This window comes from Microvirga arabica, from assembly GCF_016811235.1.
In the GTDB taxonomy this organism is placed as follows: domain Bacteria; phylum Pseudomonadota; class Alphaproteobacteria; order Rhizobiales; family Beijerinckiaceae; genus Microvirga; species Microvirga arabica.
Genome location: NZ_JAFBID010000050.1, coordinates 1 through 45,148 on the forward strand (window position 1 = coordinate 1; position 45,148 = coordinate 45,148).

A 45,148-nucleotide genomic window follows, 5' to 3' on the forward strand; every position below is an offset into this window, starting at 1 on the left:
TTCAGGTCCGAACTTTAGAGCCCATCGGCGTACCGTCTCATAGGAAACGACGATACCGCGCTCGAGCAGCATCTCCTGAACCAAGCGTAGACTCAACGGAAACCGAAAGTAGAGCCATACGGCATGAGCGATGATCTCGGGCGGGAAACGGTGGCGCTTGTAGCTGATGGAATGGGTCATGCTGCGGCTCTTAGCTCATAAGCCGCTGACCAAAAGTTACCGTGATGTTGTGGATGGCGCCCTCCACCAGCGTCAGACATGCCAGAATGGGCATGTCCAGAACCGGAGCGGAGTCACGACCATGCCAGAGATTGCCACGATCGGCTTTGATATCGCAAAGAACGTCTTCCAGCTGCACGCCGTGGACAGGGATGGAAAGATCGTCCTGCGCAAGGCGCTACGCCGCAGTCAGGTGCCGGGATTCTTCAGCGCACTGTCTCCTTGCCTGATCGGGATGGAGGCCTGCGCGACGGCTCACCACTGGGCCCGCACGCTCATGGCCTTCGGGCATGAGGTCCGCTTGATCCCGCCCGCCTATGTCAAACCCTATCTGCGCCGACAGAAGAATGATGCCGCGGATGCGGCGGCGATCTGCGAGGCCGTCACACGGCCGTCGATGCGCTTTGTGCCGGTCAAGAGCCCGCAGCAGCAGAGCACCCTCATGCTGCATGGAGCCCGCGATCTTCTGATCGGGCAGCGGACCGCCCTGATCAATGCCTTGCGCGGTCACTTTGCCGAACTGGGCATCGTGGTGGCGCAAGGGGCGCGCAACACGCGCCAGCTGATTGCCCTTATCCATGATGAGGCCAGTCCCGATCTCCCCATCATAGCTCGGGTCGCACTCCAGCCTCTGGCGGCGATGCTGGTTGAGATCGAGGCGCAGATTGCCAAACTCGACAAAGCCATTCTGGCGGCCCACCGCAGCGATCCCATCAGCGTCAGACTGGCTGCCATCCCGGGGATTGGGCCGATTGTCGCTTCGTGTCTCTCGGCCAGTGTGCCCGACGCCAGCCTGTTCCACGGCAGTCGGGAGTTTGCCGCCTATCTTGGCCTCGTGCCGCGGCAGCACTCAACCGGCGGCAAGCCGCGGCTGGGCTCCATTTCCAAGATGGGCAACCGGCACCTGCGCAAGCTGCTTGTCGTCGGTGCGCACGCGGCGCTCTACAGCATGAAGTCCGGCAAGATCGGGACAGCCCTGGCGGACTGGGCCAGGTCTCTGCTGGCCAAGAAGCCGTTCAAGGTGGTGGCCGTCGCCTTGGCCAACAAGATGGCCCGAATTGCCTGGGCGGTGATGGCCAGGAGCACGGCTTACGAGCCCGGGTGCTATGGCACTGCCGCGCCGGCGGCATCATAGACGGCGAGCTCAGATGATTTGCCCTGAGGGCATCCCAGTTGGCACGGTGACGATGAGATGATGTGAAGCCAAGCGGATATGGACCGCCGGAATTGGAGAACCCGTGGTGTTGTCTTGCGTCAGTCGAGCGCGATACCGTGAGAGGGACCAGCTCCAGCGCAAAACATCAGGGCCAGCGGTCATGTAGCACCGCGCTTACAGGCCGGAGACATGACTGCACCCGCCCCGCGAGGCCGAACCGTCAACAACAATCACATTGCCAAACGGGCGCCATCCAGACATGACAACACCCCTTTCAGGGCATTACGAATTCTAACTGATTTCGCACATTGGCAGCCAGTGATTTCAATCGCGGGCCCACTTCCTCCTCAATTTGGTTGGGGCTCAACCGAAAGATGGGCACACGGCAATTCATGGCAAAGCACTCGCCCTTTTTGTCGCGAAGCAGCGGCACCCCTGCAGAGTGAGTGCCCGGGATCCATTCCCCGCGAGTTACCGAGAAGCCTCGGCTCTTGCAGTTCGCCACCCCCTGGATAAATGATTGGGAATACTTGCTCCATAAGTCTGGACCAAGTTGCTTCATCTGTCGGATCTTGAGCTCACACTCTTGATCTGTGAGCAGAGAGCACAGGGCATGCCCTATTGCCGCAGGCGCCAAGGGCCCAATAGTGCCGAGATCCGGAGATGTCCAGATGTTCTCGTTGACTCGAGAGGTTTCGAGGTAGACGAAGTTTACTCCGTCGATCACGCCTATGGAAACTGTGCCTCCCAGATCCTGCGCGAGCTTCTGCATAGATGGGCGTGCGATATGGAGTATCTTCAGGTTTGCAAGCAGCGGGTTGACGAGCATCAGAGCTCCCCAACTGAGCCGGAATTTGGATTTCTCCTGCTTAAGATATCCAAGCTTGGTCAGAGTGTATGTCAGTCGGGCGACGGTCGGGCGATTGAGCCCGGTGTGAGTTGCTATCTCGCTATTACTCAACACAGTTCGGTCCGGCCTAAAAGTTTCGAGTACGGTGAGCCCTTTTGCTAGCGTCGTAGCAAAGCCAGCATGGCGATCAGTCTCTTTCAATCATCACCCCCGATCATAGCCAATGCCAGAAGTAGGAACGCGTTGTCAGCCGCTATTCCTTCTTTGGCTCCACTAAAGGAAAGCCAGCCTCATTCACTTCAGCACGCAACAAGTACCAACCCTTCAGCGCATTTGTCAACATAGTGGACACATGCCGCTATCACCATCGATCATATTGACATAGATTATCGAGAGTGATCTGTTTGACGTGCAAAAACGCGCTAACGCCAAGTAATAACAGCGCAACAAACGGAGGTTGCTTCGATGACCCGTGTAATCGATATGGAAATTGGGATCCCGCCTAGTGAGGTGAATCCTGATCTTGAGAGGATTGCTCGGGGCCGCCCTGGAACTCCTTTTCCTCAGCCGTTGGAGCGGCCGGAGGGATATGGCTTCGCCAACTACGGCAAAGTGTTCAAGGCGCGGAAGCCCGACGAGGGGGATGTACAGCATGTCGATGATGGCGGTCTCAATCGCCTCGTCGAGGACATGGATCGCGCAAACATCGCATGTGGACTACTGGTGGGCGCGGAGAACAGCGCAACGGGAAGAATCCATGCCCGCTATCCCGGCCGGTTCTTCACCTTCGTGACCTTTGACCCAACGGATGGCATGCGGGCGGTCCGGGAGTTCGAACGGCTGGTAAAGGAGGAGGGGGCAAACGGTCTGCGCCTTTCCGCGCTCTACAACTGCGTGCCGGCGAACGACAGGCGCTATTATCCGCTTTATGCAAAGGCTGTCGAACTCGACGTGCCGGTACGCATCTACACGGCGATGAATTACGCCAATGATCGCCCCTACGATCTAGGGCATCCGCGTTACCTCGATGACGTAGCTGTCGACTTCCCCGAACTCCGCATTGTCGCTGGTCTCGCCGGGTGGCCGTGGGTTAACGAGCTGGTCGGCCTTCTGCGTCGCCACCCGAACCTGTATGTCGACACGGCCGCGCATCATCCGCGCTATTTCTCACAGCCTGGATCGGGCTGGGAACAGTTCCTGCAGTTTGGAAACACCCTTTTGCAGGACAAGGTGATGGTTGGGTTGTCGCGATATCTTTTCGGAACATCCTTTGAATCTCTCATCGAGGACTACAAGAATCTACCTCTCAAAGAAAAGGTTATCGAAAAGTGGCTGTACGGCAACGCCGCCGCCTTTCACCGTCTTTGACAAGGGAGGCGGCCTCCGATGCTCCGCTTCATCCTGCAACGAGCTCTGTATGCCCTGCCGCTGATCCTAGTCATCATCGTGGTCATGTTTACTCTGCTTCACCTAATACCGGGTGATCCAGTGCAAGCCTTGGTCGGCGATTATCCCGTGCCGCCCGCATATCGACAGGCAATAGAAGAGAAATATCGGCTTAACGATCCTTTTTTTGTTCAAGTGTGGAACTACGTTACGGCAGTGCTGCAGGGCGACTTCGGATACTCGTATCAGAATCAGCGGCCTGTGCTCGGCCTGATCCTGGAACGGGCGCCGCGCACGATCCTACTGGCATCCGTCGGCTTCGCGATCGCCATCCCCCTCGGCATGACAATCGGCGTCATCACTGGAACCACGCGCAGTGCTACCACCGATAAGGTTTGGACCACGTCCGCGCTTGTCGCCTACGCTATTCCCGCGTTCTGGCTAGGCCAGTTGCTCGTGATGTTTTTTGCCCTGCGCCTCGGATGGTTTCCCACTCAGGGTATCGGGCCGCTGGTCTCTCGCGCGCACGGTTTCGATTGGCTGCTGGAGCGGGCGCGATACCTGGCGCTGCCCGCTCTGGCTTTCGCCATCCATGAAGGGATGCGTTTCGCGCGCATCATGCGTGCGAGCGTAATCGACACCCTCTCTCAAGGGTACATCATCACGGCGCGGTCGAAGGGGCTGACACGCAGCCAGATCATCAGCCGGCATGTTCTGCGCAATTCCAGCCTGCCGCTCGTGACGATAGCAGGATACGCATTCGGCTCGGCACTCAGTGGAGCGGTGCTACTTGAGACTGTCTTTACCTGGCCAGGGCTCGGGCTTCTGATGGTCGATTCGATAAGGCTGCGCGACAACCTGACCGTTGTCGGCGTGGTGATTTTCTCAGCGTTCGCTGTCATTCTGATGAATCTTCTAGTCGACATCTTCTACGCGCTGCTCGATCCGCGGATTCGGACCGGGGGTTGAAGGCACATGGCAAATTCAACCTCGATCTCCGTCTCTGCCCGCCTGAAGTCCGCTTCCGACTGGGGGATTGCAAAAGTCGGGAGCATGATGGGCACGCGCCATGGTGCGATCGGCTCCACTATCCTTCTGCTGCTGACAGTCGTTGCAATCGTCGCGCCGGTAGTGGCACCCTATCACCCACTGCAGCAGACGGCCGTTAGCCTTGCACCGCCCTCCAGCCAGTTCTACTTCGGAACGGACAATATCGGGCGGGACCTGTTTTCACTCATTCTCTACGGTGCCCGATCTTCCCTCATGGTTGGAATTGGAGCGGCGCTGGCAGCTCTGCTGATCGGCGGCACCATCGGCATTATAGCAGGCTATTTCCGCGGCCCCGTTGAGATGGTGCTCATGCGGATCATAGAGCTCTTTCAGACGCTTCCCGTGGTCATGCTAGTGCTCTGCGCGGTAGCCCTTTTCGGCTCAAGCTTCTGGCTACTTATCGCCGCTGTCGCGCTGGCAATCTGGCCTATGGAAGCGCGCTTAGTCTATGGTCAATATATAAAGCTGCGGGAACGGGATTTCATTTCCGCAGCGAGAGTCGCCGATTTTTCCACGTCACATATCATTTTCCGTGAGATCCTTCCGAATGCTATCCAACCCGTGGTCGTTCAGGTTGCGCTTGATGCCAGCGTCGCAATTCTCATCGAGGCCGGGCTCGGCTTCCTCGGGCTGTCGGACGCCTCCATGGTGAGTTGGGGGCAGCTGCTGTTCGTGGCGCAGGACTACATGGATAGTGCATGGTGGATGAGCGTTTTCCCCGGGGCGGCAATATGTATTGCAATCATCGGGCTCAACCTTTTCGCTGACGGCGTTAATGAAATTGTCGACCCTCGCAGTACGCGCGGGATGGGAGGCCTTCAGTGACGATCCCGCAATCCCAGCAAATCGGTAATGTCAAGCATCTTGTTGCAGTCAAGAACCTGAAGGTGCACTTCCAAGTCACTGATCGGATCGTTCGCGCTGTCGATGGCGTCGACTTCCACGTGAATCCTGCCGAGTGTGTTGGGATCGTCGGTGAATCCGGCTCCGGAAAGAGCACGCTTGTTCGGGCGGTCTCTCGCCTCATGCCCAATCTGCGGGTAAAGGAGCTGAGTGGCGATGTCCAGTTCGAGGGGCGCGATGTTCTCAAGATGAGTGAGGGCGATCTCCGCGAGTTGCGGCGATCTCGAGGATTCTCGATGATCTTCCAAGACCCGCTCGGATATTTGAACCCAACCCACCGCGTCGGCCGGCAGATCGCCGAGGCACTGTCACCTCACGGTAATGTACAATCCGATAGCCAACGGGTTCAGAGTCTGTTGGAGGAGGCTGGATTCCAGGAACCCAACAATGTCGCGCGTAGCTTTCCCCATGAGCTTTCCGGCGGCATGCGCCAGCGCGTCATGATTGCGATCGCGCTCGCGCGTGATCCGAAGTTGCTTTTTGCGGACGAGCCAACAACGGCCCTTGATTCGACCGTACAACTTCAGGTGCTGCAAACGCTATACCGCCTTCATAAGGAACGAAACATGGCGGTCGTGATCATTACGCATGATCTCGGTGTTGTTGCGGAGCTCTGCGACCGAGTCTACGTCATGCAGACAGGAAAAGTTGTCGAGACTGCCGATAGTGTCGATTTGTTTGAAAGGCCAAAGCATACCTACTCGGCACGCTTGGTGGAGCTGAGCGCGCATCGTTCCAGTTTCAGGGGGGCGCAATATGAATGAGCCAATCCTCTCTCTGAAGGGCGTGAGCCAGATCTACACCAAACGTAGCGCTAAGGGGTGGCGTCGTGTGCCGGTCCGCGCTGTTGATGGGGTCGATCTCGACATTCGCGAGGGCGAGACCCTTGCGATCGTCGGCGAGTCAGGTTCCGGTAAGAGTACGCTTGCTAAGCTGCTGCTTATGCTTAATCGCCCGACACAGGGCCAAATCGCATATCGCGGCTTGGAGTTGGACAAACTCAACCACGAGTGGCGCAGTCAATATCGTCGACAGGTCCAAGCGGTTTTCCAGGATCCGTCATCGTCTCTCAATCCTCGCATGACCGTTGAAGAGACGTTGAGACATGTCGCAAACCGCCATAGCCTTGTCACGAAGTTGAATCAGCGGGATTTCCTCGCAGCGCAGCTTGCAGCGGTTGGGCTCAACCCTCCGGAACAGTATTTTAGCCGTTACCCTCATCAGCTCTCCGGGGGTCAACAGCAGCGCATCGCCATTGCGCGGGCGATCATGCTAAGACCAAGAGTCATCATCGCAGACGAGCCGCTTTCGAGTCTCGACGTCTCGGTCCAGGCGCAGATTCTCCAACTGATGAGCGATCTGCGCGCTACGACCAACGTCGGCTTTGTGATTATCAGCCATGACCTTGGCGCAATGCAATCGATCGCGGACCGCAGTGCGGTAATGTATCGAGGGCGGGTTGTGGAAATCGGCGACGCGATATACCAGTCCCCGGCCCATCCCTATACGCGCCTGCTCCTTGATGCGCGACTGCTGCCTAATCCGCGCGGAACCCGAGTTCGATCGCCGCCGCCCAAGCAGGCCGCACCGTTTGCATCGGTGGAGACCACGCAGGGGTGTAGATTTCTTCACCGCTGCCCGCATGCAATCGAAATTTGCGCCGCAATCGATCCTCAGCTGCGGCCACTAGGCCTCGGGGCGACGCAGGTCGCCTGTCATCGCGCCGAGGAGCTGTCCGCAGCAACGACCCCAGTATAGTACGCCATCGAAGCCAACAACGGGAGGAAGACAATGAAATCAGTACTTCGGCAAACATCGGCGATCTTGAACCTGCGCACGACCTCGGCCCTCTTCGCTTGCGCGGTGTGCGTCAATGCCTCGGGCTCCATAGCCGACGAGGGAAAGCCCGTCTCGGGAGGAACGGTGATCGCTGCTCTGAATTCAACGACGATCCCGACGCTGAACACACAGCTTACATCATCCGTTCCGGCTCTCTTCGCAGCGGATGTCTGGGCCGATGGGCTGATGACCTATGACAAGGAGGGAAAACGTCTCCCACGTCTTGCAACACGATGGGAAACCTCCCCAGACGGAAAAACCTACACATTCACGTTGAGGGACGGCGTGAAGTGGTCGGATGGGAAGCCGTTCACGGCCGATGACGTCGCCTTCACCTTGAAGAACTTCGGCAAGTTTAACACCTATCTGACCAAGCTGATGCCACTCGTTGATGATGTGTCGGCGCCCAACGCCACCACCTTCGTCCTGAAACTGAAGCAACCGCTTACGGCGACACTAGACCTTTTCGACAAGGAGGTGTTCCCGTTGATGCCTAAGCACATCTACGAAGGTCAGGACGTGGCGACACATCCCGCAAATCTCGCACCGGTGGGACTCGGCCCATTCAAGTTCAAGAGTTGGGCAAGCGGGCAATCCATCACGTTTGTCCGCAACGAGCATTATTGGGAAAAGCCGAAACCCTATCTTGACTCAGTTGTATTTGCCCTCATTCCCAATCCGCAGCAACGAATGAACGCTCTCGTTGGCGGTGAGATCAATTGGTTTCGACCTGAGGTCTCACAAGTTAAGGCTACGCAGGAAGCTGCCAAGAAGGGCAACTTCAAGGTCGTGCAGATCGTCAACAACGCACCCGAGACCGCAGTTGTGGATCTCAATCTGACGCGAGAGCCATTGAAGAGCATCAAGGTTCGGCAGGCGCTCTTCCATGCGATCGATCGGGAGCGGATCGTTCAGGATGTGTATCAGGGGTTGGCGGCGACCGCCAAAAATGCGATCCCAACGCAGTTCAAGGATCTCCACGACACGTCGGTCAACTACGACTCGCTTTATGCTTACGATCCGGTAAAGGCAGGAAAAATCCTGGACGAGGCCGGGTATCCGCTGAAGGATGGGAAGCGTTTCACGATCGAGCTAACTGTGATCTCCGTACCGCCCTACGACGCAGTAGCGCGCATCGTACAGTCACAGTGGTCCCAAATCGGCATCGATGTGAAGCTGAGCGCTCTCGACCAGCAGATCTGGACAAACAAGGTCTATACCCAGCGCGATTTCGACGCGTCGGTGATCTCGTTGACCGGGAGAACGAATCCCGTCCTCGGTGTCGACCGCAGTTTCGTATGCAACACAGGCAACGTGCCGTATGCGAACCCCACTGGGTACTGCAATCCAGAGTTCGACAGAGTCGCACTCGAAGCTTCGGCTGCACCTCTCGCCGAGCAGAAAGCACACTACAAGACGTACGCAGAGATCATTGCGCGGGACCTAAACCAGCTTGCTCTAACGAGTTCAAAAGTATTCGAGGCCGTAAGTACCGACATGAAAGGGCTCGACGCGCAGTTCAACTTCTCGTTCAACACGCATCCCAACTGGGCTGAGGCTTGGTTGCCCGCCGACAAGCAGTAACGAGATCCTCGCGGTCACGTCATTGGATCTACCGTGCAGCCGATTGCTGCACGGTCTTCATGAAAATAAGGAAAGAAAGCCTTGCATACCGACGTTACTTCCATGATGCGGCCACGGTCGGTCGCCATCGTCGGCGCTTCAGCGAAGCGCGCGACCCAAGGCAACGTGGTCATCAGCAATCTGAAGGAATGGGGATATAAAGGCGCGATTCTGCCGGTCCATCCAGAGGCGAGCGAGATCGATGGGTTAGCGGCAGTCAACTCGGTCGCATCCCTGCCGTCGGATACAGACCTCGCGATCGTTGCTATTCCTGCCGCTCGTGTGTACGGGATGCTAGAGGAACTTGAGCGTAGCTCGGTTCGCTCCGCGATCGTATTCACGAACGGCTTCTCGGTGGAGCAAGAAAAGTCCATCCGAGAGCTAGGTAGTTCAAGTCGGCTGATCGTGCACGGTCCCAATTGCATGGGCCTCGTCAATTTCACCGACTCGATACCACTTTATCCCTCCCGCCCGTCAAAGAGATTGCGCGCAGGTAAGGTGGCTATCGTCGCTCAGTCCGGCTCCGCCGCGATTTCTGTCATGAACTCCACCGTCATCGGATTGTCGAAGGTCATCACGGTGGGAAGCGAGTTTCACGTTGCGGCCGCCGATTATATTCGCTGGCTCGCCGATGACGACGCAACGACCGCCATCGGTGTCATTGCTGAGTCGATCAAGGATCCGGTTGCTCTTGCCTATGCGGCAGAAACGGTCCACGCGGCTGGAAAATCCCTGGTGGTGCTGAAGGTCGGGCGCTCCGCGACGGGACTTGCCGCCACTCAGGCACATACAGGCGCGCTTGTGAGCGATTGGGACGCCTACGAAGATTTCTTTTCCGCAACCAATATCGCGACCGTCTCCGACTACGACGAGCTTATTGCGTCTCTTGAATGTGCCGCGCTATCTCGAAGAATGGTTGGGGGCGCGTCGATCGGCATCGTAGGCATTTCCGGCGGTCAGACCGCGTTAGCCTGCGACCTAGCAGAGATGAGGGGTATCGGTGTAGCCGCGTTCAGTGAAGACACGCAAGCGCGCCTTCTTAGGGCTCTTCCCGGGGCATCAGGACGAAACCCCATCGATTTCGGCGCAACGGTCAACGTGGAAGACCGTAATCCGGCCGAGGCTATCGCGGCGGTTCTCGACGATGAGGATGTAGGAGCCGTTGTTGCGCTTCAGGACACGCAAGAAAGCCTTAATCCGGCAACTCTGCAGAACTATATGACCATTCTGAATGTCTACGCGCAAAGTGGCCGTGACGCGAAAAAGCCGTTTGTCGTAATTTCCCCTACGGCGGAGAATGTTGACCCTGGCGTTCAGGCGCTGCTGGCCGCGAATGGCGTTCCTCTACTGAGAGGGCTCGCACCTGCCCTTCAAGCGGTTGGACATCTCAACCTCGGAAAGCCTGGGCCCGCGGCTGCTTGGGCACAAGCTCGGAAGCCCAATCGCAGTCATTTTCACCCACGTGCCGACGAATTCCGCCGCCAGCTGTCGATGTGCTCAGGCTCATTGGATGCTGCAACCGCATTCGACATTCTGCGTGAATACGGATTGCCGGTTGTGAGGTCGATCATAGTCGCTGATGCGGCCGAGGCGATCAGGCGCGCCGACGAAGTCGGCTTTCCATTGGTGGTGAAGGTCGCCTCTCGCCAGATACAGCATCGTTCTGACGTGGGAGGGGTTATCCTCGATGTGGGAGACGAGGATGCGCTACGTAAGGCGATCGCTATGATCGGATCACGGATTAGAGCGGCTCTGCCGAACGCCGTGATCAACGGCTATGAATTGCAGGAACAGGTGCTGGGGGGTATCGAAGCTCTGGCCGGTTTCACATCGGCGGCGCCGTTTGGCCAGCTTGTCGTTCTAGGCAGTGGTGGCACATTGGTAGAAATCATGGCTGATCGGGCAGTAAAGCTTGCCCCGCTTAGCAGGGATGAAGCCGCTGGGATGCTCGCCCGGACAAAGCTGGCAAAGGTTCTCGACGGTTATCGGAACCTAATGCCAAAAACGGATAAGTCTCACCTGGTTGAACTAGCGGTTAACCTGTCACGACTTGCCAGCGATTTAGACGGGGTATTGTTGGCCTGCGATCTTAATCCAGTGGTAGTGCGCAAGGGAAGTGGTGAGGTCCGGGTGGTTGACGCGTTGTGCATTACGGGTCAAAGCGGCGTGTGAATGTCAGAACATTAGGTCAAATAAGCTAGTCTTAGGTCGAATATCTTCGACATCGGCATGAGGCCTCTCTCCGACAAGATACTTGGAGTGTAGCTGTTATACCGAGATGTCGCGAGTAAGAGGCAGCTCAGGTTGATTGTGTGGCGGCTTAGATGACGGGTAGGACGATGTTAACGATTGCATTGCGCAGCCAATGGTGAATGGGCCTAGCACCAGGATGGTCCTTCGCTCTTGAAGGACGAGCAGCCTGGTAGGAGCCTAACTGATTACTGCAAGCAGTTCGAAGTTCCGGCCGGAAGGCTGCGTCTCCTCTAGGAAGCCATCAGCTCTCCGCGCGGTAGCCAGGAGTCCGGGATGGATGGATCAGAAGGAGACCTGACTAGCTTGTGGCCCGATAAATACGGCTACTTCCGCTCGGTGCTTGAACAACTTCGGTCCGAGCATGGCTACCGTGTCTTTGCCGACATCGAGCGCCTAGCCGGGCGTTATCCCTAGGCCAGATGGCCCGCGCCCGATCTCCGCCACGGCGGCAGCTTATGCGGCCGCGATGTCCCTACCGGTGACTGCAACGCTCATTTTACCAGATGACGCAGCCTGGGGCCGAGTACAATCGGCACCTGTTGAACGTGTCGCGTTGCCTGCTCCTATGACGGTCGGCTCAGAGGCGATCCATTAACTCGTGAGTTTACGCATCAAGGGCTTCAGATCTCCTCGAAGATTGAACATCTTTGCCACTATTCCTTCGTGCAGGTTACCGATTTGGTTCCCGTTTGGTTTCCCAGCCGCCATTGGAAGCCTCCGATGCCGTGAGCCACGAGGTCGCCAGCATCGTAGTAGATTCGCGCCTCGGCGCTATAGTTCTTTCAACTGGCCGAGAGCATACGCCCCTCCCCGCGCAAATCGTGCATGGCTGACCGCTTTTGTGAACTGCGTTGTTAGGGAAAGTGTGACGCCGTAGCGCTTGGGTTCTCCCGACTCGCTGTGCAGGCCCACCGCACAGGCCGCGAAGTCGATCATGCTGCACAGGACTCCTCCATGCACATTGCCAGCACGGCTGCGATGCTGGGAGCCAATCTTGAGGACCCCCGTCACGTGGGTTTCCTCCGAATGAACGAGTTCAATTCCGATGAGTTCGAAGAAGCCGACGTTTCGATAGGTGGAGGCGAGTTCCTAATTCATGTGGTCAGCACGATCTTACCAATGGCGCTCCGGCCGGTGAGAACGTTGAACGCCTTCACCACCTCCGACAGATCCATCGTCTGGCTCACGAGCGGACGAAGCTTGCCTTCCTCGTACCACTGGAAAAGCTCCGCGAAGTTCCGGCGGTTCGCCTCGGGGTCGCGATCACGGAAGGTGCCGAAGAAGACGCCGACCATCGCACTGCCCTTCAGGAGCATAAGATTGGCTGGCACCTTCGGGATCGTGCCGGACGCAAATCCGACAACGAGCACGCGCCCTCCCCAAGCGGTCGCCCGCGCGGCGTCCTCCAGCAGGTCACCGCCGACGGGATCGTAAACCACATCGACGCCGTTGCCGTTGGTCAGTTCCTTGACGCGCTCTTTCAGGGACTCAGTCGAATAATTCACCAGATGGTCGGCACCGGCATCCTTGGCAACTTGCAGCTTCGTGTCGCTGCTGGCTGCGGCAATCACGGTGGCGCCCATCGCCTTACCGATCTCGACGGCAGCAAGACCGACGCCTCCGCTCGCGCCGAGTACGAGGAGGGTTTCGCCCGGCTGCAGACCCGCCCGCTGCCTGAGCGCATGCATGCTGGTGCCATAGGTCGTCGAAAAGCCAGCAGCGATGACAGGCGGCATGCTTGGCGGCCGTGGCAGCAAGCGCGATGCCCTGGTATTCGCAACCTCGGCAAACGCACCCAGCCCGACCATACCGATTACAGGCACGCCCGGCGTCAGATCTGTCACGCCTTCGCCGACCGCTTCGACGATTCCGGCCAGTTCAGCGCCGGGAACGAACGGGAGATCCGGCCTAACCTGATACTTGCCCTGGACCATCAGCGTGTCGGGAAAGTTGACGCCGGCAGCTTCAACGCGAACCCGCACCTGCCCTGGTCCCGGCGCTGGGAGATCGACGTCCTTGATCACGAGCGACTCGATTGGGCCGAATTCCTTGCAAACTACCTGACGCATGGCGCGCTCCCCTAATCCTACTGAAGTTCGATGAGCGCGGTGCAGCCCATGCCGCCGGCGACGCAGAATAGTAGCAAGCCATGAAATCGTCAGATTTGAAACTCTCAAGTTTAATCGCACCGCCTTGATCGGGAGCGGGCCGCCAACCTAGGTCCGCGTGGATATGTAGTGATGCAGCTTGGAGCGTTTCGAAGGCAGCACACCCTCAGCGAAGCAACTGACCTGGGAGATTGCATCCCCCTTTAAGCTGTTTGGCGCCGGACTAGCTTGGACATGCCCGCGATCCAACGGTCGTAATTTTCGGATTTTCTTTGGGAATAGTCGCGGACGATCGCGTGTGGCAGGATCAGGAACGAGCGTGCGTCAAGGCCCCTGATCACCGCCTGGGCCACCTCCTCGGGGGACAGCACTCCGTCGGCGCTTTCGGGCCCACTTGGAATGCTGTTAAGCAGGGGTGTATCGACGCCCTGAGGGCAAAGAACCGCGACCTGTATTCCTTGATGTCGATGTGTAAAAGCAATGTTCTCGGCAAAGCCAATGGCAGCATGCTTCGTTGTGGCGTAGACAGCGCTCCCAACCTGATTGAGAAGTCCCGCTGCCGAGGCCGTCTGCAAGAAGACCCCGCCGCCCCGTGCAATCATGCGCGGCAGCAAGAAGCGCGCCGCGCGGACATGGGCCAGAACATTGATCTCCCACGATCTCTGCCAGACGTCATCGGGGGCGAACGCAGCATTGTCCGAGGGAGGCTGAAATCCCAATGCCACCCCTGCATTCGAGCAGAAGGTCTGGATCGGGCCCTCCTCAGACTCGATCAGATTAAGCATGTGATCAAAGGCAGGAGCATCGCCCACGTCTACGCCAACCGCGCGCCCGCCGACTCGGGCGGCAACCTCTTGAGCCAGAGCCTCGTTACGGTCCAGTACAATGACCTTTGATGCTCCATCCGCGGCAAAGGCCTCACAGAGCGCGCGGCCGATACCCTGCGCGCCGCCAGTGACGACAACGATACCAAAACGAGCGCTCATTCAGCCCCCTCCGCGAATTTCTCAGGCCCCAATGGGTTATTGGCCTGCTCCAAGTGGGTGATCCGAGCGTGATGTTAATTCAGGGTTGGCCGGATCGCCAGCGGATGAACCGGAACGTGGACCTGTGGTGCGGGCGGTCAGTAGCCCGAGGCTGAGTGCAGACGCATTGTGGTGTAGTGCCGTTGCCGGCTCTTGATGATGACTTTTGCTTCTTCCAAGCTGTAAAAGATCTCTCAGGTCCCATTCGGAAATGTCGCAAACCTGTAGGTAACTCAGTTCGGTCTACATCCCCGGCCAGCGCAGCGTGCTCGCGAACACCACTGATACAAACGATCTCGAAACCGACGTAAGGCTCGGCTGTGGTACTAAAGTGGACCCGCGCCGTTGCTGCTGCGCCCCAGCACCTCGGCTACGCAAGCTACCAGCTTGTCTGCAGGCACCGGCTTCCCGAAGACACAAGTGACTCCCTCGAACAATGCCTGCAAGGACGTGCTCTCATCCAGATACCCGCTGATGAGGATAGTTACATCATCCATAACCATCATCTCCGGAATTGTGAGCTTCTATCTGGGCCGGTGCTTATGCTGAGCTTCGCAGAAGATGCCGATCTGCTGCATTTTAAGTTTGCGTTCGGCGAGGATCTTGATTTTGCGGACAACTCCGCATTCGCGCGACCCACCTACAAAGGTCAGATTGAAAATTTTCTCATTGAGAATGTAATGGGAAGTCGAGTGACGCGCCGCGAGGTTCTTGCCGTAGCGTTCTGGACCATGGCCGATAAGATCACCTTCGACGAAGAGCTATGCATTCAATTGTCTCAGCCCTGAGCAGCCCCGTGGCAGTCGCTCGACCTCGGCGATACCGGAGCTAACCGCGACGGTTGGCATAGCGACGCTTCTTCGTCGGTTCTTCTGCCCTTCCAGCACTTTGGCTGGGGCAATCACTTCCTGATAGCGGCGGGTGCGCTTCTTGAACGATGGTCTCATGCGAGATTCACCGACCATCAGCTTGTTCCTTTCTGTGTGTTGAGCATCGAACCACATTGGACCGGACTGAGCATCTCATCCCGAGTGGGTATGGGAGGTTGATCGAGCCCCAGACCGGAAGGTGATAAAATCTGCCTGCTCGTCCAAACGCGGCGAGCAGGGAGGGATAGATGCCAACCTTCATTGGTTACGGACGGTTCACCCGTGAGGCCATGCGGGGCATGTTGCAGACCCCCGAAGATCGTACTGAGCCTGTCTCTAAGCTGTTCAAGGCATTGGGTGGGCGGCTGATCTCCTGGCACATGACTCCAGGCGCTGACTTCGATTGGATGCTCCTGGCCGAGGCTCCTGACGAGGAGGTGGTTGTCACAGCCGGTCTGGTGGCCACAGGCGGTGGCGGCGTTCAGGACATCAAGGTAGCCCGTGCGCTGAGCGGCCCCGAGGCCATGCGGCTGTTCCAGAAGGGCGGCGAGGCCGCTCGCGGCTTCAAATCAGCCGGTCAACCAGCCCCATCAGAAGGACTGCGCGGCAATTAAGCAAAGCAGAGCCGAAGGATCAGGGCGGTTCGATCAGGCAGGACCAAAGCGGACTGCCCTGACCCACGGTGGTCTGGTGGGATCGTCGCCGGGGCTGGCTCAGGAGCCGTTCATGACATCACTCACAGCCGTTGATCGGGTTGAGGTCCATATCCTCGTAGACAACGTGACCGACAGCCTGTCCACCGTTCCACGCCACGTCGAGAATGAATGGAGTTACCTGTGGCGGCACGGGATGAAGAGGCTGTCAGGCCGCTGCATCTGCTGTGCTGCCCATGGCCTGTCATGCCTGATTATGGCCTATCGAGGTGAGAGCAAGCACACCATCCTCTTCGACACAGGGCCAGAGGAGGAGGTCTTCGAGCGCAACGTCTCCCGGCTTGGGGTCGATCTCGGGGCTGTTGAAGGGATCGTTCTCTCCCATGGGCATTGGGATCATGCAGGCGGAATGCTGCGGGCGCTCGACCTGATCCGCGAGCGCAATGGCGGGCGGAAGGTTCCGTTCTATGCCCATCCTGACATGTATGCGACCCGTGCCATGAAGCAGCCGGACGGCAGCATGCGGCTGATGGACGACATCCCCAGCACTGAGGCCGTGACAGCACACGGTGCGCGGGTGATCAACACGACTGAGCCGCAGAGCCTCTCAGAGGGGATGTTCTACGTCAGTAGCGAGATTCCTCGTGTAACGGCTTTCGAACACGGCCTTCCTGGGCAGCACCGGCAGAAGGAGGATGGTGGCTGGGAGCCCGATCCACTGATCATGGATGAACGGTGGGTCGCAGCTAACGTGAAGGACAAGGGACTCATCGTGTTCACAGCCTGCTCACATGCTGGGGTGGTCAACGTCCTCAAGCATGCTCAGGACTGCTTTCCCGACGTGCCGCTCCATACAGTCTTGGGTGGTTTCCACCTCTCGGGTGGAAACGAGAAGATCATTCCTGAGACAGTCGAGGGCATGAGAGCGTTTGGCTTGAAGACGATAGCTGCCGCCCATTGCACAGGATGGCGGGCGGTTCTAGCCCTGACGCAGGCTTTCGGCGAGCCAGTGATTGCGCCCTCGGCTGTTGGCAAACGGTACACGTTCCCCTGAAGAGCTTCGAGTTGAACTCCCCACTAAGGCCCTACACCGGTCAGCCTTACTTTCTTTTCAGCCATGCTGAAACGATTGGCTATCTGTGACCTTAGATCTGGGATGGGCTGTTCGAGAGGAGCCTTAACGGTTATTCGGGCAGCCCATCGAGAGATGGAGGACGCCATGTGCCACTATCGAGGATCATATCTGTCTGAGGACAGAGCAAAGGCTGAGGCTGATCGCCAGAGAGAGCTTGAGGCCAAGCGCACCGAGGCTGTCAATAAGCTGAGGCACGAAGCTGAGGCAGCGGCTCAGAAGACAGCCCTCGACACTACTCCGAGGAAAGAGAGCATCCCGGCGAAGTGACCTTCAGCCCTGCTCTTTCAGGACACAATTATGTGCGGTGCCCCGTTCGGGCGGGGCATCTCGCTGCTGAAGCCCTTGACGCCTGTAGAATAGGTTCTCGAAAACGCCTCCTCTTTGGCAGGGTTGCCTGTCAAGGTTTGGGCCACACCAAAAGACTACGAGGCGAATGCGGCCTCATGGCGCTTACCGGTTGAGATCCTTGGAGTCTTTAGCAGGGTAGACATTGGGGCCTGCGGGCGGGTTCGATGGGCTGGTTGGTCCAGTTGTGGTCGTTCCCGCTGCCGTCCGGTTCACTCCAGCCACACCGGAGGCTGTTGTCGTGCCTCGTTTCTTCTTCATGAAATACCAAACCGCCGCGCCGATGATCGCCAACAGAACCAGAAGCCACAGCCAGCCTAGCCCACCGCCATCATCCGTCGCTGGAGGCGGTGTTGTGGGCGCTGGCGTCCCGGTGGTCTGCGCGTAAGCAACTGAGGACACAAGAAGGAACACGAAAGCGGGAATGCTCTTCATTGAATTTTCCTCCGCACCAGCAAGTTCAACGAACTCTGAGCACTGAATCGCACAACCACTACCGGTGCTTGGAGGCTGACGATCATTCACGAGTGTGCTCCTCGCTCTGGTGAATGAGGAGCTTGATTATGAAAGGGGCAGGCTCTCTTCAGGGCTGCTGGAACCAGACAGAAGCCCAGTCGAGTTTAGCTGCTCTGCTGAAGACGCTGGGCCAAGAGTTGCTTGGCCCGGTCAGCCCGCTGCTTTTCTTGCTGCTGAGCTTCGCGGAAGAACGAGGCGAGATCCTGATCGCCGCCAGCATCGTTGGCATATTGCTCGTACAGGTCTGCTCCCTGAAGAGCATGGTACAGGACGCTAACGAGATTGTAGGTGGCGTCTTTGGTACCGGTGTTGTTGGCCATAGCAAGCCTCCTCTATCGAAAAGGATACCCGTGGAATACCTTTTTGACAGGAAGGTTCCTGCTCCCCACCCTTGATTTGTTTGAGCATGCCCCACCAGGAGATCCGGTGGGGCTGTAAGCATCCCGCCGCAGCAACTTACTTCTTGAGCGCGTCCTTGGCGCTGCCCATGGCGTTCTGGACCTTGCCCTTAGCTTGGTCCATCTTGCCCTCAGATTGCATCTTGGTATCGCCGGTCATATCCCCGACAGCTTGTTTCATCTTGCCGCCTGTGCGGGTGGCTGCACCTTTCACACGATCTTTGTCCATGGCCATGGCTCCCTCCTGGGAGAACTGAAGCCTGCTGGCGTCATAGAACCAACTGCCTCGGATCAGGCTCGTTCCTAGCCCAATATCGCACTTCACAACCCCGGCATTATCAGCCCTCTGATCCGCTCCCGAAGTTGCTCCAGACGCTGAACATGGGGCTGACGCTCCCGCCGATACCGTGCCTCGATCTCACCAGAAAAGGTTCTCGGATGCCGGGTGGCTCATGCTCCAAGCGCTCACGGGCAGCCTCGCAGCGAAGTTCCACATCAGCTAAAGCAGCAAGTGTGCGCTGAAGGTCGGGCAACAGATCCTCGGGATAGCACTCGCCCCGGTCTGGTTCTGGAGCTCGATGGCGCATCGTCGCTGATCGTGGCATAGCGATCTCCTCCCTTATTGTGACGATGGCGCGCTCATGGCTGCGGGGTAGTCTGCGTGGCCTCTGGTTCGCTCTGCTCTGGCTGAAGTATCTCACCCTGCTCCCGCAACCGCTGGACGGGGGCGGCAAGCTCCTCGGGGAGCGGTTCCTTGGTCGGCACGGCGTATCGCGATTGGAGGCAGCGCCCGATCTCGGCGGCAAGCTGAGCATCAGAGAGGGAGCCATCAAACGGGCTGTTCGAGCCTGACCGGAACTTTGCAGTCATACCAACACTTCCCGGCTGCCCCAGGCAAGGTGATTCAGACAGTTGCTTCAGGTCATCCACCACAGCAACTGAGGCCCGGAAGGGTTGCAGCTATGCTGTTGATCTATGTTAATTCTGCCGGAACGGGGTTTCCGGCTCAGAGTTGGTTTGGTGAAGCGGAGCCGGATGCTGTCCTGATTCCGGTCTCCTGATAGAGAACCGCCATGGCCGATGCACCCTCAGCCCAGAGCCAGCCTGTTTCGGATGAAGCGACATCACAGCCGGGGACCTATCCTCCGGATTGCGATTTGCCCGAGAACTCGAAAGAGAACCTCGACGCACGGCTGGATCATGGCATTGAGGAAACCTTCCCGACCAGCGATCCGATCTCGGTGACCGTCACCAAGAAGGCTGTTGCGGAAGTCCCACGGGAGGCGGCGTCCCCCACTCCCAGCAGCCAGAGCCGCGGAGCAAGAGGATGGCGAGCAGGACACTGCCGAGAAGCTGTTGGATCAGGTGAGAGAGGCCCTGCACGACGTGACGCAAACAGCCTCTGGAGCGGCACGGGAGGCTTATCACGAGAGCCAGCGGCATCTGCGGCACGCCCGTGAGCGCTACCCACAAGCCGAGCAGTATTACCATGAGGGTCAACGAGCAATCAGGCAGCGCACAGCAGAGAGTCCGCTGATATCACTGCTACTGGTCGCAGCCGCTGGATATGCCCTGGCCTGGATAATCCATGGGCAGCAGCGCGGGCGGGATGACCATGTCCCGGAGTACGGCAGAACCAACCGAGGCTATGCTCCCCACTGGGACGAGCCACGCAGGCGATAACCACGAGATGGTCTCACCCTCCCAGAGCCATTGCCGACCTCGGCACCTTTGTGCTGCGAACTGCGCAGGCCCTGGAGCATCGCCGCCGTGGTGATCTGCTGATGCAGATCAGCAAGAAGCTGGACGAGAGGCTCCCGCGCTTCGGCATGGCGAGCCTCAAGCTGCTCAATGAAGCGCATTCTGATCGCGTCAGGGCCAGACCAGCCCTTGAGGCATTCAAATTCGCTCTCGTAGCGGGCTTCAACTTCGGACAGCGCGGCCAGTACCTCTTGTATCTCTGGGGGCAGAACGCCACGATCCGCTTGAGACTGAGCCGCTGGTTCGTGGACCGGGGCACGTGACATGGTAGGCCTCCCTCGGTTCCGTGGTCTCGTTTCTTGTTCTTGAGGCTATCTTACACCTAGCGTGGCATTAGGAACACGGGTCTGTCTCGCAGTGCACCAAAACATGAGTAGCCACACGCCACCATACACTCTCATGCGGGAAAGATACCAAGTCTCCGAAGGCGAGCCGACCGTCTCAGAGGCGTACCCATAGGAGCAACTTCGCGAGATACCCTCTGACGGCTTGTGCTAAACGGGCTAAGAAGGCGCTCCCTCCTTGACCACCCGATAGGGCTCTGCCAGCATTTTGATCAATGACGCCTGAACAAAGACCTACGCCATACATGATCAAGTCCGAACTCATCCAGAGACTCGCCGAGCAAAACCCGCACCTGTATCAGCGAGATGTCGAGAAAATTGTGAACGCCATCCTCGGCTCCATTGGCGATGCGCTGGCGCAAGGGGACCGAGTTGAGCTTCGTGGCTTCGGCACGTTCGCGGTGAAGAGCCGTGGTGCTCGCACAGGCCGAAATCCCAAGACAGGTGATCTCGTTACGGTGGCAGAGAAAGCCGTGCCCGTCTTCAAGGCCAGCAAGGAGATGCGCCGTCGTCTCAATGCCTCGCCGACGCAATCGAAAAGGAAGGTCGAAGCTGCCACGGCCAACATCAACGGCCTCGTAGACGCTTAAGCATCTCGAACACTTCTTCAGTTTCCGTGAACCTTCGGGTGGCATCTGCCCGATGCCATTCGGGCTGCCCATCCGGATGAAGCGCCTTTCGGTAGGCTGTCTGAGCAGCCCGCAAAACAAAGTCGGGGCAACCCTCATGTAGCCCCACCTTTGCATAGAGCCGCTGGGGCGTTGGGTCAGGACGATGTAGGTTCGAGATGTTCGAGCGAAGGGTCTTCCGTTCGGCGGTCAGGAAGCTGATTAGCGCGATTGCGTTGTCTCGCTCCTCTCTCATGCAGTTGAGCGCTGAGACTACAATCTGGATCGCTTCAGCATCCGTGTGGTGATCCTCGACCCGGAAGCGCCTGTAGTCTGCCGTCTTGTACGACCAATCGAGGATAGCCTGATCGCCCTTCGCAAACAGAGCTTCGATGTTGTCCGCGCCGATCCGCTGAGAGCCACTATCGCCTCCTGACAGAGCAGCTGACCCGCCATCGTGGGGATGAACTATCGGGCTCTGTCGCAATTTCCGGCTGCGGACGGAGAGATCTGAGCGCGGCTCGTATTCGCTTATGCGACGAGCCGCTCGAACTGCTCGACGAGTGATAGTTGCTGACTGCAGGCGTATCTCGCCTGTCCCTTTCGCATCATGTGCACCATCTCAATCCCACCCAGGATGGCACGAGCGCTACCCATGGACTTGAACCCCATCGTCGGGCGAATCCGCCGCTTGATGGCCCGATGATCCTGTTCGATACGATTATTGAGGTAGGCGCTTTGCCAGATGCGGATTGGCTTAAGCTTCCGTCGTGATCGGTCCTGCAGCCGGTTTGTCGTATCGCAGGACAGGATCGCCTCACGATTGGTCTGACTGCCGTCGATCACGATCCGCTCGGGCCGACCATGCCGCTTGAGGGCCTTGCTAAGGAAGCGCTTGGCGGCTGTCAGATTGCGCTTCTCACTGAACCAGAACTCGACTGTGTCGCCATTGCTGTCAATTGCGCGGTACAAGTACATCCAGCACCCTCTGACCTTGATATAGGTTTCATCCAGATGCCACCTGCCAGTGACAGGCCGCTTGCGCCGGTTAAATCTTTCCAGAAGCTCAGGTGAGTAACGGACGACCCAGCGACCGACCGTAGCGTGGTCCACCTCGACACCCCGCTCCGCCATCATCTCTTCCAAATTCCGGAGGCTGAGATTGTAGGCGAGGTACCAGCGGACACAGAGCAGGATTATGGATCGATCGAAATGCCTGCCCTTAAACACCCCTGCCTCCGCCACTGTGACCGCAGACTTAGTAGCTGAAACTCTGAAACGAAAAGTTTGCGACGGATCCTGAGGCCTCCAGTCGGGCATCGAAGCGCAGGATCGCAATCGTGATTGGCTCGAGCCGGCCGGCGATCTGCTCCCACGGCAGCTCGGGCAGGGCATAGGTGCGCGGAACCAAAGGTTCATCGTCGTAGTGGGGTAGGGACAAGAACTGCTCCCAAACACACGCTAAGCTAGAACGAACCGGGAATCCCACTCTGTCCAGCCCCTCCCCTTCTGAGAAACCAAGATCGAGCAGTTCCTCCAGACTGTCCCGGTAACGCTATCCAGAACGTTATGTGTGGACAGTCCGGGCGGTCGCTGTACCGAGCAAGATCATCCCGCACCTTTGCTCAAGCGGTGAGACAACAAGTGCGGGAGATGAGTGATGACACGGCGGACGCTTCTGAGCCCGGAGGAGCGTCAGGCGCTGCTCGGCATCCCAGACGACGAGGCCAGCCTGATCCGGCACTACACTCTCTCGCCGCAGGATCGCCTCCAAGCTGAGGTCCGGCGCCGCCCCCAGAATCAGCTCGGCTATGCGGTCCAGCTCTGCCTCATGCGCTATCCCGGCCGGATCCTTGGGGTCGACGAGAGCCCACCCGCCGCCATGGTGGCCTATGTGGCCGAGCAGCTGGAGGTCGACCCCGACGCCTTTGCCCTCTACTCGCGTCGCTACAACACCCGCTTCGATCACAGTCGCCGTCTGGCGCACTACCTCGGCGTCCGGACGGCGACACGCGAAGACCGGCGTGCGGCTCTGGTGGCGGCGATCAATGTAGCCATGGGGACAGACCAGGGACTGCCGATTGCAACTGCTGTCGTCAACGCGTTCCGCGAACGTGGTGCCCTTCTGTTGCCGGACGGTGCCCTCGAGAAGATCGGCATCGCCGGACGTGCCATCGCCCGCCAACGGGCCGAGGCTGCCTTGCTGGAGGGACTGTCACCGGAGCGGCTCGACAGCCTTGACGCCCTTCTCACGATTGATCCAGCGATCCAGCAGACTCGGCTCAGTTGGCTGCGCACGGCGCCGGATGCACCTGGGGCCGATAATCTGATCGGCCTCATGGACCGTCTGACCTTCATCCGCTTCATGGCCGTGGATCCGCAGCTGCGTGAGCGGATCCACCCTGAGCGCTGGACCCAAATCGTCCGTGAGGGTGACGCCGCCCCAGCCTGGCTCGTGGCCGACTTCAACGCCTATCGGCGGCGGGCGACGATCGTCGCCCAACTGATCACACTCGGGGAGCGGTTAACCGACGAGGCGGTCACGATGTTCAACAAGTTGATTGGCCGTCTCTTCGCGCGAGCCAACACGCGCCGCAAGCAGAGATACGCCGACACCCGGCAAGACACCACTAAGGCGCTGCGCCTGTTCCGCGACACCTTGCGAGCCCTCGTTGTCGCCAACGATACAGGCCGGAATGCCATCGATGTTCTCGACGATGAAATCGGATGGCATCGGCTGCTCGAAGCCAAACCGGAAGTCGAAGCCATGGTGCAGGATGCCGATCCCGATCCGCTTGTGCTGGCCGCGGAGCGCTACGGCCCCGTGCGCAAGTATGCTGCGCGCTTCCTCGAGACGTTTACCTTCCGCTCCTCCCGTCGGCATGACTCGCTGTTGGCCGCGATCGGGACACTCAAAACCTTGAATGCTGCCGGACGCCGGACCTTGCCGGAGCGAGCGCCAGTCGGCCACCTCACATCACAAGCCCGCAAGCTGATCTTTGCCGACGCCAAGCCGGATCGCCGTCTGTACGAGATCGCGACGCTGGCTGCCCTTCGGGAGCGGTTGCGCGCCGGCGACATCTGGGTTGAGGGCAGTCGTGCCTTCCGGCCGATGGACGAACAACTCATGCCCAAGCCTACGTTTGCTGCCTTGAAAGCAGCCGATGAACTCGGTCTCGGCGTTCAGGGTGATGTCGTGGCATATCTAAGCGAGGCGCGTCAGACCCTCGACTTCGACCTCAAACGGCTTGCTTATCGCGCCCGCAATGGCAAGCTCGAAGGCGTACGGCTTGAGGCCGGACAGCTCGTCGTCACTCCCCTCCCCGGCGATGTACCGGCCGCTGCCGAGGAGCTGAAGTGGGAGCTGGGCGACATGTACCCGCTGGTCGAGGTGCCTGACCTCCTGACGGAGGTGCATGCCTGGACTGGGTTCGCCAATCAGTTCACCCACATCCGCACCCAGGAATCGCCTGAGAACATTCCGGCCATGTTGGCTGGCGTTCTGGCCGACGCTACCAATCTCGGAGCAAAGCGGATGGCTGCGGCATCGAAAGGCATCACCGCACGGGAGATCGCCTGGAAGCGGATCTTCCATACCCGGCCGGAGACGTACAAGCTGGCTCAGGCCTGCATTACCGACAGGCACTCGCAGCACCCCCATGCCCTGCTCTGGGGCGACGGGTCCACAGCCTCCTCGGACGGGCAGTTCTTCCAAGCCAGTGATCGCGCGGGCCCTCGGAGCGATGTCAACCTGCACTACGGCAGTGAACCTGGTTCGAAGTTCTACAGCCATCTCTCCGACCAGTATGGCTACTTCAGCATCCTGCCGATCAGCGCCACCGAGAGCGAGGCGCCCTACGTGCTGGATGGCCTGTTTGATCACGAGACGACACTCGACATCCAGGAGCACTTCACAGACACAGGCGGCGCCAGCGACCACGTCTTCGGTCTCTTCGCCCTGACGGGTCGGCGGTTTGCTCCACGCCTTCGTAATCTCAAGGACCGGAAGCTCCATACGTTCGAGAAGCCGGAGACCTATCCCGCACTCCAAGAGCATATCGGTGTACCGATCAACACCGGCTTGGTCATGGAGTACTGGGACGACCTCCTTCATCTGGCGGCCTCGATCCAGACACGCACAGTCGCTCCCTCAACGATCCTCAAACGGCTTGCCGCCTCTCGTAATCCCAGTCAGTTGGCCCGCGCTCTGCGCGAACTCGGTCGTCTCGAGCGCACGCTGTTCATGATCGAGTGGTACTCGGACCCTGCACTCCGGCGGCGCTGCCAAGCGGGCCTCAACAAGGGTGAGGCAGCCCATAAGCTCAAACGGGCCGTGTTCTTCCACGAGCGTGGCGAGATCCGCGACCGCTCATTTGAGAGCCAAGCCTTCCGGGCGTCCGGGCTGAACCTGGTCGTGAGCGCCATTGTTCACTGGAATACGGTTTATCTCGGACGTGCCGTGGATCATCTCCGCCGGCAGGGGCGGATTATCCGGCCCGAGGTGCTCAAGCATGTGTCGCCCTTGAGCTGGGAGCATATCAATCTCACGGGCACCTATGCATGGGGCGAGAAGCCCACGCTCGTCGATGGATTCCGCCCCTTACGCCTGTCGCAGCCCTTGGCACGAGCCGCGTGATCCGACCGGGCGAAAACGGCGGTTCTTTGTTCGTTCTAGCTTAGCGTGTGTTTGGGAGCAGTTCTTGTTCCGACCCCGTCTTCAGCCATCGCAGCCGGGCTCGCCAAGGGCCTGCCGCTGGCGGACGCTGTTGCAGCCGGGAAGAGCTTCATCAGCGCCGCAATTAAGGCTTCCAACGGACTCCAGATCGGACACGGGCACGGACCCGTGCACCATTTCCATGCCTTATGGTCTTAAGCTCACCCGCCGTGCGGCGCTTGGCATCGGTGCCTCGACTCTCGCAGCGCCCACCGTCGCTCGCGCCCAAACTCTGCGCTGGCGCATGGTCACCTCCTGGCCGAAAGGCCGCAGCGGTCCTGGCATTTCCGCACAGCGGATCGTCGAGCGCATCAATGCCATGAGCGGTGGGCGGCTTCAGGTCGATCTCTTTGCGGCCGGCGAGATCGTGCCGCCCTTCGCGGTGCTCGATGCAGTCTCGAACGGCACTGTCGAGATGGGCCACACGGCAGCGCTGTACTGGCAGGGCAAGATGCCCGCCGCCGGTTTCTTCACGAGCGTTCCTTATGGGCTTGGTCCGATCGAGCACCAGGCCTGGATCGACCTGCGGGGTGGCCAAGCGCTCTGGGACGAGCTTTACAAACCTCACGGCGTTCGCGCGTTTCTCGCCGGCAACACCGGTCCTTCCATGGGCGGATGGTTCCGGCACAGGCTGAACGGTGTCGAGGATCTCAGGGGCATGCGCCTGCGCGTACAGGGCCTGGGAGCCGAGATCTATGCCAAGCTCGGTGCTGTGCCGATGGCGGTGTCTGCCGGTGATCTGCTCCCCGCACTGGAAAAGGGCTCTATCGACGCTGCTGAGTTTCTGGCTCCGGCAACCGACTTGGAAACAGGTCTGCCGAAATACGCATCGTTCTATTACGCACCTGGCTTCAACAAACCGAATGGCGCGAGCGAGCTCATGGTCTCGTTGCCTGCTTGGGACCGCCTCACCCCCGACCTGCGCAGCATCATCGCAGAGGCTTGCAGGGCTGAGCACACCCTTGGACTTGCCGAGGCATATCAGACCAATGCGGTGGCCCTGATCGAGATCCTTGGCAAGTACCCGGTCACCCTGGAAGGTTTCCCACGCTCTATCATGGATGCGGCCCAGGCAGCCTCGGCAGAACTCATGATCGAGCTGGGGGGCACGTCCTCTCTCGCAGGCCGCATCGTCGCGAGTTACCAGACGGCTTTGCAGGATCTACGCGGCTGGTCGGCTCTTGCAGCCGACATGGCGAGAGCCAACACACGTGCGCACCTGCCGGCCCGCTAGCTCGCGCATTCCCCTAGCGTATGTGCGGAACGGTGAACCCGCTTTCCGTCTCCGATTCTCTAGGTTTGATGAGAAATGAATACTGTCATCTCGGCCGCAGCCATCGGTCGGGCGAACAGATAGCCCTGTGCGGTGTGACATCCCAATTCACTCAGCCGTCGCGCCTGACCTTCGGTTTCAACCCCTTCTGCGGTCACCAGAAGGTTCAGGCTTTTAGCAAGTCCGATCAGCGCAGCTACGATCGCCTCGTCGCCAGTGTCTTCCTCAAGATCACGCACAAAGCTCTGATCAATTTTGATGTGATCAACAGGGAATCGCTTCAGGTGTGTGAGGGATGCATAACCCGTTCCAAAATCGTCGAGTGCAACCTGAATGCCCCGTCGGCGGAGCTTATCAAGTGTGTCGGCGACGAGGCCGGAGCGCCCGTCAAGCAGGACTTTTTCCGTGACCTCGACCTCAAAGAGCGTTGTCGGAATTCTTGCCAGATCAAGAATACGGAAAATTTCTTCCGCCAAATCTGGACGGCTGAACTCAACATTCGAAAGATTTACGGCGACCCGCCCAGGCGAGAGGCCCGCCTTGAGCCAGGTGCGGATATCAGAGGCGATTTTGCCGATCAGGCGCTTGCCGAGAGCCGTGGCAATCTCGGGATCGTCAAATGCCATTCCGAAGGTGCTTGGCGTCAGAAGGCCTTTGGTCGGGTGGTGCCAGCGGGCAAGGGCTTCGAGACCAACGACTCGGCCGGTCGCAAGACATACCTTCGGCTGATAGAACGGAACGATCTCATCCCGTGTGATTGCCTCTCGAACCTCTCTGCTCAACGTAAGCCGCCTCTCGGCAGTCTCTCTCATTGCAGGTGAGTAGGTAACGACACCTCCCCGCCCTTTTGCCTTGGCTTGGTAAAGGGCGATATCGGCATCCTTCATCAATTCGCTCGACAGGATGTCATGATCCGGGAACGCGGCCACTCCGATACTCGCTCGGCTCACGATCATGCGCCCGTTATAAGTAAAGGGCTGGCGAATCTGTCTGATGATATTGTCTGCAAAACTAACCGCGTTGCTGAGCCTCATGGGCTCGACAATTAGGATCGCGAACTCATCCCCGCCGAGCCTTCCTGCTGTGTCACATTCCCGCACGACTGCCGACAGCCGCGCCGCAGTTTCCTTAAGCAGCGCGTCACCGGCATCATGGCCAAGGGTATCATTGACATCCTTGAAGTCGTCCAGGTCGATCAGGAGAAGGCTGACACTGGTTCCATCCTGTTTGGCTCTGGTGAGGGCCTCCTCGAGACTATGCTGGAACAGAGCGCGGTTGGGCAGGCCAGTGAGCGCGTCATGGTTCGCGGCTCTCCAGATTTCCTCTTCAGCCGCCTTCCGATCCGTGATGTCGTAGGAAACGCCCACAATGCGGTTCGGCCCCGCCCTTTCTGCGCGCGATGCTAGCCAAAGAGTCTTTCCGGTAGGCAAGGTGTACCGGAATTCGGTTGACTCAGCTCTCGGATCATCGCTTCCTGAAAGGAGCTTCTCGTGAAGCGTCCGATCGTCCGGGTGCAATTTATCGAGGAATTCCGAGAGAGGCCCGGAACCAATGCCTAGCAATGCGAGCGAGTTTTGAGAGCGTGTGATGTAGCCCGTTCTGAGATCCTGCTCCCAGGCGACCATGCGGGCAGCCTGCATAGCGAGCCGCAGTCGCTCTTCGCTTTCACGCAAGGCTTCCTGTGACCGTTTACGCTCGGTGATGTCCTGAATGGTTCCGAGTTTCCGGATAGGTTGGTTATCCTCACCAAGAAATGTTCTGCCAGTCTCCAGAACCCACCGCTCTTCGCCGCTGTCTGCCCGGAGAATACGATATTCAGCGCTACGGTTCAGGCATCCGTCCTGCTCGTCCGCATAGAAGATGCTTTCCACACGAGCCCTGTCGGCTGAGTGGACGCGCTCAAGGGCGGTGTCGCGGGTAGCCGGAGTGTCGGAGGAAATCCCTAAAATCTCCCGTATTTCCGCTGTCCATTGACGATTGCCTGCGGTGACATCCACGTCCCAGATCCCAAGTCCCGTTGTCTCGATTGCAAGGCGCAGGCGCGCCTCGCTCTTCCGCAACGCATTTTCGGCTTGCTTCTGCTCATGAATATCTGTGATCGTACCGACCCACTCCTGGACAGTTCCGTCAGCCTCTTTAATCGGGACTGCTCGTGCGAGAGCCCACCGATACTGCCCGTCCCTTTGACGAACCCGGTACTCGGTCGTCCCAGGCCGCGACGAGGCAAGGAGACCTTGCCAGACCGAGATCAGATTCGCTCGGTCATCGGGATGAACAGCGTTCAGCCAGCCGGCGTCTTCTTGCTGATCAAGGTGCTGACCCGATACTTTCTCCCATCCCCACGTGGTTGAGATCGCGCCGTTGGGGGTGGCGCGCCAGATTTTGGCTGTGCTGGCTTCCACCAGAGCCCGGTACCGGCCTTCGCTCTCCCGCAGGGCGGCTTCGCCCTGTTTTTGGTCATGAACATCGGTACTGGTGCCAAGCCAACGTTCTATTCGACCGTAACCGTCGCGGGCCGGAAGTGCGCAAGCGCGAACCCAGCGGTACTCCCCGGTATGATGTCGCAGACGGTACTCTGCCTCATACGGTTCGCCAGTTCGGATTGCGTGACACCACTTTTCGGCCGCTTGCTCTTGGTCATCCGGATGTGCAACGCTGTTCCAACCGTTATCGTCAATGCTCCCCGGCGCTGCCCCGGTAAACTCGTAAAAGCGCCTATTCCGGTACTCGTGCTTCCCGTCCGCGGAGGCAATCCATGTCATGTGCGGCAGGGTGTCTGCGAACGCCGAAAGGTCGGCAACTCCATTGTTCTGGCCGCGCGCTATTTCAACGAGTTTCCCCACGGTGGGACCGCCCCCTGCGGTGAATTATTGGTTTTGTCCAGACAAGGCCGGGTGGCATCGCAAATAAAATACATAGTCGGAGAAATGTCGTCCCTCTTAGGGTATTAGACCTAACAAAGTGAAAACGGCTCTCTCCTCGACTTCTAGACTCACGGATTTGGGTGCTGCAAATATCTCTGATTTTAGTTGAGTGAGCATGAACCCATGGTCACGCTCCAGTTGCGGCAATGCCTGTCGACATAAGCCATGGGCTGGACGCTGGTAGGCCAGTTCGTGCAGCGCCTCACGGATTGTTGGCCTAACCACCTACCGGATCTTGTAGCTTGACAGGTCAATGCAACTAAGCCTGCCGCCGTGTTCTCAGGATTATCCTCAACCCGATCTCGTGTGGTGTTGAGGGCTCCCGTGCTGGAACCGGCGGACGAACTCGCGATCCCCACTCCTGCCGACCGGGAGCGTACGGCGCGTGTCCGCGCGTTCTTCGATATGGCCGGGGCCGAGTTGGGCCCGGACCTCGGCCTCTTGAAAGGGCGGGAGCAACAGCGGGCGGAAGGCACAGTTAAGGAGGATCAATCCGTCCGGCAGCACGGGCGACTCGAGAGCCGGGCGTCAACCATCGCGTCGCGGTGAGCGCCTTGGGGTGACCGGTGCATCTGCCAACTCTCAATGAGGAACACGTCATGCGCGGCCTCTCACCGACTGGCAAGCACCTGCCCAGCGCGCTGATCCAAGGCGGGACGATCTGGCTCACCACGGAGAAGCACTTCGGGGAACTGGCGCGCCGTCGTTCTGATACAGAATTCGTCACCCTCGCCGGCGGTCATGCATTGCGCGCCGATGATGCCGCGCCTGAGGGACGTTCAATTGATCGACCCATCCGCGCGCAGACGCTGTGCCGCGAAGTCGACAAATGCGCGCACGCGGGCCGAGGTCTGCCGTCCCTCTCCATGCACCAGGTGAATCGGTACCGGTGCGGGCTCGTGCTCGGCCAGCACGATCTTCAACCGACCAGCGGCAAGCTCGGGCGCGACCATGTAGGACAGTACCCGCGTCAGCCCATGCCCATGCACGGCGGCCGTGATCGCCATCTCGGCGGTGTTCACCTCCAGGCGCGGCGATAGCCTGACCTTCAGCTCGGAGCCGCCGTTCCGAAACGACCATTCCGGCGAGGGCGTGACGCCCTGGAAGGCGATCGTGCGGTGGCGAGTCAAGTCGTCAGGCTCCTGCGGGATGCCGTGCTCGGCCAGATAGGCGGGAGAGGCGCAAACGAGGCGCCGGACCGATCCCACTTTCAGCGCCGTCATCCCCGAATCCGGCAAGTGGGCGATACGCACCGCCACATCAAGCCCTTCCTCCATGAGGTTGACGACCCGGTCGACGAACAGGGTGCGGCCACTCACCCGGGGATGGCGGCCGAGGAAGTCGAGCAGGATCGGGGCGACGTACATGCGCCCGAACAGCACCGAGGCCGTGACCGCCAGTTGCCCCTGCGGCTCGCGGTGTGAGCCCGCTGCCGTCTCCTCCGCCTCGTCGATCTCGGACAGGATGCGGCGGCAATCCTCCAAGTACCGGGCCCCAGCCTCGGTGAGGCGCACATTGCGGGTGGTGCGGTGAAGCAGCCGGGTGCCGATCCGCGCCTCGAGGGCAGCGATCGCGCGCGTCACGACAGGCGGCGACATCGCCAGCCGGCGAGCCGCTGGGGCGAAGCCTTCCTCCTCCGCGACAGCCACGAACACCGTCATCGCCTGCAACCTATCCATGATCGATTATTCCCAGATTAGAAACGATCCATTGCCGAGAATGAACATTCACGCTGTTGAGCACAAGGGGCATTGTCCTCTCACCCAGCGGCCACTGCCGTTCGGATTTGATGAAAGGACACCTTTATGGCCCGCATCTCCGCCGTCGATCCCGCCACCGCCTCCGGCGAGGCCAAGACCCTCCTCGATGCTGTGCAGGCGAAGCTCGGCATGACGCCGAACTTCCTGCGTGTGCTTGCCCATTCCCCTGCCGCGCTGGGATCCTTCCTCGGCCTGTACGGCATTGCCGAGCAGGGCAGCCTCGATCCCCAGACCCGCGAGCGCATTGCCCTGGCACTCGCCGAGCAGAACAGTTGCGAGTACTGCCTATCGGCCCACACCGCCATCGGCCGCAGCGCCGGCCTGACGGGCGACGAGATGGAGGCCAACCGCCGGGGCACCTCGCAGGACGCCAAAGCGGCGGCCGCGGTGGCATTCGCCCGTGCGCTCGTGGAGCACAAGGGAGAGGTGACGAACGCCGAGATCGAGGCGGTGCGCCGCGCCGGCTACGGCGAGGCCGAGATCGTCGAGATCATCGTGCACGTGGGCATGAACCTGCTCACCAACATTCTCGGCAAGGCGAGCCGGGCCGAGATCGACTTCCCGAAGGTCGCCCTCAGACAGGCGGCTTGAAGCCACCACCCGGACCCTTGGCCCCGCCCCGGGTCCGCCCGGGCGGGCGCTTCCCCTCCGGTGCCCGCCCTCCCCCATCACCTCAGCAGGAGCAGCAGGATGTCAAAAGCCGTCCTGACGTCCGGTGTCGATCACATCGGCCTCACCGTTTCCGATCTCGATGCAACCCGGACCTTTTTCACCGAATGCCTCGGTTGGACATTGCTGGGGGAGAACCGTGCCTATCCGGCCGCCTTCGTCACGGACGGCACCACGCGGGTGACGCTCTGGCAGGTCAAGGATCAGGCTGACCATGTGCCTTTCGACAGGCACCGGAACGTCGGTCTCCACCACCTCGCCTTCCGCGTCGCGGATTTAGCAACCCTTTATGCTGTCCACGCGCGCGTGGCCGACTGGCCAGGCGCCACTGTGGAGTTCGCGCCGGAGCGGAATGGCCCAGGACCGAAGATCCACTGCATGGTCCGGGAGCCGGGGGGCAACCGGGTCGAGTTCACGTGCCTGCCGCAGGACACCGTCCTTCATACGTATGGATGAGTTCGTTATGTCCGACACAGCCCGCCCCAACGACATCCGGCTTCGCAACACCGCCCTGACCTGCCTCGGGGTGGCCGCGGGCATGCTGGGACTCGCCTATGCGGCGGTTCCCCTTTACGACCTGTTTTGTCGCGTCACCGGCTTCGGCGGCACGCCCATCCTGGCGACCGCCCCCTCCGGCAAGGTTCTCGAGCGCACCGTCGCTGTCAGGTTCGACACGAACGTGGCTCCCGGCCTCCCCTGGCGTTTTTCGGCCGAAACACCGGCGGTCAGGATCAAGGTCGGCGAGACCCAGACGGTGACGTACATTATCCACAACCCGTCCGATGCTTCGGTCTCGGCCATGGCAACCTACAACGTCCAGCCCGAGCTCGCCGGCAGCTATTTCATGAAGCTCGAATGCTTCTGCTTCACCGAGATGACCCTCAAGCCCGGCGAGACGATGGAGACGGCCGTGGTGTTCTTCATCGACCCAGCCATCGTCGACGACCCGGACATCGGCAGCCTCGACGCCATCACGCTCTCGTACACGTACTTCCCCCCGAAGGGCGTGAACCCTGCTCAGCCCGCGGCCCGGTAACGGTCCCCGGGAAGCTGAGTCCCCATCCTCCTTCGCAGGACGTTCACCATGGCCCGGGCCTTTGCCGAGATCACCTTCACCCCCAGCGTCAGGGCGGCCCAATCCCGCTACGGCAGCCGCGCCGCCAATGCCGGCTTCGAGCAGGCCGAGGAGCGTCGCAACGTCCTCACGGAGCGCGAGGCCGAATTCATCCATGCACGCGACGGCTTCTACCAGGCCAGCGTGAGCGAGACCGGCTGGCCGTATGTTCAGTTCCGTGGGGGCCCGAAAGGCTTTCTGAAGGTGCTCGACGAGAGGACGATTGGCTATGCCGACTTCCGCGGCAATGTCCAGTACATCAGCACGGGCAACATCAACGCGGATGGCCGCGTCTCCCTGATCCTGATGGACTACCCGAACCGCCGCCGCCTCAAGGTCTGGGCGCGGGCACGGATCGTGCACGAGAGCGAGGATCCAGGCCTGCTCGCCCGTCTTGAGGTACCGACCTACCGGGCCCGGGTCGAGCGCGCGGTGGTCATGACGGTCGAGGCGTTCGACTGGAACTGTCCGCAGCACATCACGCCCCGGTTCACCGAGGAGGAGATCGCCGGGCTCGTCGCGCCGCTGCAGCAACAGCCTGCCCAGGTCACAGCAGAGAACCAAACCCTGCGGGCGGCAGGCCCCGCCGTGCAGTCCCTCGGCAGCGGTCCGCTGGAGTTGGTGGTCACGGGCATGCGCCAGTTGACGTCCCGGGTCAGGTCGTACGAGTTGCGGGCTGTCGACGGTGGGCCCCTGCCTGCCTGGAAGGCGGGCGCACATCTCACCGTGCCTGTCCGCCTTCCTGACGGCCGGGAGCACACCCGCACCTACTCGCTGATGGGCGATCCGGCGGATCGTCACGTGTATGAGATCGCGGTGCTGCGCGAGGACTCAGGCCATGGCGGCTCGGGTGCCGTCCACCGGGACTACGGGCTTGGGACGGTAATCCGCTGCGGCCTGCCCCGCACCCTGTTCGAACTCCATGATGACGACAGCCCGAGCGTGCTCATCGCAGGCGGGATTGGAATCACCCCCCTCCGAGCCATGGCGCTGGCACTGCTCGCCTCCGACCGATCGTTTGAGCTTCACTACATCGCCCGGACGACGGCCGAAATGCCGCTGCGACAGGATCTCGAGGCCCGGCTCGGACGCCGCCTGAAGACATACTTCAGCCGAGATCCAGAACCCACCCCGCTCGCGGTTCGAAAGGTCCTGACGGAGGCTCCGCCGGACGCTGTGTTCTACGTCTGCGGCCCGTCCCCCCTGATCGCGACCGTGAACGCGCAGGCATCTGCGCTACGGATAACCGCCGACCGGATCCGCTGCGAGAAGTTCGTCGCCGACACGACACGCGAAGGCGACCGGCCGGTCGAGGTGCGCCTCGCCCAGTCCGACAAGACCATCATGGTCGCGCCCGACCAGACCATCCTCGATGCGCTCATTGGGGCCGGAGTCGATCCGCTTTACGACTGCCGCACCGGCACGTGCGGCACCTGTGCCACCAAGGTTCTCGACGGTGTGCCCGACCACCGCGACAGCGCCCTCTCCGAGGCAGAGCGGACCCGTGCCAGCCTGATGTGCACCTGCGTATCCCGCGCGCTGACCGATCACCTCACCCTCGACTTCTGATCCGCCAGGAGACCAGACGATGAATGCCCAACCACCCTTGAGCCAACTCCGTCCGACGAGCGCCCTTCCACCTTTGGCCTCTCCGCGTGCAATCCTTCTCGCGGGACTGGGAGGTGCGATCGCGACCTTGACCCTGGTCTTTCTGGCGCAATGGTCGGGGCTTGCCTTCGTGATGGCGCCGTTCGGGGCCACGTGCGTGCTTGCCTTCGCGCTGCCGGACAGCCCGCTGTCGCAGCCGCGCAGCATCGTCGGCGGGCATCTCATCGCCACGACCGTCGGACTCGCGGTCGGCAACCTGCTCGGCGTTTCGCCGTGGACGATGGCGCTCGCTGTCGGTCTCGCCATCGCGCTGATGCTCATCACCCGTACGACCCATGCACCTGCTGGAGCAGATCCGCTTCTCGTGATGCTGGCCATGCCGGACTGGTGGTTCCTGCTCACGCCAGTGCTGTCCGGTGCCCTGACGTTGGTGGCGGTGGCGTACGCCTATCACCGCATCACAGGGCGCGCCGATTATCCCCGTTACTGGTTTTGCTAAAGGACTCAGCAGTGACTAATCTCTCCCGCCGAACAGTTGCCTTCGGACTTGCCGCATTCGCCCCTACGCTCAGTTCATTCCCGACCTCTACTGCTGCGCTGGCTTCTGATCAGCCGTCTATAACGATGAACGCGCCTCCCCTTGCGCGATTGCGCCTCGGACGTTTCACAGTGACGGCTCTCACGGACGGTTTCACGGATATGCCATTCGGCTATTTCCCTGGTCGAACGGCACACGAGACCGAGGCGGCCGCTAAGGCAGAATTCGCGGCACGGCCCTCAGGCATTCGTTTTATGTTCAACCAGTACCTGATCGAGGATGGCGAGCATCGTATCCTGATCGATGCTGGACCCGGCGGCTCGCTTGGGAAGTCAGGACTTCTCCCCCAGGGGCTCGCCGCCTTGGGCCTCACCCGCGATCAGATTGATGCGGTTATCATCACCCACATGCATCAAGATCATATTGGCGGTCTCGTTGCTGGAGGAAAAGCAAAATTCCCTCGTGCGGAGATTTACATTGATCGGCGTGATGTTTCCTACTGGACGGATCCCGCTAAGAGGGCCAGCGCCCCAGACTATCTCCACAATGGCTTTAAGCTCTCCGCTGACGTGATCCGCCTTTACCCTAAACTGCAAGCGATCGACGGTGAGCGTGAGATAGTGCGAGGCGTGTCCATCATCGACCTCACCGGCCACACTCCAGGCCATATTGGAGTTCGTATTGCGGATGCTGGTCAGAGCCTCCTCATGGTATCCGATATGCTTTTTCCCGTCGTTCATCCGGCAATGACCGATGTCAATTTCCTGTTCGAACAGGATCGTGCGGCTGCTCAGGCCATGCGGGCCCGTTTCTTCCCTCGAGCCGCCGAGGAAGGTGCCTTGATTGCTGCAACGCACATGCCCTTTCCAGGTCTCGGCCGGATTGTATCCGACCATGGCCGCCTGCGCTGGGTTGCTGCCGCATGGGCTTTTCAGGATTGACCTATGTGTCAATGATTTGCGGCCTCATGGCGGATGCGCCGCCATGAGGTGACCTGCCGGTCCCTGGCATCGCTACCGCTGACCGTCCTCACTCGCCTTCAACGAGTGGACGCCAACTGGATCTGAGTGTCCATTGAGCGCTCCTACTCATGCAACCGACGGCACCTCCAGAACGTCAAACCTACAGCAAAATCGTTACACGTGCTCCAAGGAACGCTATGAAGACTCGCTCCCCGATTGCATTGTCCTGTTGCGCCATTATCTCAATAACCCCTGGGCTGAGGTCTGGCCAAAACGGTACTATTGGCTCTCGTCGAGCGCTCAGGCTGCGGCTAGGATTAAGCCATGAACGTTGCTCATTCAGGCGTGTAAGGGCACTATGTCGGTTCCCCCATCGCTTTCTTAGGTGGCAACATGCAGGTCTCTTGGGTATCTGCGCACGCATTTATTTTGAGAGTGCATTCTATCCGTACAAGCGCGACCTGACGGAGATCGAACAAGCAGAGACCGCTCGGCTGTTTATCCATCTCGAAGAGCTGCTGGCCGACTCCTACGGTCCATACCTGTTCGGCTTACTCCGTCTCACGGACCTTATGCTGGCTCCTACAGCGATTCTCCTGTCACGACACAACGCGAATATCCGCCGCTTCCCTCATACTGCATCCTGGATCGGCACGATCCTGCAGAACGATCTTGTAGCCGTGTGGCTAGAAGAGGCTGATCAGCTGCCGCACATCTGGTTCGATGACTATCTGATCCCAGGTCAACCAATGGATCTGCATTCTGCGACGGCATAACTGGCGACCAGATTACGGCTACATCACAGATCAATAGCCTCCTCACGTCTTCGCTTCGTCGCGTGAATCTCAGATCTTCAGTAGTAATCGCCAAGGCGCAGCCAGTGACACTCCAAGGTAGATTGCGGCCGTATCCGGCTCTGGATCGAGCCGAGTGGCTCGGCTGGGTAGGCGTGGTGAGGAACGTCCAGCAAGTACGATGCTTTAGGCAAGGGAACCAAGCCGATCAGATGGATCAGCACACCCAATGTCTCGAACTCATGACCGCAGCATCGGCCGGTCCCAAAAGGGCGCCAGGCATAACGTCCTGACCGGCGAATTGCCGACGAATTGGACGGGTTCTCATCAATTCGCTCCACAGCCAGCCCCGCTTGAAATCACATATATCCTAGCATGGGCGAAGCGGGGTTCGGCGTTGCAACCGACCGGTCCATGCTTGAGGATCCCTGGCTCTCTTCATCACTGCCCGAATTCCTCTGTGAGGAAATCGAGAAAGGCATGGGTCTTTGGAGCAAGGTGCTGCCGGGACGGGTAGACGGCATAAAGTGTAGTCTCCACCGTACGCCAGTCCTCCAGTGCGCACTGCAGTCGCCCTTCCCGGAGGTCATTCTCGACGTAGGGAAAGGGAATCAGACCGAGACCGAAGCCTTCGCGGAGCGCGTCGCGGACCGCAAGACTCGACGTGACCGAGTACCGGGCGCTCACCGCAACCCGTTCGATGCGCCCATTCTTTTTGAACTCCCACACATCTGCGTGTCCCGAAAGGCTGAACCGGATGCACTGGTGCGATCTTAGGTCGGGTGGTGCTTTCGGCCTGCCATGCGCTTCGAAATAAGATGGGGCCGCACAAAGCACGTGCGGCATAACCGCGAGTTTCCTTGCGATCAGGGTGGAATCCTCCAGGTGGTCGCTGCCGCGGATGGCGAGGTCGAAGCCCTCCCGGACAAGGTCGACCCGTCTGTCGTCGAGCTGAAGATCAAGGGCAATCTCCGGATATTTGCCCAGGAACCGGGGGATCGCCGCGGAGAGCCGCGTTAGGGTGACGGTCATCGGCGCACTGACCCGCAGGGTGCCGCTCGGTCCCATCCTGAGCGGAGACAGTGCCCGATCCGCATCCGAAAACGCATCCAGCCCACGCACGATGTGCTCAAGATAGATCCTGCCCTCTTCGGTGAGAGCCATGCGTCGTGTCGTGCGGTTGATGAGCCGTGCGCCTACATGCGCCTCCAACTCTGCGATGTTCTTGCTGATCGCCGCCGGCGACAGGCCGAGCCGACGTCCAGCCTCCGCGAAGCTATTCAGCTCCGCCACGTGGCGGAACACCTGCAAGGCAGTAAAACGGTCCATCCGATCATTCCCCAGTGGTGAACAATATCTTTCCGTAACAGAGGATTATCAACTACCATCTACATCAATAACTTCCTCACCGAAACCCTTTCACTTCGGAGATGGAATGATGACGAATGCAGCCATTGCTCTGATAGAGCAGCGCGTATCGGCCAACCTGTTTGATGCCTGCCATACGCTGACAGATGCTGAGATCGAGGAACTGACGCGCCTCGCAACGCGGGCACCGACTGCCTACAACCTTCAGAACTGGCGCTTTATTGCGCTGCGAACGCCTGAGGCCAAGGCGCGCCTACGCCAGCTAGCCTATGGCCAGGCGAAAGTGTCGGACGCCGCTGTCACCTTCATCATCTGCGGCTTGCTGCCCAATCACGCCGCCATCCCGGAACGGCTGCGTCCCTTTATAGAGGCCGGACACATGCCGGGGGATACTGCCATGGGCTGGCAGGAGGGCGCCCGCGCGCAGTATGCCGATCCTCGGACGGCTCGCGACGAGGCTGTCCGCTCGGCCTCCCTTGGAGCCGGGACACTGATCCATGCCGCTGAGGCGCTCGGCCTCGCCTCGTGTCCGATGGTCGGGTTCGATGCCGAAGGTGTGGAGCGTGAGTTCGGCCTTGGGCCGGATGAGGTGCCGGTGATGCTCGTCGCAATCGGCCGCGCCGCGCCAGGCAATTGGCCCCAGAAGCCCCGCCGCCCGCTCACTGAGGTTCTGGAGATCGCATGAGACCGCACGCTTCCGATGTGCTGCTGACGGCCATCGCGCCTGCCATCTGGGGCAGCACCTATCTCGTTACTACGCAGCTTTTGCCCCAAGGATATCCTTTGACCGTGGCTATGCTGCGGGCGCTCCCAGCTGGGCTCCTTCTGTTGCTGATCGTCCGGCAGCTTCCGACGGGAGTCTGGTGGTTCCGCGCCTTCGTGCTCGGGGCGCTCAATTTTTCAATTTTCTGGTGGATGCTGTTCATCTCCGCCTACCGGCTTCCGGGCGGCATGGCCGCCACGGTCGGCGCCGTCCAGCCGCTGATTGTGGTCGTGCTCGCCTATCTTGTCCTGGGCTCAGCCATAAAGCTCCTGTCGCTCTGCGCTGCGCTTGGCGGCATGGTCGGCGTAGGCTTGCTGATCCTGACGCCGCAGGCCACGCTGGATCCGCTCGGGGTCGCTGCCGGTCTCGCCGGCGCGGCGTCGATGGCGGGAGGGACGGTGCTCAGCCGGCGCTGGCAGCCACCCGTCTCGCTGTTGACCTTCACCGCCTGGCAACTGAGCGCAGGCGGCCTTCTGCTTCTCCCGGCGGCATTATGGTTCGAGCCGCCCTTACCTTCGCTGACTGCTGCCAACGTCCTCGGCCTTGCCTATCTTGGTCTGATCGGAGCAGCACTGACGTACATCGTCTGGTTCCGCGGCATTGCCCGGCTAGAGCCGGCCGCAGTCGCCCCACTTGGGCTTCTCAGCCCTTTGACGGCGGTCGTTCTCGGCTGGCTGGTGCTGTCTCAGCACCTCACCGCAATGCAGTTTGTCGGCATGGCTGTGGTGCTGTTCAGCGTCTGGCTGAGCCAGCGCGCCCAATGGATCGTTCCGCCTGCACCTCTCCAGACGGCGCGATGAGTGCGCGTGGGTAGCCCGACAACAAATCTGCTGACCGGAGCCTATCGATGATCGACGTTCCTGTTCTCTTAGCGGGAGCTATGATCCTGGATAGCGTCTTCGGGTTTCATCGCCAGCCGAGTCGCACCGAGCAGCGCATGGTCAATTGCCAGGCTGATCCTGAGCAACATGATGAACGGCGTGAGCCAATTCCCACAGTCACATGCCACCTGTAGTGACACATCCATATCATTATGAGGATCCAGGCTCGACTAACATTCCGCGCAGTAGCAGCTTGAGCGCGGCGGCACCTTGTGCCAGGCGCACATTGCCGTCATCTTCCTCCGCGATCCAGAAGGCGGTTTCCGCCAAGCCGCCGTAGATCAGCAGTGCCAAGGCTCGAGGGTCAGCCTGAGCAACGACGCCCTGTTGGATAAGGTTGTCGATCAGGCGCTGCATCGAGGCAATGCAATGTCGCTGGGAATTCGGCAAAGTGCCACCCAGCACGGCGCGTGCGTCGCGCAGCACTATGCGCTGGATTTCCGGTTCAAGCGCCATCTCCAGATAGGCACGGCAACGGTCACAAAAGCCCTGCCAGGCGTCCTCGGCGGTGCCTGAGATGGCCTGCAAGCGGAGATCCGTTTCCGCATCGATCTGCTCCACCACTGCCGCTAGCAGACCCTTCTTGTCACCAAAGTGGTGGTAGAGCGCACCCCGAGTTAGGCCTGCCTGGGCGGTAAGGTCATCCATGGATGTGTCGGCGTAGCCACGCTCGCCAAAGACCCTGCGTGCGGTTGCCAGCAACGTCGCGCGGGTCGCTTCCATCGCAGCGCGGGTGCGGCGAACCATCGATCCTCTCCTTACATACGTGCCGAATGATTATTTACATACGATTCGTATGAATATATAAACTGATTCATACGGGCTGTATCTATTGCCCCGCACCTGCCATCGTTGCCAAGTGGGCACTTCGGAGAAGACATGTTTATCCTCCACCGAAAACCCTGTGCTGTGCCCCCCTCAAGGGCCTTGCCCCTGACGAAACGCTGGCATGGCTTCCGCTACGGACAAAGAGTATCAGCATCATCAGATTCCGTCGGACCTCCGGGCCGGCTGCCGCAGTTTTGTCAACTGTTGTACTGACCTAGGCGCTGCTGACACCGCAGGTCTCTCGCCCTGGAGATCGACACGATCAAAACCGTGTCTCACCGACGGCAGCCACCAATCGCATTCCCTAGCGCTCTGCTGCGGGCCGCCCTTTGGGTACTCGCGCATGCGTGTGTACGTCTCTCCCCTGCACCTGATGCTGTGTGGGGTCAGCACTGTCTTCCTCTTCATCCCAAAGGATCTAGACACCATGAGTATGTCTTCATCTGCTGCTGAAACACCTGTGCGGCACCCGTGGCTGGCAGTGACCGCAGTAGGTCTTGCTACCTTCTCAGTCGTAACAACGGAAATGCTTCCGGTGGGTCTGCTAACGCCGATTGCCAGCACTCTTGAGACTTCCACCGGAACTGCTGGCTTGATGATCTCACTGCCGGCTTTGCTGGCGGCCTTGTTTGCACCGCTGGTGGTGATTGCTTCCGGAGGGCACGATCGCCGCAGGATTCTGTGCGGCTTGCTGGGATTGTTGGTGATCGCCAATATTGCATCAGCTCTGGCGGTAAGCCTGCCTTGGATGCTGGTCGCTCGTATTCTCGTTGGCTTCTGTATGGGCGGCATCTGGGCAATTGCTGGTGGTTTGGCTTCCCGGCTCGTTCCTGAACACTCTGTTGGCTTGGCAACCTCCATCATCTTTGGCGGAGTAGCGGCCGCCTCGGTGCTGGGCGTTCCGCTCGGGGCACTGATCGGCGACCTCGCGGGGTGGCGCTGGGCATTTGGCAGTATGGCGTTGCTCAGCGGGTTGGTGCTCAGCCTGCATCTAGCAGTCATTCCTTCGCTACCCGTCGCGAGTTCGGCGACCATCCGCCAATTTAGACAACAACTTGGCAATAGGAAACTTCAAGTCGGGCTGGCCATGACACTGTTACTGGTGGCTGGCCACTTTGGAGCATTCACCTTCGTGCGCCCACTGCTGCTGTCGTTGTCTGGGTTTGATGCACAATGGATCGGCGGACTGCTGTTCGCTTACGGAATCATGGGAATTGCGGGCAATTTCCTAGCCGGCATCATCGCAGCGCGCCGCACGACACTGACCTTAATGGGGATTGCACTAGGATTACTGCTCACGCCAGTTCTGTTTCTGGTCATTGGCAACTCAAATGCCGGCGGTGGTGTGGCGCTATTAGGCTGGGGTTTGGCCTATGGCGGCGTTTCAGTCGGCTTGATGACCTGGATAATGAAAGTTGCGCCGCGCGCCGTAGAGACCGCCACGGCGTTGTATGTTGGTATTTTCAATATCGGCATTGCGCTAGGATCCTGGGCCGGGGGTCGGATTGTGGATGCCTTTGGCCTGACAGCTAATCTGTGGCTGGCTGGTGCAGCTGCTGCTGTAGCATTGCTCCTGATCATGGGCATCGGGGTGACCGAGCAAAAGCAGGGAGCAGCTAATCGCCGCGCTCGCGGCCGCCCGTGGGGCACAGATGTCTAGCTGGTATGATGGATTCCTGTTGGCCAAGGAACATTCTGTGGCAGAGGCGGCCCGCCGCTACCGAGGAGACCGCTCCAGTGTGCACGGGCGGCTGACTCTGTCCTAGGCCTAGCATGAGCTACCGCACTCCGCGATCCGTTGCACAGAGGGCGCCCTGTCGTCCCCGACACTCACATGGCAGCGGCTTGCGACAGTCTCGGCCAACTGCCGGCGCTGGTGCAGCTGCCAGGCAGCAAGCCGACCGTGAAAGGCCTCGCGGTCAACCTCCGCAAGCTGACATCAAGGCAAGATCGAGTGCGAATTTGTAATGCGTGCTATCCGCTGGCTTTTCTGCCGGTTAGGCAAAAGCCCGTCAATGCACATCCCGATCGGGCTTGGGGTAGATCTCGGTTGAGAAGCTGCCACGGGAGCGGCCCAGTGCCCGTCTGTTCTGCCCCCTTTTGCACCTGCGGTCGAGATATGGGCGCACGACCGTGGATCCGGACATCCGCATGAGATGAGTGGTCACCCTGAGCGCTGCCAACGCGTCGAAGAAGACCTCAAACATGGCCGCCCGGCCCAAACGCCAGAAGCGTTTCCAATCCGAACTCCAAGGCTCGATGACTTCAGGTAGGCCGCCATGTGATGTTGTGGGCCGTGCAGTAATGCAGCAGCTCAAGGATGCGGCGGTCATTGCTGCCCTTGGGGCCCCGCTAGCGCATCGTGCGAAAAAGTGGATCCGATTTTTCGCTCTCAACGATGCGCTCTTCAATGATTGGAGCATCGGATCAGATCGCAAAAGTGGATTCCACTTTTGGGTCCGATGCTTTAGGAGCACGAGGCAGCACCGTCGAATGATCATCCTCCGTCATTCCTGCAAGGATGGTCAAGCCTCCTGAAGCCGGCCGCCGTGAGTCATTGACGCGCTGAATTGGGATGTACTTACCCGTTGCCCGGCTCCTTTCGCTCACATGGTCTGAGGTGAACTACGCAAATTGACTTGTTCGATCCCGGTCAGCAAAATACTCTAAGGTCTGCACCTTGTCATGTTTCTTGGATGACAGAATTTCCACTTCAGAATGAGATACATCGATGCCACCTGAGCTTCGTGAAGTTCCTACCGAAATCAGAACAGCTCGCCTTGTGCTTCGCCGTCCTCAGCCTGGTGACGGCGCACACCTGCATGCCGCCATCCACACTTCCCTGCCGGAACTGAAGCCTTGGGCGCCTTGGGCACAGAAGCCGCTTGATGCTGAGGGATACGAGGTCAGCCTTCGCCATGCAGCGAGCCGATTTCTGGTGCGTCAGGAGCTACGCTACCTGATATTTGATGCTTCTCAGCAGACCTTGATGGGCAGCACCGGCTTCCACGCTCTAGACTGGAGCGTTCCCAAAGCGGAGATCGGGTATTGGATTGCAACGCCCCACGCTGGGCAAGGTTATGTGACGGAGGCAGTGGAAGCCCTAACGGAGTTCGGGTTTGATACCTTAGGCTTCCGGCGTATCGAAATTCGTTGCGATCCCCTGAACGAGCGCAGTCACACGATTGCTCGACGATTGAATTATCAACTTGACGGGCATTTGGTGAACAATGTTGTCGCAGCCGATGATCCCTCGTGCCTGCGAGACACCCTTATATTCTCCCGGGTGCGCTGAGCGTTAAACTTCAATGTCGGCTCGACCTCCTCAGGGGAACTTGGACTGATCCTCAAATCCGGTTTCTCAGTACGTGTTTCGCCTCAAGTCCGAAGCTGGATCGAGATAGTAGCCTCGCCGATCCCCGTGACTGGAGTGTTGCGGAGACACCCATAACGGGGTCCAGTGCGTTATGGGTGTCTCCAGCATTAGGTAGCAAACGCCACCAGAGTTGAACCCTGCTTTTAGCTATCTTCCGGCGAATTGCCCGGAAGGCTTGTCGGCTCCAGACCAGCATGGCGGACAGCAAGCCCTCCGCTAACCCCTTATGAACCTGGAGCTGTGGCATGGGAGTCGATCCCACCTCGGACGAGTAAGCCGCAACAACGCTTATCTTGTTGTTGCGGCGTCTGTCGAACCGAACCCAGCCTGGCCGGCCCCCATGAGGTGGTCCGGGGTTAATGTTAGTGCATGATCGGCTTGAAGCGCTTGGGTTTGGAGGTCCAGGGCCAGGGTTAGCTTCCGTCGGCCACTGAACCCTTCGCTACCGGCGAAGGGCTTATCCGCAAAGCATATTCCTGCGGCGTGCTGTTTCCAAGAGCCATGTGAGGACGGCTCTCATTGTACTCCTTCCGCC

41 protein-coding genes and 3 pseudogenes are annotated in these 45,148 nt (G+C 59.7%); 29 read left to right on the forward strand and 15 right to left on the reverse strand.

Going from position 1 to position 45,148, the window contains the following annotated elements; all coding sequences use genetic code 11:
• Positions 1 to 180, reverse strand: a pseudogene (locus JQC81_RS21025) (IS6 family transposase); the annotation flags it as partial.
• A 121-nt stretch (positions 181 to 301) separates the two neighbouring features.
• Between JQC81_RS21025 and JQC81_RS21030 the strand changes: the two are divergent.
• Complete coding sequence (locus JQC81_RS21030) at positions 302 to 1,354, forward strand: IS110 family RNA-guided transposase (protein WP_203273717.1); 1,053 nt, start codon at positions 302 to 304, stop codon at positions 1,352 to 1,354.
• A gap of 295 nt (positions 1,355 to 1,649) precedes the next feature.
• On the opposite strand, the gene JQC81_RS21035 is transcribed toward JQC81_RS21030, so the two are convergent.
• Complete coding sequence (locus tag JQC81_RS21035; protein WP_203273718.1) at positions 1,650 to 2,426, reverse strand: IclR family transcriptional regulator; 777 nt, start codon at positions 2,424 to 2,426, stop codon at positions 1,650 to 1,652.
• 264 nt (positions 2,427 to 2,690) lie between these two features.
• Between JQC81_RS21035 and JQC81_RS21040 the strand changes: the two genes are divergently transcribed.
• From JQC81_RS21040 to JQC81_RS21070, 7 genes are all read left to right on the forward strand, one after another.
• Positions 2,691 to 3,593: an amidohydrolase family protein gene (locus JQC81_RS21040; protein WP_203273719.1), complete on the forward strand. Its 903-nt coding sequence runs from the start codon at positions 2,691 to 2,693 to the stop codon at positions 3,591 to 3,593.
• A gap of 18 nt (positions 3,594 to 3,611) precedes the next feature.
• Positions 3,612 to 4,580: an ABC transporter permease gene (locus JQC81_RS21045; protein ID WP_203273720.1), complete on the forward strand. Its 969-nt coding sequence runs from the start codon at positions 3,612 to 3,614 to the stop codon at positions 4,578 to 4,580.
• Between the two features lie 6 nt (positions 4,581 to 4,586).
• The gene (locus JQC81_RS21050; RefSeq protein WP_203273721.1) at positions 4,587 to 5,486 is read left to right on the forward strand and encodes an ABC transporter permease; all 900 of its coding nucleotides are present in this window, start codon (positions 4,587 to 4,589) and stop codon (positions 5,484 to 5,486) included.
• Positions 5,483 to 6,328 carry an ABC transporter ATP-binding protein gene (locus JQC81_RS21055; protein WP_203273722.1) on the forward strand — a complete coding sequence of 282 codons (846 nt, stop codon included), beginning with the start codon at positions 5,483 to 5,485 and terminating at the stop codon, positions 6,326 to 6,328. The genes JQC81_RS21050 and JQC81_RS21055 overlap by 4 nt, the downstream gene beginning before the upstream one ends.
• Entirely contained in the window at positions 6,321 to 7,322 is a 1,002-nt protein-coding gene (locus JQC81_RS21060) for an oligopeptide/dipeptide ABC transporter ATP-binding protein (RefSeq protein ID WP_203273723.1), read from the forward strand. The genes JQC81_RS21055 and JQC81_RS21060 overlap by 8 nt, the downstream gene beginning before the upstream one ends.
• 33 nt (positions 7,323 to 7,355) lie before the next feature.
• Complete coding sequence (locus JQC81_RS21065) at positions 7,356 to 8,987, forward strand: ABC transporter substrate-binding protein (RefSeq protein WP_203273724.1); 1,632 nt, start codon at positions 7,356 to 7,358, stop codon at positions 8,985 to 8,987.
• An 81-nt stretch (positions 8,988 to 9,068) separates the two neighbouring features.
• Positions 9,069 to 11,198, forward strand: a complete 2,130-nt coding sequence (locus tag JQC81_RS21070; protein WP_203273725.1) for an acetate--CoA ligase family protein — start codon at positions 9,069 to 9,071, stop codon at positions 11,196 to 11,198.
• Positions 11,199 to 12,050: 852 nt separating this feature from the next.
• On the opposite strand, the gene JQC81_RS34410 is transcribed toward JQC81_RS21070, so the two are convergent.
• The 4 genes and pseudogenes from JQC81_RS34410 to JQC81_RS34415 form a co-directional block, all read right to left on the reverse strand.
• Positions 12,051 to 12,290, reverse strand: a complete 240-nt coding sequence (locus JQC81_RS34410; RefSeq protein WP_376772429.1) for a PaaI family thioesterase — start codon at positions 12,288 to 12,290, stop codon at positions 12,051 to 12,053.
• 83 nt (positions 12,291 to 12,373) lie between these two features.
• Positions 12,374 to 13,348 (reverse strand): NADPH:quinone oxidoreductase family protein, encoded by a 975-nt coding sequence (locus tag JQC81_RS21075; protein ID WP_203273726.1) that lies wholly within the window; start codon positions 13,346 to 13,348, stop codon positions 12,374 to 12,376.
• Positions 13,349 to 13,590: 242 nt separating this feature from the next.
• The gene (locus JQC81_RS21080; RefSeq protein ID WP_203273727.1) at positions 13,591 to 14,373 is read right to left on the reverse strand and encodes an SDR family oxidoreductase; all 783 of its coding nucleotides are present in this window, start codon (positions 14,371 to 14,373) and stop codon (positions 13,591 to 13,593) included.
• 36 nt (positions 14,374 to 14,409) lie between these two features.
• Positions 14,410 to 14,606, reverse strand: a pseudogene (locus tag JQC81_RS34415) (integrase core domain-containing protein); the annotation flags it as partial.
• 348 nt (positions 14,607 to 14,954) lie between these two features.
• Here JQC81_RS34415 and JQC81_RS21085 point away from each other — a divergent pair.
• The 3 genes from JQC81_RS21085 to JQC81_RS21095 all read left to right on the forward strand — a co-directional run bounded on the left by JQC81_RS21085 (position 14,955) and on the right by JQC81_RS21095 (position 16,988).
• The gene (locus JQC81_RS21085; protein ID WP_203273728.1) at positions 14,955 to 15,200 is read left to right on the forward strand and encodes a hypothetical protein; all 246 of its coding nucleotides are present in this window, start codon (positions 14,955 to 14,957) and stop codon (positions 15,198 to 15,200) included.
• A 329-nt stretch (positions 15,201 to 15,529) separates the two neighbouring features.
• On the forward strand, positions 15,530 to 15,895 hold the full coding sequence (locus JQC81_RS21090) for a GYD domain-containing protein (RefSeq protein ID WP_203273729.1): 366 nt from the start codon (positions 15,530 to 15,532) through the stop codon (positions 15,893 to 15,895).
• Positions 15,896 to 16,007: 112 nt separating this feature from the next.
• Positions 16,008 to 16,988, forward strand: a complete 981-nt coding sequence (locus JQC81_RS21095; RefSeq protein ID WP_203273730.1) for an MBL fold metallo-hydrolase — start codon at positions 16,008 to 16,010, stop codon at positions 16,986 to 16,988.
• A 531-nt stretch (positions 16,989 to 17,519) separates the two neighbouring features.
• Here the strand turns inward: JQC81_RS21095 and JQC81_RS21100 are convergent.
• The 3 genes from JQC81_RS21100 to JQC81_RS21110 form a co-directional block, all read right to left on the reverse strand.
• On the reverse strand, positions 17,520 to 17,849 hold the full coding sequence (locus JQC81_RS21100; RefSeq protein WP_203273731.1) for a hypothetical protein: 330 nt from the start codon (positions 17,847 to 17,849) through the stop codon (positions 17,520 to 17,522).
• Between the two features lie 185 nt (positions 17,850 to 18,034).
• Positions 18,035 to 18,250, reverse strand: a complete 216-nt coding sequence (locus tag JQC81_RS21105; RefSeq protein ID WP_203273732.1) for a hypothetical protein — start codon at positions 18,248 to 18,250, stop codon at positions 18,035 to 18,037.
• 136 nt (positions 18,251 to 18,386) lie between these two features.
• Positions 18,387 to 18,563 (reverse strand): CsbD family protein, encoded by a 177-nt coding sequence (locus JQC81_RS21110; protein ID WP_376772430.1) that lies wholly within the window; start codon positions 18,561 to 18,563, stop codon positions 18,387 to 18,389.
• A gap of 395 nt (positions 18,564 to 18,958) precedes the next feature.
• Here JQC81_RS21110 and JQC81_RS21115 point away from each other — a divergent pair, with 395 nt between their 5' ends.
• From JQC81_RS21115 to ihfB, 3 genes are all read left to right on the forward strand, one after another.
• Positions 18,959 to 19,180, forward strand: a complete 222-nt coding sequence (locus JQC81_RS21115) for a hypothetical protein (protein ID WP_203273733.1) — start codon at positions 18,959 to 18,961, stop codon at positions 19,178 to 19,180.
• A gap of 932 nt (positions 19,181 to 20,112) precedes the next feature.
• Positions 20,113 to 20,352 carry a hypothetical protein gene (locus JQC81_RS21120; RefSeq protein WP_203273734.1) on the forward strand — a complete coding sequence of 80 codons (240 nt, stop codon included), beginning with the start codon at positions 20,113 to 20,115 and terminating at the stop codon, positions 20,350 to 20,352.
• Between the two features lie 326 nt (positions 20,353 to 20,678).
• The gene (ihfB, locus tag JQC81_RS21125; protein ID WP_203273735.1) at positions 20,679 to 21,023 is read left to right on the forward strand and encodes an integration host factor subunit beta; all 345 of its coding nucleotides are present in this window, start codon (positions 20,679 to 20,681) and stop codon (positions 21,021 to 21,023) included.
• 549 nt (positions 21,024 to 21,572) lie between these two features.
• On the opposite strand, the gene JQC81_RS21130 is transcribed toward ihfB, so the two are convergent.
• Both JQC81_RS21130 and JQC81_RS21135 read right to left on the reverse strand, forming a co-directional pair.
• Positions 21,573 to 22,271 (reverse strand): IS6 family transposase, encoded by a 699-nt coding sequence (locus JQC81_RS21130; RefSeq protein ID WP_203273754.1) that lies wholly within the window; start codon positions 22,269 to 22,271, stop codon positions 21,573 to 21,575.
• Positions 22,272 to 22,299: 28 nt separating this feature from the next.
• Entirely contained in the window at positions 22,300 to 22,482 is a 183-nt protein-coding gene (locus JQC81_RS21135; RefSeq protein WP_203273736.1) for a hypothetical protein, read from the reverse strand.
• Positions 22,483 to 22,701: 219 nt separating this feature from the next.
• Between JQC81_RS21135 and JQC81_RS21140 the strand changes: the two genes are divergently transcribed.
• From JQC81_RS21140 to JQC81_RS21150, 3 genes and pseudogenes are all read left to right on the forward strand, one after another.
• Entirely contained in the window at positions 22,702 to 25,677 is a 2,976-nt protein-coding gene (locus tag JQC81_RS21140; protein WP_203273737.1) for a Tn3 family transposase, read from the forward strand.
• A gap of 72 nt (positions 25,678 to 25,749) precedes the next feature.
• A pseudogene (locus tag JQC81_RS21145) lies at positions 25,750 to 25,914 on the forward strand (bifunctional hydroxymethylpyrimidine kinase/phosphomethylpyrimidine kinase); the annotation flags it as partial.
• Positions 25,898 to 26,989, forward strand: coding sequence for a TRAP transporter substrate-binding protein (locus tag JQC81_RS21150; RefSeq protein WP_203273738.1), 1,092 nt, complete (start codon positions 25,898 to 25,900; stop codon positions 26,987 to 26,989). The pseudogene JQC81_RS21145 and the gene JQC81_RS21150, both read left to right, overlap by 17 nt.
• A gap of 59 nt (positions 26,990 to 27,048) precedes the next feature.
• On the opposite strand, the gene JQC81_RS34155 is transcribed toward JQC81_RS21150, so the two are convergent.
• The gene (locus JQC81_RS34155; RefSeq protein WP_203273739.1) at positions 27,049 to 29,871 is read right to left on the reverse strand and encodes a sensor domain-containing protein; all 2,823 of its coding nucleotides are present in this window, start codon (positions 29,869 to 29,871) and stop codon (positions 27,049 to 27,051) included.
• 405 nt (positions 29,872 to 30,276) lie between these two features.
• Between JQC81_RS34155 and JQC81_RS21160 the strand changes: the two genes are divergently transcribed.
• Positions 30,277 to 30,501, forward strand: coding sequence for a hypothetical protein (locus tag JQC81_RS21160; protein ID WP_203273740.1), 225 nt, complete (start codon positions 30,277 to 30,279; stop codon positions 30,499 to 30,501).
• A gap of 230 nt (positions 30,502 to 30,731) precedes the next feature.
• Here the strand turns inward: JQC81_RS21160 and JQC81_RS21165 are convergent, their stop codons facing one another.
• Entirely contained in the window at positions 30,732 to 31,631 is a 900-nt protein-coding gene (locus JQC81_RS21165; RefSeq protein WP_203273741.1) for a LysR family transcriptional regulator, read from the reverse strand.
• Positions 31,632 to 31,757: 126 nt separating this feature from the next.
• Between JQC81_RS21165 and JQC81_RS21170 the strand changes: the two genes are divergently transcribed.
• The 7 genes from JQC81_RS21170 (at position 31,758) to JQC81_RS21200 (ending at position 37,379) form a co-directional block, all read left to right on the forward strand.
• Positions 31,758 to 32,303, forward strand: coding sequence for a carboxymuconolactone decarboxylase family protein (locus JQC81_RS21170; RefSeq protein ID WP_203273742.1), 546 nt, complete (start codon positions 31,758 to 31,760; stop codon positions 32,301 to 32,303).
• Between the two features lie 99 nt (positions 32,304 to 32,402).
• Positions 32,403 to 32,837 (forward strand): VOC family protein, encoded by a 435-nt coding sequence (locus JQC81_RS21175; protein WP_203273743.1) that lies wholly within the window; start codon positions 32,403 to 32,405, stop codon positions 32,835 to 32,837.
• 7 nt (positions 32,838 to 32,844) lie between these two features.
• Positions 32,845 to 33,417 carry a cytochrome c oxidase assembly protein gene (locus tag JQC81_RS21180; RefSeq protein ID WP_203273744.1) on the forward strand — a complete coding sequence of 191 codons (573 nt, stop codon included), beginning with the start codon at positions 32,845 to 32,847 and terminating at the stop codon, positions 33,415 to 33,417.
• Positions 33,418 to 33,465: 48 nt separating this feature from the next.
• Positions 33,466 to 35,064, forward strand: coding sequence for a 2Fe-2S iron-sulfur cluster-binding protein (locus JQC81_RS34160; RefSeq protein WP_203273745.1), 1,599 nt, complete (start codon positions 33,466 to 33,468; stop codon positions 35,062 to 35,064).
• A 19-nt stretch (positions 35,065 to 35,083) separates the two neighbouring features.
• Entirely contained in the window at positions 35,084 to 35,602 is a 519-nt protein-coding gene (locus JQC81_RS21190) for an HPP family protein (RefSeq protein ID WP_203273746.1), read from the forward strand.
• A gap of 11 nt (positions 35,603 to 35,613) precedes the next feature.
• Positions 35,614 to 36,582, forward strand: a complete 969-nt coding sequence (locus tag JQC81_RS21195; RefSeq protein WP_376772431.1) for an MBL fold metallo-hydrolase — start codon at positions 35,614 to 35,616, stop codon at positions 36,580 to 36,582.
• 425 nt (positions 36,583 to 37,007) lie between these two features.
• Positions 37,008 to 37,379, forward strand: a complete 372-nt coding sequence (locus JQC81_RS21200; protein ID WP_203273748.1) for a glutathione S-transferase family protein — start codon at positions 37,008 to 37,010, stop codon at positions 37,377 to 37,379.
• Between the two features lie 459 nt (positions 37,380 to 37,838).
• Here the strand turns inward: JQC81_RS21200 and JQC81_RS21205 are convergent, their stop codons facing one another.
• Positions 37,839 to 38,726: a LysR family transcriptional regulator gene (locus JQC81_RS21205; protein ID WP_203273749.1), complete on the reverse strand. Its 888-nt coding sequence runs from the start codon at positions 38,724 to 38,726 to the stop codon at positions 37,839 to 37,841.
• 106 nt (positions 38,727 to 38,832) lie between these two features.
• On the opposite strand from JQC81_RS21205, the gene JQC81_RS21210 reads away from it, so the two are divergent.
• Together JQC81_RS21210 and JQC81_RS21215 are read left to right on the forward strand one after the other, a co-directional pair.
• Entirely contained in the window at positions 38,833 to 39,450 is a 618-nt protein-coding gene (locus JQC81_RS21210) for a nitroreductase family protein (protein WP_246520561.1), read from the forward strand.
• Positions 39,447 to 40,328 (forward strand): EamA family transporter, encoded by an 882-nt coding sequence (locus JQC81_RS21215; protein ID WP_203273750.1) that lies wholly within the window; start codon positions 39,447 to 39,449, stop codon positions 40,326 to 40,328. The genes JQC81_RS21210 and JQC81_RS21215 overlap by 4 nt, the downstream gene beginning before the upstream one ends.
• Before the next feature lie 231 nt (positions 40,329 to 40,559).
• Here JQC81_RS21215 and JQC81_RS21220 read toward each other — a convergent pair whose 3' ends face one another.
• A complete protein-coding gene (locus tag JQC81_RS21220) occupies positions 40,560 to 41,156 on the reverse strand; it encodes a TetR/AcrR family transcriptional regulator (protein WP_203273751.1) in 597 nt (198 codons plus the stop codon).
• 424 nt (positions 41,157 to 41,580) lie between these two features.
• Here JQC81_RS21220 and JQC81_RS21225 point away from each other — a divergent pair, with 424 nt between their 5' ends.
• Positions 41,581 to 42,897: an MFS transporter gene (locus JQC81_RS21225; protein WP_246520562.1), complete on the forward strand. Its 1,317-nt coding sequence runs from the start codon at positions 41,581 to 41,583 to the stop codon at positions 42,895 to 42,897.
• 1,071 nt (positions 42,898 to 43,968) lie between these two features.
• Positions 43,969 to 44,532, forward strand: coding sequence for a GNAT family N-acetyltransferase (locus tag JQC81_RS21230; RefSeq protein ID WP_203273752.1), 564 nt, complete (start codon positions 43,969 to 43,971; stop codon positions 44,530 to 44,532).
• Positions 44,533 to 45,148: the final 616 nt, after the last annotated feature.

What these genes read in the sequence shown, in the direction of transcription:
- JQC81_RS21030 (WP_203273717.1), top strand. Translation starts at nt 302, where the DNA reads ATGCCAGAGATTGCCACGATCGGCTTTGATATCGCAAAGAACGTCTTC.
- JQC81_RS21040 (WP_203273719.1), top strand. Translation starts at nt 2,691, where the DNA reads ATGACCCGTGTAATCGATATGGAAATTGGGATCCCGCCTAGTGAGGTG.
- JQC81_RS21045 (WP_203273720.1), top strand. Translation starts at nt 3,612, where the DNA reads ATGCTCCGCTTCATCCTGCAACGAGCTCTGTATGCCCTGCCGCTGATC.
- JQC81_RS21050 (WP_203273721.1), top strand. Translation starts at nt 4,587, where the DNA reads ATGGCAAATTCAACCTCGATCTCCGTCTCTGCCCGCCTGAAGTCCGCT.
- JQC81_RS21060 (WP_203273723.1), top strand. Translation starts at nt 6,321, where the DNA reads ATGAATGAGCCAATCCTCTCTCTGAAGGGCGTGAGCCAGATCTACACC.
- JQC81_RS21065 (WP_203273724.1), top strand. Translation starts at nt 7,356, where the DNA reads ATGAAATCAGTACTTCGGCAAACATCGGCGATCTTGAACCTGCGCACG.
- JQC81_RS21075 (WP_203273726.1), bottom strand. Translation starts at nt 13,348, where the DNA reads ATGCGTCAGGTAGTTTGCAAGGAATTCGGCCCAATCGAGTCGCTCGTG.
- JQC81_RS21080 (WP_203273727.1), bottom strand. Translation starts at nt 14,373, where the DNA reads ATGAGCGCTCGTTTTGGTATCGTTGTCGTCACTGGCGGCGCGCAGGGT.
- JQC81_RS21085 (WP_203273728.1), top strand. Translation starts at nt 14,955, where the DNA reads ATGCTGAGCTTCGCAGAAGATGCCGATCTGCTGCATTTTAAGTTTGCG.
- JQC81_RS21090 (WP_203273729.1), top strand. Translation starts at nt 15,530, where the DNA reads ATGCCAACCTTCATTGGTTACGGACGGTTCACCCGTGAGGCCATGCGG.
- JQC81_RS21095 (WP_203273730.1), top strand. Translation starts at nt 16,008, where the DNA reads ATGACATCACTCACAGCCGTTGATCGGGTTGAGGTCCATATCCTCGTA.
- JQC81_RS21100 (WP_203273731.1), bottom strand. Translation starts at nt 17,849, where the DNA reads ATGAAGAGCATTCCCGCTTTCGTGTTCCTTCTTGTGTCCTCAGTTGCT.
- JQC81_RS21105 (WP_203273732.1), bottom strand. Translation starts at nt 18,250, where the DNA reads ATGGCCAACAACACCGGTACCAAAGACGCCACCTACAATCTCGTTAGC.
- JQC81_RS21110 (WP_376772430.1), bottom strand. Translation starts at nt 18,563, where the DNA reads ATGGCCATGGACAAAGATCGTGTGAAAGGTGCAGCCACCCGCACAGGC.
- JQC81_RS21115 (WP_203273733.1), top strand. Translation starts at nt 18,959, where the DNA reads ATGGCGCGCTCATGGCTGCGGGGTAGTCTGCGTGGCCTCTGGTTCGCT.
- JQC81_RS21120 (WP_203273734.1), top strand. Translation starts at nt 20,113, where the DNA reads ATGCAGATCAGCAAGAAGCTGGACGAGAGGCTCCCGCGCTTCGGCATG.
- ihfB (WP_203273735.1), top strand. Translation starts at nt 20,679, where the DNA reads ATGATCAAGTCCGAACTCATCCAGAGACTCGCCGAGCAAAACCCGCAC.
- JQC81_RS21140 (WP_203273737.1), top strand. Translation starts at nt 22,702, where the DNA reads ATGACACGGCGGACGCTTCTGAGCCCGGAGGAGCGTCAGGCGCTGCTC.
- JQC81_RS21150 (WP_203273738.1), top strand. Translation starts at nt 25,898, where the DNA reads ATGCCTTATGGTCTTAAGCTCACCCGCCGTGCGGCGCTTGGCATCGGT.
- JQC81_RS21165 (WP_203273741.1), bottom strand. Translation starts at nt 31,631, where the DNA reads ATGGATAGGTTGCAGGCGATGACGGTGTTCGTGGCTGTCGCGGAGGAG.
- JQC81_RS21170 (WP_203273742.1), top strand. Translation starts at nt 31,758, where the DNA reads ATGGCCCGCATCTCCGCCGTCGATCCCGCCACCGCCTCCGGCGAGGCC.
- JQC81_RS21175 (WP_203273743.1), top strand. Translation starts at nt 32,403, where the DNA reads ATGTCAAAAGCCGTCCTGACGTCCGGTGTCGATCACATCGGCCTCACC.
- JQC81_RS21180 (WP_203273744.1), top strand. Translation starts at nt 32,845, where the DNA reads ATGTCCGACACAGCCCGCCCCAACGACATCCGGCTTCGCAACACCGCC.
- JQC81_RS34160 (WP_203273745.1), top strand. Translation starts at nt 33,466, where the DNA reads ATGGCCCGGGCCTTTGCCGAGATCACCTTCACCCCCAGCGTCAGGGCG.
- JQC81_RS21190 (WP_203273746.1), top strand. Translation starts at nt 35,084, where the DNA reads ATGAATGCCCAACCACCCTTGAGCCAACTCCGTCCGACGAGCGCCCTT.
- JQC81_RS21205 (WP_203273749.1), bottom strand. Translation starts at nt 38,726, where the DNA reads ATGGACCGTTTTACTGCCTTGCAGGTGTTCCGCCACGTGGCGGAGCTG.
- JQC81_RS21210 (WP_246520561.1), top strand. Translation starts at nt 38,833, where the DNA reads ATGATGACGAATGCAGCCATTGCTCTGATAGAGCAGCGCGTATCGGCC.
- JQC81_RS21215 (WP_203273750.1), top strand. Translation starts at nt 39,447, where the DNA reads ATGAGACCGCACGCTTCCGATGTGCTGCTGACGGCCATCGCGCCTGCC.
- JQC81_RS21220 (WP_203273751.1), bottom strand. Translation starts at nt 41,156, where the DNA reads ATGGTTCGCCGCACCCGCGCTGCGATGGAAGCGACCCGCGCGACGTTG.
- JQC81_RS21225 (WP_246520562.1), top strand. Translation starts at nt 41,581, where the DNA reads ATGCGTGTGTACGTCTCTCCCCTGCACCTGATGCTGTGTGGGGTCAGC.
- JQC81_RS21230 (WP_203273752.1), top strand. Translation starts at nt 43,969, where the DNA reads ATGCCACCTGAGCTTCGTGAAGTTCCTACCGAAATCAGAACAGCTCGC.